The 55,616-nt window shown below is 71.8% G+C and carries 58 protein-coding genes (2 of these 58 running past the window's edge); 21 read left to right on the forward strand and 37 right to left on the reverse strand.

The annotated features are described in order from the left end of the window. Positions 1-22, forward strand: partial view of a hypothetical protein gene (locus OG361_RS17105; RefSeq protein ID WP_405854477.1) — the 3' portion only. The gene continues 620 nt to the left of window position 1, outside the view; 22 of the gene's 642 nt are visible here — the last part of the coding sequence; the start codon falls outside the window, past its left edge; its stop codon occupies positions 20-22. Between the two features lie 57 nt (positions 23-79). On the opposite strand, the gene OG361_RS17110 is transcribed toward OG361_RS17105, so the two are convergent. Continuing rightward, positions 80-2,503, reverse strand: a complete 2,424-nt coding sequence (locus tag OG361_RS17110; RefSeq protein ID WP_405854479.1) for a PQQ-binding-like beta-propeller repeat protein — start codon at positions 2,501-2,503, stop codon at positions 80-82. Positions 2,504-2,664: 161 nt separating this feature from the next. Next, positions 2,665-3,450, reverse strand: a complete 786-nt coding sequence (locus tag OG361_RS17115; protein WP_384567049.1) for a VOC family protein — start codon at positions 3,448-3,450, stop codon at positions 2,665-2,667. Between the two features lie 330 nt (positions 3,451-3,780). On the opposite strand from OG361_RS17115, the gene OG361_RS17120 reads away from it, so the two are divergent. Then, positions 3,781-4,428, forward strand: coding sequence for a TetR family transcriptional regulator (locus OG361_RS17120; RefSeq protein ID WP_405854481.1), 648 nt, complete (start codon positions 3,781-3,783; stop codon positions 4,426-4,428). 164 nt (positions 4,429-4,592) lie between these two features. Here OG361_RS17120 and OG361_RS17125 read toward each other — a convergent pair whose 3' ends face one another. Both OG361_RS17125 and OG361_RS17130 read right to left on the reverse strand, forming a co-directional pair. Further along, positions 4,593-5,063 (reverse strand): nitroreductase family deazaflavin-dependent oxidoreductase, encoded by a 471-nt coding sequence (locus tag OG361_RS17125; RefSeq protein ID WP_384567052.1) that lies wholly within the window; start codon positions 5,061-5,063, stop codon positions 4,593-4,595. Next, positions 5,064-6,518, reverse strand: coding sequence for an acyl-CoA dehydrogenase family protein (locus tag OG361_RS17130; RefSeq protein WP_405854484.1), 1,455 nt, complete (start codon positions 6,516-6,518; stop codon positions 5,064-5,066). It lies immediately after the preceding gene. 106 nt (positions 6,519-6,624) lie between these two features. On the opposite strand from OG361_RS17130, the gene OG361_RS17135 reads away from it, so the two are divergent. The 4 genes from OG361_RS17135 to OG361_RS17150 all read left to right on the forward strand — a co-directional run bounded on the left by OG361_RS17135 (position 6,625) and on the right by OG361_RS17150 (position 10,131). After that, entirely contained in the window at positions 6,625-7,806 is a 1,182-nt protein-coding gene (locus OG361_RS17135; RefSeq protein WP_405854486.1) for a thiolase C-terminal domain-containing protein, read from the forward strand. Between the two features lie 119 nt (positions 7,807-7,925). Then, positions 7,926-9,188 (forward strand): FAD-dependent monooxygenase, encoded by a 1,263-nt coding sequence (locus OG361_RS17140; protein ID WP_405854488.1) that lies wholly within the window; start codon positions 7,926-7,928, stop codon positions 9,186-9,188. After that, a complete protein-coding gene (locus OG361_RS17145) occupies positions 9,185-9,847 on the forward strand; it encodes a pyridoxal 5'-phosphate synthase (protein ID WP_405854490.1) in 663 nt (220 codons plus the stop codon). Before OG361_RS17140 ends, OG361_RS17145 begins: the two co-directional genes overlap by 4 nt. A gap of 35 nt (positions 9,848-9,882) precedes the next feature. Further along, positions 9,883-10,131, forward strand: coding sequence for an SCO4226 family nickel-binding protein (locus OG361_RS17150; protein WP_405854492.1), 249 nt, complete (start codon positions 9,883-9,885; stop codon positions 10,129-10,131). A 20-nt stretch (positions 10,132-10,151) separates the two neighbouring features. Here the strand turns inward: OG361_RS17150 and OG361_RS17155 are convergent, their stop codons facing one another. The 4 genes from OG361_RS17155 to OG361_RS17170 all read right to left on the reverse strand — a co-directional run bounded on the left by OG361_RS17155 (position 10,152) and on the right by OG361_RS17170 (position 14,529). Continuing rightward, a complete protein-coding gene (locus OG361_RS17155) occupies positions 10,152-12,035 on the reverse strand; it encodes an AMP-dependent synthetase/ligase (RefSeq protein WP_405854494.1) in 1,884 nt (627 codons plus the stop codon). Between the two features lie 122 nt (positions 12,036-12,157). After that, complete coding sequence (locus OG361_RS17160; protein ID WP_405862299.1) at positions 12,158-12,523, reverse strand: hypothetical protein; 366 nt, start codon at positions 12,521-12,523, stop codon at positions 12,158-12,160. Between the two features lie 34 nt (positions 12,524-12,557). After that, positions 12,558-13,904, reverse strand: a complete 1,347-nt coding sequence (locus OG361_RS17165; protein ID WP_405854496.1) for a dicarboxylate/amino acid:cation symporter — start codon at positions 13,902-13,904, stop codon at positions 12,558-12,560. A 358-nt stretch (positions 13,905-14,262) separates the two neighbouring features. After that, positions 14,263-14,529: a DUF4229 domain-containing protein gene (locus OG361_RS17170; RefSeq protein ID WP_384567074.1), complete on the reverse strand. Its 267-nt coding sequence runs from the start codon at positions 14,527-14,529 to the stop codon at positions 14,263-14,265. A 165-nt stretch (positions 14,530-14,694) separates the two neighbouring features. Between OG361_RS17170 and OG361_RS17175 the strand changes: the two genes are divergently transcribed. Further along, a complete protein-coding gene (locus OG361_RS17175; protein WP_405854498.1) occupies positions 14,695-15,228 on the forward strand; it encodes a GNAT family N-acetyltransferase in 534 nt (177 codons plus the stop codon). Between the two features lie 131 nt (positions 15,229-15,359). Beyond that, positions 15,360-16,226, forward strand: coding sequence for a GyrI-like domain-containing protein (locus OG361_RS17180; protein WP_405854500.1), 867 nt, complete (start codon positions 15,360-15,362; stop codon positions 16,224-16,226). A 57-nt stretch (positions 16,227-16,283) separates the two neighbouring features. On the opposite strand, the gene mqnE is transcribed toward OG361_RS17180, so the two are convergent. Both mqnE and OG361_RS17190 read right to left on the reverse strand, forming a co-directional pair. Continuing rightward, on the reverse strand, positions 16,284-17,447 hold the full coding sequence (gene mqnE / locus OG361_RS17185; protein WP_405854502.1) for an aminofutalosine synthase MqnE: 1,164 nt from the start codon (positions 17,445-17,447) through the stop codon (positions 16,284-16,286). A 50-nt stretch (positions 17,448-17,497) separates the two neighbouring features. Further along, positions 17,498-17,953, reverse strand: coding sequence for an Lrp/AsnC family transcriptional regulator (locus OG361_RS17190; RefSeq protein WP_055642891.1), 456 nt, complete (start codon positions 17,951-17,953; stop codon positions 17,498-17,500). Between the two features lie 113 nt (positions 17,954-18,066). Between OG361_RS17190 and OG361_RS17195 the strand changes: the two genes are divergently transcribed. After that, the gene (locus OG361_RS17195; RefSeq protein ID WP_384567083.1) at positions 18,067-18,204 is read left to right on the forward strand and encodes a hypothetical protein; all 138 of its coding nucleotides are present in this window, start codon (positions 18,067-18,069) and stop codon (positions 18,202-18,204) included. On the opposite strand, the gene OG361_RS17200 is transcribed toward OG361_RS17195, so the two are convergent. The 3 genes from OG361_RS17200 to OG361_RS17210 form a co-directional block, all read right to left on the reverse strand. Further along, positions 18,201-18,884 carry a UbiX family flavin prenyltransferase gene (locus OG361_RS17200; RefSeq protein WP_405854505.1) on the reverse strand — a complete coding sequence of 228 codons (684 nt, stop codon included), beginning with the start codon at positions 18,882-18,884 and terminating at the stop codon, positions 18,201-18,203. The genes OG361_RS17195 and OG361_RS17200 overlap by 4 nt on opposite strands. Positions 18,885-19,005: 121 nt before the next feature. After that, complete coding sequence (locus OG361_RS17205) at positions 19,006-20,094, reverse strand: GNAT family N-acetyltransferase (RefSeq protein WP_405854507.1); 1,089 nt, start codon at positions 20,092-20,094, stop codon at positions 19,006-19,008. Continuing rightward, on the reverse strand, positions 20,091-21,179 hold the full coding sequence (locus OG361_RS17210; RefSeq protein ID WP_405854509.1) for an aminoglycoside phosphotransferase family protein: 1,089 nt from the start codon (positions 21,177-21,179) through the stop codon (positions 20,091-20,093). The genes OG361_RS17205 and OG361_RS17210 overlap by 4 nt, the downstream gene beginning before the upstream one ends. Before the next feature lie 349 nt (positions 21,180-21,528). Between OG361_RS17210 and OG361_RS17215 the strand changes: the two genes are divergently transcribed. From OG361_RS17215 to OG361_RS17225, 3 genes are all read left to right on the forward strand, one after another. After that, a complete protein-coding gene (locus OG361_RS17215; RefSeq protein WP_405854511.1) occupies positions 21,529-23,403 on the forward strand; it encodes a glycosyltransferase in 1,875 nt (624 codons plus the stop codon). A gap of 11 nt (positions 23,404-23,414) precedes the next feature. Then, positions 23,415-23,789, forward strand: a complete 375-nt coding sequence (locus OG361_RS17220; protein ID WP_405854513.1) for a hypothetical protein — start codon at positions 23,415-23,417, stop codon at positions 23,787-23,789. A gap of 62 nt (positions 23,790-23,851) precedes the next feature. Continuing rightward, positions 23,852-24,652: a family 16 glycosylhydrolase gene (locus OG361_RS17225; protein ID WP_405854515.1), complete on the forward strand. Its 801-nt coding sequence runs from the start codon at positions 23,852-23,854 to the stop codon at positions 24,650-24,652. A 26-nt stretch (positions 24,653-24,678) separates the two neighbouring features. Here the strand turns inward: OG361_RS17225 and OG361_RS17230 are convergent, their stop codons facing one another. The 5 genes from OG361_RS17230 to OG361_RS17250 all read right to left on the reverse strand — a co-directional run bounded on the left by OG361_RS17230 (position 24,679) and on the right by OG361_RS17250 (position 30,275). After that, positions 24,679-25,488 carry a polysaccharide deacetylase family protein gene (locus OG361_RS17230; protein WP_405854517.1) on the reverse strand — a complete coding sequence of 270 codons (810 nt, stop codon included), beginning with the start codon at positions 25,486-25,488 and terminating at the stop codon, positions 24,679-24,681. Next, complete coding sequence (locus OG361_RS17235) at positions 25,485-26,486, reverse strand: glycosyltransferase family 2 protein (protein ID WP_405862301.1); 1,002 nt, start codon at positions 26,484-26,486, stop codon at positions 25,485-25,487. Before OG361_RS17235 ends, OG361_RS17230 begins: the two co-directional genes overlap by 4 nt. 101 nt (positions 26,487-26,587) lie before the next feature. Further along, positions 26,588-28,060, reverse strand: a complete 1,473-nt coding sequence (locus OG361_RS17240; RefSeq protein ID WP_405854519.1) for a hypothetical protein — start codon at positions 28,058-28,060, stop codon at positions 26,588-26,590. Next, complete coding sequence (locus OG361_RS17245; protein ID WP_405854521.1) at positions 28,057-29,433, reverse strand: glycosyltransferase; 1,377 nt, start codon at positions 29,431-29,433, stop codon at positions 28,057-28,059. Before OG361_RS17245 ends, OG361_RS17240 begins: the two co-directional genes overlap by 4 nt. Next, complete coding sequence (locus OG361_RS17250) at positions 29,430-30,275, reverse strand: glycosyltransferase family 2 protein (RefSeq protein ID WP_405854523.1); 846 nt, start codon at positions 30,273-30,275, stop codon at positions 29,430-29,432. The genes OG361_RS17245 and OG361_RS17250 overlap by 4 nt, the downstream gene beginning before the upstream one ends. 214 nt (positions 30,276-30,489) lie before the next feature. Here OG361_RS17250 and OG361_RS17255 point away from each other — a divergent pair, with 214 nt between their 5' ends. Beyond that, positions 30,490-31,227, forward strand: coding sequence for a TetR/AcrR family transcriptional regulator (locus tag OG361_RS17255; RefSeq protein WP_405854525.1), 738 nt, complete (start codon positions 30,490-30,492; stop codon positions 31,225-31,227). Positions 31,228-31,253: 26 nt separating this feature from the next. On the opposite strand, the gene mqnP is transcribed toward OG361_RS17255, so the two are convergent. Further along, positions 31,254-32,156, reverse strand: coding sequence for a menaquinone biosynthesis prenyltransferase MqnP (mqnP, locus tag OG361_RS17260; RefSeq protein WP_405854527.1), 903 nt, complete (start codon positions 32,154-32,156; stop codon positions 31,254-31,256). Further along, a complete protein-coding gene (locus tag OG361_RS17265; protein WP_405854529.1) occupies positions 32,153-33,610 on the reverse strand; it encodes a menaquinone biosynthesis decarboxylase in 1,458 nt (485 codons plus the stop codon). The genes mqnP and OG361_RS17265 overlap by 4 nt, the downstream gene beginning before the upstream one ends. A gap of 90 nt (positions 33,611-33,700) precedes the next feature. Here OG361_RS17265 and OG361_RS17270 point away from each other — a divergent pair, with 90 nt between their 5' ends. Continuing rightward, on the forward strand, positions 33,701-34,120 hold the full coding sequence (locus OG361_RS17270; protein WP_405854531.1) for a PLD nuclease N-terminal domain-containing protein: 420 nt from the start codon (positions 33,701-33,703) through the stop codon (positions 34,118-34,120). Further along, the gene (locus OG361_RS17275) at positions 34,120-35,010 is read left to right on the forward strand and encodes a LysR family transcriptional regulator (protein WP_405854533.1); all 891 of its coding nucleotides are present in this window, start codon (positions 34,120-34,122) and stop codon (positions 35,008-35,010) included. The genes OG361_RS17270 and OG361_RS17275 overlap by 1 nt, the downstream gene beginning before the upstream one ends. Here OG361_RS17275 and OG361_RS17280 read toward each other — a convergent pair. The 6 genes from OG361_RS17280 to OG361_RS17305 all read right to left on the reverse strand — a co-directional run bounded on the left by OG361_RS17280 (position 34,907) and on the right by OG361_RS17305 (position 38,412). Next, positions 34,907-35,842, reverse strand: a complete 936-nt coding sequence (locus OG361_RS17280) for a DMT family transporter (RefSeq protein WP_405854535.1) — start codon at positions 35,840-35,842, stop codon at positions 34,907-34,909. The genes OG361_RS17275 and OG361_RS17280 overlap by 104 nt on opposite strands. Before the next feature lie 119 nt (positions 35,843-35,961). Next, entirely contained in the window at positions 35,962-36,456 is a 495-nt protein-coding gene (locus OG361_RS17285) for a hypothetical protein (RefSeq protein ID WP_405854537.1), read from the reverse strand. A 6-nt stretch (positions 36,457-36,462) separates the two neighbouring features. After that, complete coding sequence (locus OG361_RS17290; protein ID WP_405854539.1) at positions 36,463-36,948, reverse strand: hypothetical protein; 486 nt, start codon at positions 36,946-36,948, stop codon at positions 36,463-36,465. A 2-nt stretch (positions 36,949-36,950) separates the two neighbouring features. Beyond that, positions 36,951-37,535: a matrixin family metalloprotease gene (locus OG361_RS17295; RefSeq protein WP_405854541.1), complete on the reverse strand. Its 585-nt coding sequence runs from the start codon at positions 37,533-37,535 to the stop codon at positions 36,951-36,953. 203 nt (positions 37,536-37,738) lie between these two features. Beyond that, positions 37,739-38,047, reverse strand: a complete 309-nt coding sequence (locus OG361_RS17300; RefSeq protein ID WP_405854543.1) for a hypothetical protein — start codon at positions 38,045-38,047, stop codon at positions 37,739-37,741. A 23-nt stretch (positions 38,048-38,070) separates the two neighbouring features. Beyond that, positions 38,071-38,412, reverse strand: a complete 342-nt coding sequence (locus tag OG361_RS17305; RefSeq protein ID WP_405854545.1) for a hypothetical protein — start codon at positions 38,410-38,412, stop codon at positions 38,071-38,073. Positions 38,413-38,575: 163 nt separating this feature from the next. Between OG361_RS17305 and OG361_RS17310 the strand changes: the two genes are divergently transcribed. Beyond that, positions 38,576-38,809: a GntR family transcriptional regulator gene (locus OG361_RS17310; RefSeq protein WP_405854547.1), complete on the forward strand. Its 234-nt coding sequence runs from the start codon at positions 38,576-38,578 to the stop codon at positions 38,807-38,809. A 103-nt stretch (positions 38,810-38,912) separates the two neighbouring features. Here the strand turns inward: OG361_RS17310 and OG361_RS17315 are convergent, their stop codons facing one another. Together OG361_RS17315 and OG361_RS17320 are read right to left on the reverse strand one after the other, a co-directional pair. Continuing rightward, on the reverse strand, positions 38,913-39,164 hold the full coding sequence (locus tag OG361_RS17315; RefSeq protein WP_405854549.1) for a hypothetical protein: 252 nt from the start codon (positions 39,162-39,164) through the stop codon (positions 38,913-38,915). Beyond that, entirely contained in the window at positions 39,161-39,514 is a 354-nt protein-coding gene (locus OG361_RS17320; RefSeq protein WP_405854551.1) for a hypothetical protein, read from the reverse strand. Before OG361_RS17320 ends, OG361_RS17315 begins: the two co-directional genes overlap by 4 nt. Positions 39,515-39,644: 130 nt before the next feature. Between OG361_RS17320 and OG361_RS17325 the strand changes: the two genes are divergently transcribed. From OG361_RS17325 to OG361_RS17340, 4 genes are all read left to right on the forward strand, one after another. Beyond that, positions 39,645-40,100, forward strand: a complete 456-nt coding sequence (locus OG361_RS17325) for a nucleoside deaminase (protein ID WP_405854553.1) — start codon at positions 39,645-39,647, stop codon at positions 40,098-40,100. 98 nt (positions 40,101-40,198) lie between these two features. Beyond that, entirely contained in the window at positions 40,199-40,657 is a 459-nt protein-coding gene (locus tag OG361_RS17330) for a group II truncated hemoglobin (protein WP_024757993.1), read from the forward strand. A 181-nt stretch (positions 40,658-40,838) separates the two neighbouring features. Beyond that, positions 40,839-42,902 (forward strand): hypothetical protein, encoded by a 2,064-nt coding sequence (locus OG361_RS17335; protein ID WP_405854555.1) that lies wholly within the window; start codon positions 40,839-40,841, stop codon positions 42,900-42,902. 4 nt (positions 42,903-42,906) lie between these two features. Further along, complete coding sequence (locus OG361_RS17340) at positions 42,907-44,454, forward strand: ABC transporter substrate-binding protein (RefSeq protein WP_405854557.1); 1,548 nt, start codon at positions 42,907-42,909, stop codon at positions 44,452-44,454. A 62-nt stretch (positions 44,455-44,516) separates the two neighbouring features. Here OG361_RS17340 and OG361_RS17345 read toward each other — a convergent pair whose 3' ends face one another. From OG361_RS17345 to hemL, 8 genes are all read right to left on the reverse strand, one after another. Beyond that, on the reverse strand, positions 44,517-45,047 hold the full coding sequence (locus tag OG361_RS17345; RefSeq protein ID WP_405854559.1) for an SRPBCC domain-containing protein: 531 nt from the start codon (positions 45,045-45,047) through the stop codon (positions 44,517-44,519). A 32-nt stretch (positions 45,048-45,079) separates the two neighbouring features. Then, on the reverse strand, positions 45,080-46,165 hold the full coding sequence (ccsB, locus tag OG361_RS17350; protein WP_405854561.1) for a c-type cytochrome biogenesis protein CcsB: 1,086 nt from the start codon (positions 46,163-46,165) through the stop codon (positions 45,080-45,082). Further along, positions 46,162-47,967 carry a cytochrome c biogenesis protein ResB gene (locus OG361_RS17355; RefSeq protein WP_405854563.1) on the reverse strand — a complete coding sequence of 602 codons (1,806 nt, stop codon included), beginning with the start codon at positions 47,965-47,967 and terminating at the stop codon, positions 46,162-46,164. Before OG361_RS17355 ends, ccsB begins: the two co-directional genes overlap by 4 nt. Positions 47,968-47,972: 5 nt before the next feature. Further along, entirely contained in the window at positions 47,973-48,710 is a 738-nt protein-coding gene (locus OG361_RS17360; protein WP_405854565.1) for a cytochrome c biogenesis CcdA family protein, read from the reverse strand. A gap of 4 nt (positions 48,711-48,714) precedes the next feature. Next, positions 48,715-49,320 carry a TlpA family protein disulfide reductase gene (locus OG361_RS17365; protein ID WP_405854567.1) on the reverse strand — a complete coding sequence of 202 codons (606 nt, stop codon included), beginning with the start codon at positions 49,318-49,320 and terminating at the stop codon, positions 48,715-48,717. Between the two features lie 77 nt (positions 49,321-49,397). Further along, the gene (locus OG361_RS17370; protein ID WP_405854569.1) at positions 49,398-50,657 is read right to left on the reverse strand and encodes a hypothetical protein; all 1,260 of its coding nucleotides are present in this window, start codon (positions 50,655-50,657) and stop codon (positions 49,398-49,400) included. A gap of 309 nt (positions 50,658-50,966) precedes the next feature. Then, on the reverse strand, positions 50,967-51,680 hold the full coding sequence (locus OG361_RS17375) for a histidine phosphatase family protein (protein ID WP_405854571.1): 714 nt from the start codon (positions 51,678-51,680) through the stop codon (positions 50,967-50,969). After that, on the reverse strand, positions 51,677-52,984 hold the full coding sequence (gene hemL, locus OG361_RS17380) for a glutamate-1-semialdehyde 2,1-aminomutase (RefSeq protein ID WP_405854573.1): 1,308 nt from the start codon (positions 52,982-52,984) through the stop codon (positions 51,677-51,679). The genes OG361_RS17375 and hemL overlap by 4 nt, the downstream gene beginning before the upstream one ends. 291 nt (positions 52,985-53,275) lie before the next feature. On the opposite strand from hemL, the gene OG361_RS17385 reads away from it, so the two are divergent. After that, positions 53,276-53,920 carry a hypothetical protein gene (locus tag OG361_RS17385; RefSeq protein ID WP_405854575.1) on the forward strand — a complete coding sequence of 215 codons (645 nt, stop codon included), beginning with the start codon at positions 53,276-53,278 and terminating at the stop codon, positions 53,918-53,920. Between the two features lie 65 nt (positions 53,921-53,985). Here the strand turns inward: OG361_RS17385 and OG361_RS17390 are convergent, their stop codons facing one another. Continuing rightward, a protein-coding gene (locus OG361_RS17390) for an APC family permease (RefSeq protein WP_405854577.1) crosses the window boundary here: on the reverse strand, positions 53,986-55,616 show its 3' portion. It continues 376 nt past the right edge of the window; 1,631 of the gene's 2,007 nt are visible here — the last part of the coding sequence; the start codon falls outside the window, past its right edge — the gene reads right to left on this strand; the stop codon is at positions 53,986-53,988.

The raw sequence follows: 55,616 nt of genomic DNA on the forward strand, positions 1-55,616 counted from the left end.
CCCGGGTCGGCAGCAGCGATAGCGGGGTCAGCGGGCCCGCGGAGTCAGCGGGGCCCGCAGCGTCAATCGGCCCGCGGCGTCAGCGGGCCGAGGACCCCCGTCCCGTGGCCGTGCCCTTGACCGCGTCGAGCGCGTACACGCAGCGGTCCTTGCTGCACGCGTACACGACCCCGGCACGGACCACCGGCGAACCGGTGATCTCGCCGCCCGTCGCGAGCTTCCAGCGCAGCTGACCGCCGGTCGCGTCCAGCGTGTACAGGACGTGGTCGGCCGAGCCGAAGTGCACCCGTCCGTCGGCGACGACCGGGGAGCCGACGAGCTCGCCGCCCGCCGCGAACCGCCACCTCGGGGTCCCGGTGACCGCGTCGAGCGTGTAGAGCGCGCTGCCGCTGCCGACATGGACGTTGCCGCCGGCGACGAGCACCGGTTCGGCCGACTGGCGCGGCTCGGTCGCGATCCGCCAGCGGTCCTGGCCGGTCGTGGCGTCGAGCGCGTACACCGTGCCGAGGTGGTCGGAGAGGTACACCCCGCCGCCCGTGACGGCCGGCCCCGGGGCGAAGGCGGGCGGGGAGAGGAAGACGGCGGGCGCCTCGAAGTGCCAGCGGACGTGTCCGGCGGCGATGTCGACCGAGAGGACCCGGGTGCCGGCCGAGACGTACACGCAGCCGTCCTCGGCCGGGGCCACCCGGACGGGCACGTTGGCACAGGAGGCCGCGTCCCCGATCGGGTACGACCAGCGCTCCACACCCGTACGGGCGTCGAGGGCCTGGAGCCTGGCCTCCCGCCACACGTACACGGTGTCGCCGTGCACGGCGGGTCCCGCCTCCGGGGTCTCGAAGTCGGTCTGGGCGCCGGTGATCTCCCACAGCTTGGCGCCGTTGGAGGCCTCCCAGGCCTGGACCCCGCCGCCGCGCGTCCCGGTGACGACCGTGCCCCGGTCCACCCGGAGGGAGTACACCCAGGCGTCCGTGTGCAGCCGCCAGCGCTCGCTGCCGTCGGCCGCGTCGAGCGCGTACAGCGTGGGCCCGTCGGAGGCGTGGATACGGCCCGAGGCGACCGCCATCGACCAGGCCACGTCCCGGGTCTTGAACTGGCGCCGGCCGCTCCCCGTGTCCAGCGCGTGCACCTCGAAGGAGGTCACGTAGAGCAGGTCGCCGTCGACGACCGGGGTGCCCCAGACGTCGTTCGACATCCGGAAGCGCCAGGGCCGCCAGGGACCGGGCTCCGGCGGGGCATGGTCGGTGCCCTGCGCGGGGACGTTCAGCGGGCGGGAGCCGGGGGCCGGGCCGGGCTCGGCGCCGTGCGGGCCGCCGCCGGGCGGCCGGATCCAGCCGGTCGCCGGACCGGCGTCGGCGCTCCGGCCGACGGCGAGCGCGGCACGGGTGTCGGAGACCCGGGGGCCCGGGCCGATCGGCACGGTGGCGCCGCCCAGGCGGACGGGGCCGCCCGCGCTCTCCGCGGGCCCCGCGTGCCGGCCGCCGACGTGCGAGGGCTCGGGGTGCCGGCCACCGGCCGGACCGGGCTCCGGGGAGCGCGGGTCGCCGGACCAGCCGGCGGGCTGCCGGGGCGGGCGCGGCGGGATCGGCGGCGCGGTCGGGGCGGGCGCGGGGCGGCCGCCCCGGCGCGTCTCGATCATGGCGGTGGCGCTGTGCGGCAGCCAGGCCGAGGCCGTGCCGCTGTCGTCGCTGCCGGGACCGAAGAGGTGCGGGGCGAGCTGGGCCTGGAGGTCGGCCGGGCTGGGCCGCCGGGTGACGTCCATCTGCATGCAGGACTCGATGAGGGGCCGCAGCTCTTCCGGCAGGCCCTCCAGGTCGGGGCCCTCGCGGAGCAGCATGAAGACGGTCTCGACCGGGTTGGCGCCGTGGAAGGGCGCGTGGCCGGTGGCGGCGAAGACCAGCATCGAGCCCAGCGAGAAGACGTCGCTCGCGCCGGTGACGCTGCGCGAGTCGCGGGCCTGCTCGGGCGACATGTAGGCGGGGGTGCCGACGGCGACGTTGGTCATGGTCAGGCGCGTGTTGGAGACGCCCGACGCGATGCCGAAGTCGATCACCCGGGGGCCGTCCTCGACGACGAGGACGTTGGAGGGCTTGAGGTCGCGGTGGACCAGGCCCGCACCGTGGATGGACTGGAGGGCCTCGGCTACACCGGCCGCGAGCCAGCGGACCGCCTGGGCCGGGAGCGGCCCGCACTCGTTCACTATCTCTTCGAGAGAGGGCGCGGGGACATAGGCGGTGGCCAGCCACGGCACGGCGGCCCGCGGGTCGGCGTCCACCACGGCGGCCGTGTAGAAGCCGGAGACCGCCCGGGCGGCCTCCACCTCCCGGGTGAAGCGAACCCGGAACAGCTGGTCCTCGGCGAGCTCCGTGCGCACGGTCTTGATCGCCACGCGCCGGCCCGAGGCCGAGCGCGCGAGATAGACCAGGCCCATTCCGCCCGCGCCGAGCCGGCCCAGCACCTCGAAGGGCCCGATACGTCTCGGGTCGTGCTGCGTCAGCTGTTCCACTTGCCTGCCACCTCCCCGTACGGGCCATGAGGGTACGGCCCCGTGGCCCTGATTCTTCCTGTCCGAGGGCCCGGTTGCGAACCCGGGGGCGGATCGGGGTGTCACACCTCATAACGGTGCTGCCCGGTACGGGGTGTACCCGCTGGTACGGGGTGGGCGGTTCAGGGCGTATCGGCAGGTTCCGCGAGGACCGCGAAGCGTGCGCCCTGGTTGTCGCGGAGGACGGCGATGCGTCCGTGCGGGGTGTCGAAGGGCGGGGTGGAGACCCGGCCGCCGAGCCGGACGGTGATCTCGCAGGCCTCGTCGCAGTCGTGGACGGCGAAGTAGACGAGGACGTGGCCGGGCATCTCGGCGGGGAAGTCGTCGGTGATGACGGCGCGCCCGCCGAAGGCGCTGTCGTCGCCGGGCCGGGAGCCGGGGGGCGACCAGACGCGGTAGTCGAATCCGGCGTCCCTGCCCTCCTCCTCGGCGTCGGCCTGGCGGCCGAGGTAGCCGAAGACGGTGGCGTAGAAGGTGTCGACGGCGTCCGGCCGGCGCGTGTACACCTCCATCCAGCAGAAGGCGCCCGGTTCGTTCGTCCGCTCGAAGCCGTCGTCGTCACCGGCCTGGCGGAGTCCGAAGACGGCGCCGCCGGGGTCGGCGGCGAGCGCGAGGACGCCGAACGGGCCCACGGGGTAGGGGTCCATGACCATCTGTCCGCCGGCGGCCCTGATCCGCTCGGCGAGGGTGCCCGCGTTCTCGGTGGCGAGGTAGACGGTCCAGGTGGTGGGCATGCGGCCGTCGCGCTTGGGGAGGAGTCCGGCGACCCGGCGCCCGTCGAGGAGGGCCTCGTCGCGGTCGGGGTCGAAGGTCCAGCCGAAGAGCTCGCCGTAGAAGCGCTTGCCCGCCTCGAGATCGGGGAGCTGCGCGTCCACCCAGCACGGGGTGCCCTCAGTGCGTACGGCCATGGTTCCACGCTAGGCCGGTGGGGCCCCTCCCGCACGCCCCGACATGCGAACACAAGGGCGATTTATGGGCCTGGAACCCTTGGGGTGCTTGAGTTGTCCACCGAAGTTTTCCACAGGCTGTTCATAAGCCTATTCGAGTACGGAACCCCTGCGGACGGGCCGAGAGAATGCCCGCACCGTCACCGCTCTGGCTTGAACCCGCCCCTCCACCCTGAACCACAGACCGTCGCCGCCCCTCTTCCGACCTCGCAGAACACGCACGGCTCAGGGCCGCACCCCATTTGCAGTCGGCCGAATCGCGCGCCGATCCCCCCTCGGTAAGCTGACGGCATGACAGGACAAGTACGCACCGTCGACGGCCGCGTGGCCGGACGACGCGGTCAGGCGACGCGGCAGAAGCTGCTCGACTGCCTCGGTGAGATGCTCAGCTCCTCGCCCTACCGGGACGTCAAGGTCATCGATGTGGCCCGGAAGGCGGGTACTTCACCCGCGACGTTCTATCAGTACTTCCCGGACGTCGAGGGTGCGGTACTCGAGATCGCGGAGGAAATGGCCAAGGAGGGCGCCGGGTTGACCGAGCTGGTCTCCGGCCGCTCCTGGATCGGCAAGGCCGGCTGGCAGACCTCCGAGGAACTCGTCGAAGGCTTCCTGGACTTCTGGCGCAAACACGACGCGATCCTGCGGGTCGTGGACCTCGGCGCCGCCGAGGGCGACAAGCGGTTCTACAAGATCCGCATGAAGATCCTGAACTCGGTCACCAACTCCCTCACGGACGCGGTGAAGGAGCTCCAGGCCAAGGGCAAGGTCGACAAGGAGGTCAATCCGGCCGCCATGGCGGGCTCCCTGGTGGCGATGCTGGCCTCGGTTGCCGGCCACCAGAAGGGCTTCCAGACCTGGGGCGTCAAACAGGCCGAACTCAAGCCGAACCTCGCCCTGTTGGTGCACCTGGGCATCACCGGCAAGAAGCCGACCAGGTAACCCCTCCCCCCTTCCTTCACCCGTCCTGTCGTCGACGCCGACGGCGGTCCGCCCCGCCTCCACGGAGCGGAACCGCCGTCGGCGTCGCCGTGTCCGGGGCGGGGGTGGGGGGGGCAGGAGGGGCGGGTGGCTGGAGGCTGGTGGCGGAGGCGGGGCCTCGGGGCTCAGCGCCGGGTCAGCCGGAAGAGCCGGATCTCCCGCTCCACCCGCTGCTGGTACGTGGCGTACGGCGGCCAGAACGTCAGCGCCGACCGCCAGGCCGCCGCCCGTGCCTCACCCGACAGGAGCTCCGCCCGTACGGGGATGGACTCGCCCCTCCAGCTGACCTCGGCATCCGGGTGGGCCAGCAGGTTCGCCGTCCAGGCCGGGTGCCCCGGACGGCCGAAGTTGGAGCCGATGAGCAGCCAGCCGCCGTCGGGCTCCGGCATGCAGGCGAGCGGGGTCACCCGTGGCCGCCCGCTCCTCGCCCCCGTGGCCGTGAGGATCACCCCCGGCAGCATCTGGGCGCTGAGCAGCACCTTTCCCCGGGTCAGCCGGTGCACGGCCTTGTCCATCGCCGGGATGACGTGCGGGGCGATCCGGGCGAACGTCCGGGTCGAGGACACCTTCTGCATCAGTCTCACGCCGACGGGCATCTACGCCGCCACCTCTCCGAAGAGTCCGGTCCGTTCCGCCGCCCGGGCGCGCAGCCGCCGGGCGGGCCCGAAGAGCAGCTCGTCGGAGGCGGCCCGCTTGAAGTAGAGGTGCGCCTCGTGCTCCCAGGTGAATCCGATGCCGCCGTGGAGCTGGATGCTCTCCCCCGCGGTCGCGCGCAGCGCCTCCAGGGCGTGGGCGAGCGCGAGCGGCCCGCTCTCGGGCCCGGGCCCCGGCTCGCGGGCCGCGCAGTAGGTCAGGGAGCGGGCCGCCTCGACCTGGACGTAGAGGTCGGCGAGGCGGTGCTTGACGGCCTGGAAGGAGCCGACGGGCCGGCCGAACTGCTCGCGCGAGCCGACGTGGGCGATCGTCCCGTCGAGGGCGGCGCGGGCGGCGCCGACCGCCTCGGCGGCGAGCATCACGGCGGCGGTGCGGCCGGTGGCGGCGAGTGCGCCGAGCACGTCGGCCGGTTCCTCGCCGAGGAGTTCGGCCCCGGCGTCCCTGAGCTGGACGGTGGCCTGGGTGCGGGTGAGGTCGAGGGTGGTCCGCCGGGTCCGTACGAGCCCGGGGGTCACGGCCCCGGCCTCGCCACCGGCCCCGGCCCCGACCCCGGACCCGTTCCCACCGCCGGACCCGTCCGCGCCGCCGCCCCCGGCCCCCCGTCCGTCCTCCCGTACGAGGAAGAGGAGCGTACGGCTGCGGGCGAAGCCGCCGGTGTGGGCGGCGACGAGCAGCAGCCCGGCGCTGTGCCCGTCGAGGACCTGGGCGGCCTCCCCGTACAGGCGCCAGCCCCCGTCCACGGCGCGCGCCTGGACCCCGCCGGCGCGGCCGCCGCCGGACCAGTCCTCCGCCGTGTTGTCGCCGGTCAGGCCGAGGGCAAGGGCGAGGGAGCCGCCCGGGACGGCGAGCGCGCAGGTCAGGCTGCCGTCGGCGATGCGCGGGAGGAGCTCCGCGCGCTGGGCGGGGGTGCCGAGGGCGGCGATCAGCGGGGCGGCGAGCACGGCGGTGGAGAGGAGCGGGGAGGGCGCGAGGGCGCGGCCGGTCTCCTCGCAGGCGAGGGCGAGTTCGGCGGGCCCGCAGCCGACGCCTCCGTACTCCTCGGGGAGGGCGAGCCCGGCGAGGCCGAGGGCGCCGGACATCCGGGCCCAGAGCTCGGTGTCGTACCCCTCGGGGGTGTCGGTGGCCGCACGGTTCTCCCGCGGTCCGGCCCGCTCGGCGAGCAGGTCCCGCAGGGTGCGGCGGATCTCCTGCTGCTCCTCGGTGAACTCGGCCGCGAACCCGGCTGCGGGCTCGGCGGCGGGGTCTGCAGCGGGCTCGGCCACCGATCCGGCGGCGAACCCGGCGGCGGGCTCGGCCGCTGGGTCGGCAGCGGGCTCGGCCGCGAACCCGGTCGCTGGGTCGGCCGCGGGCGGGTCGGCGGCCGGGTCGGTGAGCGCGGCGTTGTCGGGCGCGTCCATGGGGCTCCCTCCGTATCTGACGGTGCGTCATGCTAGGGCGGGGCAGGGGTGGTTGCCCAGAGCGACACCGGTCCCGATTCAGCAGATCTGATGTACCGTCAGATTCATGCCCGCCACTCCACGCAGCCCCCGCCGCGTCGCCGTCGTCGGCGTCTCCCTCTCCGACTGCGGCCGCGTCGACGAGGCCACCCCGTACGCGCTCCACGCCCAGGCCGCCCGGCGCGCCCTCGCGGACAGCGGCCTCGACCGCTCGCTGATCGACGGCCTGGCCTCGGCCGGGCTCGGCACCCTCGCCCCGGTCGAGGTCGCCGAGTACCTGGGCCTGCGCCCCCGCTGGCTGGACTCGACCGCCGTCGGAGGAGCCACCTGGGAGGTCATGGCCGCGCACGCCGCCGACGCGATCGCCGCCGGCCACGCGAACGCGGTCCTGCTCGTGTACGGCTCCACCGCCCGCGCGGACATCCGGGCCCGGCGCCGCACCGCGAACCTCTCCTTCGGTTCGCGCGGCCCGCTCCAGTTCGAAGTCCCCTACGGACACACCCTGATCGCGAAGTACGCGATGGCGGCCCGCCGCCATATGCACCAGTACGGGACGACCCTGGAGCAGCTCGCCGAGGTCGCCGTCCAGGCGCGGGCGAACGCGGCGCTCAACCCCGAGGCGATGTTCCGGGACCCGATCACCGTCGACGAGGTCCTGGACGGGCCGATGATCGCGGACCCGTTCACCAAGCTGCACTGCTGTCTGCGCAGCGACGGCGGCTGCGCGGTGCTGCTCGTCGCCGAGGAGTACGTCCAGGACTGCCGGACGGCCCCCGTCTGGGTCCTCGGCACGGGCGAGCACGCCTCGCACACCACGATGTCGGAGTGGGAGGACTTCACGGTCTCCCCCGCGGCGGTCAGCGGCCGGCTCGCCTTCGAGCGGGCGGGGGTGACCCCGGCCGACATCGATCTCGCCGAGATCTACGACGCCTTCACCTACATGACCCTGGTGACCCTGGAGGACCTGGGCTTCTGCGCGAAGGGCGAGGGCGGCGCGTTCGTGGAGAAGGGGCGCCTGACGGTGGGCGGCGGCGGACTCCCGGTGAACACGGACGGCGGCGGGCTCTCGGCCTGCCACCCCGGGATGCGGGGCCTGTTCCTGCTGGTGGAGGCGGTGCGACAGCTGCGCGGCGAGGCGGAGGGCCGGCAGGTCCTGCGGGCGGACGGCTCGCTTCCCGAGCTGGCGGTGGCCTCGGGGACGGGGGGCTGGTTCTGCTCCTCGGGGACGGTGGTGCTGGGCAGGTCCTGACCGGCCCGGCACCACCGCCCCAGAATCTATACAGGCGTCATAGACAAGCGTGTAGGACATCCGTATAGTCATCGGTGCGGGCAGGGGAAGGCCCGCACCACCCGACAAGGAGTCCCGCCATGACGCACCAGGCCACGACCAAGACCGTCCTCATCTCCGGCGCCTCCGTCGCCGGCCCGGCCCTCGCCCTCTGGCTGCACCGCTACGGCTTCACCGCCACCGTCGTCGAGCGCGCCCCCGAACTCCGCACCGGCGGCTACAAGGTGGACATCCGCGGCACCGCGATCGAGGTCTGCCGGCGGATGGGCGTCCTCGACGAGATCCGCGCCAAGTCCACGGACATGCGCGGCGGTTCGTACGTCGACGACGCCGGCCGCACCATCGGCGAACTGCCCGCCGACATCTTCGGCGGACGCGTCGAGGAGGACGACGAGATCATGCGCGGCGACCTCGCCCGCATCCTGTACGAGCGGACCCGCGACGACGTCGAGTACCTCTTCGACGACTCGATCGCCGCCCTCGCCGAGGACGCCGACGGGGTCACGGTGACCTTCGAGAGCGGCACCGTCCGCCGCTTCGACCTGGTCGTCGGCGCCGACGGGCTGCACTCGAACACCCGGCGCCTGGTCTTCGGCGAGGAGGAGCGGTTCAAGCGGCACCTGGGCGCGTACATCTCGATCTTCACCGCCCCCAACCACCTGGGCCTGGACCGCTGGGAGACGTACCACGCGATTCCCTCGAAGCTCGTCTGCGTCTACAGCGCCACCGGCGAGACCGACGCGAAGAACCTCTTCATCTTCTCCGCGCCCGAGCGGCTCCCCTACGACCTCCGGGACGTGACCGACCAGAAGCGGCTGCTCACCGACACGTTCACGGGCGACGGCTGGGAGATTCCCCGGCTCCTCGGGCACGCGGCCGACGCCGACGACTTCTACCTCGACTCCATGTCCCTCGTCGAGATGGACCGCTGGTCGCGGGGGCGCGTCGTCCTCCTCGGCGACGCCGCCCACTGTTCCTCCCCCGCCTCCGGCCAGGGCACCGGCCTCGCCCTCACCGGCGCGTACGTCCTGGCGGGCGAGCTGGCCCGGGCCGGTGGCGACCACACGGTGGCCTTCGCCCGCTACGAGGAGCGGATGCGACCGGGCGTGGAGCAGAACCAGCGGATGGCCGAGGGCTTCGTCAAGGAGATGACGGTCGGCTCGAAGTGGAAGATCGCCCTGCGCATGCTCATGGTGCGGACCCTGCCGAGGACGCCGTGGAAGAACCTCATCGCGAAGAAGATCCGCGACGGGATCCAGTCGGCGGCCAACGCGGTCCCGATCGAGGACTACTCCGGGCCGGCCACCGGCACGACCGCCCCGAGCCCTACCGTGACCGCATGACCGACTTCCACCACGCCCTGCGCTCGCTCCGGGTCTGGGACACCGAGCTGCCCTCCTTCGACCCGGCGGGCGCCCCGCCCGAGCCGCTCGCCCTCTTCCACGACTGGTTCACGCAGGCCGTCGCGGCCGGCCAGACCGAGCCGCACACCCTCTCCCTGGCCACCGTGGACGAGGACGGCAGGCCCGACGTCCGTACGGTGATGCTCCACGACGCCGACGAGCGCGGCTGGCACTTCGCCTCGCACGCCACCAGCGCCAAGGGCCGCCAGCTCGCCGCCCGCCCCGAGGCCGCGCTCGGCTTCTACTGGCCGGTCCAGGGCCGCCAGGTCCGGATCCGGGGCCACGTCACCACCGGCACCCCCGAGGAGGCGTACGAGGACCTCCACGCCCGCACCACCGGCGCCCTCGCCTCGGCGCTCGTGGGCCGGCAGAGCGAGGTCCTGGACTCTCCCGAGGCCCTCGCCGAGGCGAGCACGGCGGCCTGGCGCCGGGCCGAGGCGGAGCCGGACGCCCACGCCCCCACCTGGACCCTGTACGTGGTCGAACCGGCCGAGGTCGAGTTCTTCCAGGGCGACGAGCGGCGCCGCCACCTCCGCCTCCGCTACCGCCGCGAAGCGGCGACCGGCACCGGCTGGGTGCGCGAGCTGCTCTGGCCCTGAAAGCGGCGCACCATGGAAGTGGAGGTGTGAGAACCATGGCGACGTACATGGACGTACACCGCGGGATGGTGGGCATCACGGCCGAGCAGCTGAAGGAAGCGCACCAGGCCGACCTCGCGGTCGAGAAGGACGAGGGAGTCCACTTCGAGAGAGCGTGGGCCGACCCGGATTCCGGGACGGTCTACTGCCTGTCGCACGGCCCGTCGATGGAGGCCGTCCAGCGGGTCCACGCCCGCACGGGCCACGCGGCCGACGAGATCCACGAGGTGCCCCTCACGGTGTGAGGAACCCCGAAGGGCACCCCTCAGGGGGTGCCCCCCGCTCCGTACATCTCGTCGATCTCGCGCGCGAAGTCCCGCAGCACGGCCCGCCGTTTGAGCTTCAGCGACGGGGTCATATGGCCTGACCGCTCCGAGAACTCGCTCGTCAGGAGCCGGAAGGCGCGGATCGACTCGGCCCGTGAGACGAGCCGGTTGGCGTCGTCCACGGCCCGCTGGACCGCGTCGAGCAGCTCCTCGTCCCGGGTCAGCTCCCAGAGCGCCAGATGGTCCTTGTGCCGCATCCGCCGCCAGTGCGTGAGGCCCTCGTGGTCGAGGGTGATCAGGGCGGTGACGTACGGGCGGTCGTCACCCACGACCATGCACTGGGCGACCAGCGGATGGGCGCGCAGCCAGTCCTCCAGCGGGGCGGGGGCCACGTTCTTGCCCGCCGAGGTGATGAGGATGTCCTTCTTGCGGCCGGTGATCCGCAGATAGCCGTCCTCGTCGAGCGAGCCCAGGTCGCCGGTGGGGAACCAGCCGTCGTCGGTGTACGGCACGGCCGCCCCGCGCTGGGCGTCCCAGTACCCGGCGAAGACATGGGCGCCCTTGAGCCAGACCTCCCCGTCGTCGGCGATCCGGACGGCCGTGCCCGGCAGGGGCCAGCCGACGGTGCCGGTGCGCGGCCGCTGCGGCGGGGTCACCGTGGACGCGGCCGTGGTCTCCGTCAGGCCGTACCCCTCGAAGACCTCGACGCCCGCGCCGGCGAAGAACTCGGCGAGCCGGGCGCCGAGCGGGGAGCCGCCGCAGATCACGTACCGCACCCGGCCGCCGAGCGCGGCCCGGATCCGCCGGTAGACGAGCGGGTCGTAGAGCGCCCGCGCGGCCCGCAGCGGGAGCGAGGGCGCGGCCGCCTGGCCGTACTTGCGGGCGATCCTGGCGGCGCGGTCGAAGGCGGCGGCCTTGCCTCCGCGTTCGGCGGTGGCGCGGGCGGTGTTGAAGACCTTCTCCAGGACGTACGGGATGGCGAGGAGGAAGGTGGGCCGGAAGGCGGCCAGGTCGGTGAGGAGCTCCTCGCCCTCGACGGAGGGGGCGTGGCCGACCCGGACCCGGGCCCGTACGCAGCCGACGGAGACCATCCGTCCGAAGACGTGGGAGAGCGGCAGGAAGAGGAGGGTGGCGGCGGGCTCCTTGCTCTCCGCGAGGAAGACGGGGTGGAGGAGCCGGACGGCGTTGTCGACCTCGGCGAAGAAGTTGGCGTGGGTGAGGGCGCAGCCCTTGGGCCGGCCGGTGGTGCCGGAGGTGTAGACGAGGGTGGCGAGGGTCTCGGGGGTGAGCAGTCCGCGCCGGGCGGTGACGGCCTCGTCGGCGACCCGGGCCCCGGCCCTGCGGAGCAGGTCGACGGCGCCGGTGTCGAGGGCCCAGAGGTGGGCGAGGCCGGGGAGCTGCCGCCGCTCGGCGGAGACGAGCCGGGCCTGCTCGGGGTCCTCGACGACGCAGGCGGCGGCGCCGGAGTCCTGGAGGATCCAGCGGGTCTGGAAGGCGGAGGAGGTGGGGTAGACGGGGACGGTGACGAGTCCGGCGGCCCAGGCGGCGAAGTCGAGCAGGGTCCACTCGTAGGTGGTGCGGGCCATGAGGGCGAGCCGGTCGCCGGGGCGCAGTCCGTGGGCGATGAGGCCCTTGGCGACGGCGTGCACCTCGGCGGCGAAGCGGGCGGCGGTGACGTCGTACCACTCGCCCTGCGGGTTCTTGCGGGAGAAGAGGGGGGCCTCGGGGTCCTGGCGGGCGTTGTCGTACGGCAGGTCGGCGAGGGAGCCCCGGCGCACCCGGGGCACGAGGGCGGGCACGGAGACCTCCCGTACCCGGCCGTCCACCAGTGTCTTGTGCGGCTCGACCGGTTCGATCTCGGATGCGGCGGTGACGACGGACACGTGCGGCTCCTCGGTCTTCGCGATGAACTGAGGTCGTGCGTCGGTACGTTGCGCTCCTGGGGACCTGTGACGGTGGCCGTGCCAGGTGATGACTAGCCGGTAACCTTACTGCGCGGTAAGCCTCAACGGGGAGACCAGCGCTCGCTTTTCATGAGGTTTCCGAGCCCGGCCCAGGCGAAGTTCATCAGCGTCGCGGCGGCTTTCCTGGCCGTCATCCCGGGCGTCGAACCGGCCCAGTCGGCCAGCGACTCGGCGGCCCCGACGAGCGCCTGCGCGAGGGCCTCCACCTCCGGCCCCACGACACCCCCGAGCGCATCCCCGAGCAGCCCATCCACGAAGGCGGCGATCTCCTCCCGCATCCGCGAGGCCTCGGCCGCGAACGGCTCCCCCTGCGTCCACGCCCGCCGGCTCAGCATCACCCAGGCGTCCGGGTGGTCCGCGACGTACGTCCCGCAGAAGCCTACGTGCCCCCTGCCCGGACGGGGCAGGGGGCACGTGGGAGGTGCGGGAGCGTCGAGCGCGTCAGGCGGCGGCCGTGACCGCGACCTTCTGGTCGGTCTCGCCGACCGCGACCAGCTCGTCGATCGGGGACGCCGAGGCGTTCTCGTACGCGGTGTGGTCGAGGATCTTCTCGCGGGCGGCGACGATCACCGGGATCAGCGCCTGGCCTGCGACATTCGTGGCCGTGCGGATCATGTCGAGGATCGGGTCGATCGCCATGAGCAGACCGACGCCCTCCAGCGGGAGGCCCAGGGTGGAGAGGGTCAGCGTCAGCATGACCGTCGCGCCGGTCAGACCGGCGGTGGCCGCCGAGCCGATGACCGAGACGAAGGCGATGAGCAGGTAGTCGCCGATGCCGAGCTGCACGTCGAAGATCTGCGCGATGAAGATCGCGGCGAGCGCCGGGTAGATCGCGGCGCAGCCGTCCATCTTGGTGGTGGCGCCGAACGGGACGGCGAAGGAGGCGTACTCCTTCGGGACGCCGAGGCGCTCGGTGACCTTCTGGGTGACCGGCATGGTGCCGACCGAGGAGCGGGAGACGAAGGCCAGCTGGATCGCGGGCCAGGCACCCTTGAAGAACTGGATCGGGTTGACCTTGGCGACCGTGGCGAGCAGCAGCGGGTAGACGCCGAAGAGGACCAGGGCGCAGCCGATGTAGACGTCGGCGGTGAAGGTCGCGTACTTGCCGATCAGCTCCCAGCCGTAGTCGGCGATGGCGAAGCCGATGAGGCCGACGGTGCCGATGGGGGCGAGGCGGATGACCCACCACAGGGCCTTCTGGAGCAGCTCCAGGATCGACTCGGAGAGCGTGAGGATCGGCTTGGCCTTCTCGCCCAGCTTGAGGGCGGCGATGCCGGCGACGGCGGCCATGAAGACGATCTGGAGGACGTTCAGCTCGGTGAAGGGCGTGATGACGTCCGTCGGGATGATGCCGGTGAGGAAGTCGATCCAGGAGCCCTCGCGCTTCGGCAGCTTGCCGTCCTGCGGGGTGAGGCCGGTACCGGCGCCCGGGTTGGTGATCAGGCCGATCGCGAGGCCGATGGCGACCGCGATCAGCGAGGTGATCATGAACCAGAGCAGCGTGCGGGTGGCGAGCCTGGCGGCGTTGTTCACCTTCCGCAGGTTGGTGATCGAGACCAGGATCGCGAAGAAGACGAGCGGGGCGACGGCCAGCTTGAGCAGCTGGACGAAGATGTCGCCGACCTGGCCGAGGGTCTCCTTCAGCCAGGCGACGTCCTGGCTGCGGGCGATCCAGCCGAGCAGGGCGCCGAGGACGAGACCGGCGATGATCTGGGCCCAGAAGGGGAACTTCGGTATGCGCGAGGAAGCCGGGGACTTCTGCTCTGGTGCGGTCGCGGACGCGGACACAGACACACTCCACAGGTGCGTATCGGGAAATACGGGACGGGGGTGCGGCACACACGCGTTTTCACGCGGGCCGCTGCATGATGCCGGGTCAGAGCTCGCGGCAACAGACCGCGGACATACAGCGGCACAGATCGACGTGCAGGCGCGCCACGAGCGGGGTGCTCGCGGCATGAGAGGGGCGCACTGCTGTCGTCATGTCGAACACGTTAACACTTGAACTTTGAGATCCTCAAAGCCATTCTTTGAGGTGCCGGAACGCCCTTCCACCTCCGAAACGCAGAACACCCCAGACAGGAGCCTGGGAAGCTCCTGCTGGGGTGGGTGGATCTGTGATGAAGCTTACGCAGCCCTTACAGGGCTACAGCGAGTCCTCCTGGGACCTGTTCGAGGCGAGCCGGCCCTTGGCGCGGTCGACCTTCTCGACGATCTCGACGCTCATGTCGTCGCGCTGCCTGCGCAGGAGGACGAAGCTGAGCGGGGCGGAGACGACGATGGCGAGGACGAGGACCCAGAGCAGGTTCGAGTCGCCCAGTCCGCGCGGCAGCACGCCGACGTAGACGAGACCCCACAGGGCGAAGAAGCACCCGGCGAAGATGCCGAGCCGCATCAGCGTGTAGCGGAGCATGTCAGTCAGTCCACTCTTCCGTTCCGAAAAGTTCCCATACGGGACGAGCGCCCCTCCAGTGAAACACGGGGAGGGGTGCTCGCCGGGAGCGGGGGTTGGGCGGGGGCCGGAAGCCGAGGCCGGGACACCTTGAGCCCTCCGGCGAGTAATAGCTAAGCTTCCCGCATGGCCCTTACTTTCGAGGTGGATCCGGCGGTCGGTCCGGCCCTGCGCGACGGCGTGCTCGCCCTCTGGGCCGACGTCTCCAACGCGGGCGGCGCGGTCGGCTTCGTCCCTCCCGTGACCCCCGAGGAGATCCGCCCCGCGCTGCTCAAGCACCTCGTCGCGATGACCGAGGGCGGTACGCGCCTGCTGGTCGGCCGCGACGAGCACGGCGAGGTCGCCGCCACCGCCTTCTTCACCTTCAACACCCACCCGCTGATGACGCACTGGGTGTGGCTCTACACGGTGATGGTCCACCCCCGCCACCAGGGCAGGGGCTACGGCGCCGACCTCATGGCCGCCGTCGAGCACACCGCCCGTACGGCCCCGGGCTTCGAGGCGGTCGAGGCGATCCGCCTGACCTGCCGGGGCGGCACCGGCGTCGACGGCTTCTACGCCAAGTCCGGCTACAAGGAGGTCGGCCGCGTCCCCGACGCGATCCGGGTCGCCCCCGGCGACGACCGGGACGACATCATCATGCTGCTCCCCCTGACCTGAGGTAGCCCGTCGGTGAGGTGGGCCGCCGGTGAGGCAGCCGCCGGGACCCGACCGGAACGGGCACGAACTGTCGGGTCCGGCAGGGCCCGCCCTTCCTACGGTGAGGACACGGAACAAGGAAGGACGCACACGTGCTGGAGCGGCTCAACCAGGCCCTGGACCACATCGAGGAACGCCTCCGCGGCGACCTCGACGTGGCCGAACTCGCCCGGATCGCCATGACCTCGGAGTACCACTTCCGGCGTCTCTTCTCGGCGCTGGCGGGGATGCCCCTGTCGGAGTACGTGCGGCGCAGGCGGCTCACCCTCGCCGGCGCCGAGGTGCTCGCCGGCGAGCGGACGCTCCTGGAGATCGCGGTCCGCTACGGCTACGGCTCCGGGGAGGCCTTCGCCCGCGCGTTCCGCGCGGTGCACGGGGTCGGCCCCGGCGAGGCCCGCCGCACGGGCGCCGCACTGCGCTCCCAGCCGCGGATGTCCTTCCGCCTCGTCGTCGAAGGGAACAGCACCATGCGGTACAGGGTCGTGGAGAGGGAAGACTTCCGGATCGTCGGGCGCCGGGCCCGCGTGCCCCTCGTCCACGAGGGGGAGAACCCGGCGATCGCCGCGCACATCCGCTCCATCGGCCAGGAGGCCCTGGGCCGGCTCGCGCGCCTGTCGACCGGGGAGCCGGCGGGCGTCGTCTCCGCCGTCGTCCACCTCACGGAGAGCCGGGAGGAGGGGGCGGAGCTGGACTACTGGCACGGGGTCGTCGGCGACGGCGAACTCCCCGCGGAGTTCGACGCGCTCGACGTGCCCGCCGGGACGTGGGCCGTCTTCGAGAACGAGGGCCCGTTCCCGAAGACCCTGCAGTACCTGTGGCGGGACGTCTTCACGCAGTGGTTCCCGTCCAACCCGTACGCGAGCAGGCCGGGCCCGGAGCTGTTGGCCGTCGCGCCGTCGGAGGACTGGACGACGGCGCGGGCCGAGCTGTGGATCCCGGTGGAGCGCACGGAGAACTGAGCACACGGAGAAGGGCCGGCGGGGTGTGTCCCCGCCGGCCCTTCTCCCTGCACGTCGTCAGACCCGCATCGCCTGCGGCGACTCGCGCCGGTCCGCGTCCGGGCCCGGGTACTCGCGGATGATCTCGTACCGGGTGTTCCGCTCGACCGGCCGGAAGCCCGCGTCCCTGATCAGTTCGAGCAGGTCCTCGCGGCCCAGCTTGTTCGGCGTGCCGTAGTTGTCGGCATCGTGCGTGATCTTGTACTCGACGACCGAGCCGTCCATGTCGTCCGCGCCGTGCTGGAGCGCCAGTTGCGCGGTCTGGACGCCGTGCATGACCCAGAAGACCTTGACGTGCGGCACGTTGTCGAAGAGCAGCCGGGAGACGGCGAAGGTCTTCAGGGCCTCGGCACCGGTCGCCATCGTCGTGCGCGCCTGGAGCTTGTTGCGGACCTTGCCGTCCTGCATGTCCACGAAGTCGTGCTGGTAGCGCAGCGGGATGAAGACCTGGAAGCCGCCGGTCTCGTCCTGGAGCTCACGCAGCCGCAGCACGTGGTCGACGCGGTGGCGCGGCTCCTCGATGTGCCCGTACAGCATCGTGCTCGGGGTCTTCAGACCCTTGGAGTGCGCGAGACGGTGGATCCGGGACCAGTCCTCCCAGTGGGTGCGGTGGTCCACGATGTGCTGCCGGACCTCCCAGTCGAAGATCTCGGCGCCGCCGCCGGTCAGGGACTCCAGACCGGCCTCGATCAGCTCGTCGAGGATGTCGGATGCGGACATCCCGGAGATCGTCTCGAAGTGGTGGATCTCGGTGGCCGTGAAGGCCTTGAGGGAGACGTTCGGCAGGGCCTTCTTGAGCTCGGAGAGCGAGCGCGGGTAGTACCGCCAGGGCAGGTTGGGGTGGAGCCCGTTGACGATGTGCAGCTCGGTGAGGTTCTCGTTCTCCATCGCCTTCGCGAGGCGCACGGCCTCCTCGATGCGCATGGTGTACGCGTCCTTCTCGCCCGGCTTGCGCTGGAAGGAGCAGTAGGCGCAGGAGGCGGTGCACACGTTCGTCATGTTGAGGTGACGGTTGACGTTGAAGTGCACCACGTCGCCGTTCTTGCGGGTCCGGACCTCGTGGGCCAGCCCGCCGAGCCAGGCGAGGTCGTCGGACTCGTACAGGGCGATGCCGTCCTCACGGCTCAGCCGCTCACCCTCCCGGACCTTCTGCTCAAGTTCGCGCTTGAGTCCCGCGTCCATGTACGAGCGCCTCCTTTTGTCTCCGAGATCAGGCTCCACCCACCGTACTCTCAGCCCTCTTCGGGCAGGTCTCCGACCCGGTTCTCCCACTTGGTGGAGAGCACGATCGTCGTACGGGTGCGGGAGACGCCCTTCGTGCCGCTGAGGCGGCGGATCGTCTTCTCCAGACCGTCGACGTCGCTCACGCGGACCTTGAGCATGAAGGAGTCGTCGCCCGCGATGAACCAGCAGTCCTCGATCTCGGCCAGGTCCTTCAGACGGCGGGCCACGTCCTCGTGGTCGGCGGCGTCGGAGAGGGAGATGCCGATGAGGGCGGTGACGCCCAGGCCGAGCGAGGCGGCGTCGACGGTGGCGCGGTAGCCGGTGATGACTCCGGCCGCCTCAAGGCGGTTGATCCGGTCGGTGACAGAGGGGCCGGAGAGCCCGACGAGCCGGCCGAGCTCGGCGTACGAGGCACGACCGTTCTCGCGCAGAGCCTGGATGAGCTGCCTGTCCACGGCGTCCATAGGTATGAGGCCTTCCATTGTCCAGCGATACCGCGAGTTTAGGTATAGAATCTAAGGTACACAGGGAAGACGCCCTGTGAATCTTTTAGTCGATCAAAGACGATCTTTCAGGAGTGGTGTTCACCGTGTACACGATCGAGATGGCCTACGCCCGTATGCGCGAGCTGCAGGACCTGGCCAACCGCTCGCGTGCCCACCAGTCGACCTCCGCCTCGAAGCGCGCCGCGAAGAAGCACGCCAAGAAGCGCTAATCAGCCTGGAGAGCCGCACCCAGCTCTCCTTCCCAACGGCGGTACAGCCGGTGCGGCACCCCTGCCGCGTCCAGCACCCGCCCCGCGACGAAGTCCACCAGATCCTGGATGTGCGTCGCCCCCGCGTAGAACGCCGGAGAGGCGGGCAGCACCACTGCGCCCGCCTCGTCCAGCGCCACCATGTGCTTGAGCGTCTGACCGTTCAGCGGAGTCTCCCGCACGGCGACCACCAGCGGCCGCCGCTCCTTCAGCGTCACGCTCGCGACCCGCTGCAGCAGGTCCTTCGAGAGCCCGAGTGCCACTCCCGCCACCGCGGCGGTCGAGGCCGGCACCACCAGCATCCCCTTCGCCGGGTACGAACCCGAGGACGGCCCCGCGGCCAGATCCCCGGCCGCCCAGTACCGCACGTCCGCCAGGGCGTCCCCGACGTCGAACGTGTCGGGCTTCCCGTCGGCACCCCGCGCCAGCCACGCCGCCAGGTCCTCGCGCCAGTGCGCGTCCCGGAAGGAGATCCCCGTCTCGTCGAGCAGCGTGAGCCGCGAGGCCCGCGACACGACGAGGTCGACGCTCTCCCCCGCGGCGAGCAGCCCCCTCAGCACGGCGGCGGCGTACGGCGTACCCGAAGCGCCGGAAACCCCCACCACCCAGGGCCGACGACTCTTCTTCTCCTGCGACTCCACGACAGTGAGCCTATCCGGCCGGGAAAACCCAGGCGCGGCGCGCTCCCGGCTTCATCCCGTCCGGCACCCCCGGTGCCACCCGTCCCCGGCCCGGCCCCACCCCGGCCCCGACCGGCCTCGGTCAGGCGTCCCGGAAACGCAGCAGCCGCTTGGCCGTGGCCCTCATGAGGCGGTCCGCCTCGGTGAGGGGAAGGCGTTCGCGGCGGTAGCGGAGCGAGGGGCGCCCCTCGGCCCCGAACCCCTCCTTGAAGAACGCGAGCGAGGACTCCGGGCGGGAGTCGCCCATGACGTAGGCCGTTCGGCCCTCCGTACACGCGTCCTCGATCGCGAGCCGCTGCAGCAGGGAGTTCGCGTGCACCGGATGGGCCAGGTCCCGGTCCATGGCGCCGCGCCAGTTCTTGGCCCGGTCCCCGTACGACACCACCACCACGCCGGCGGCCGGCTCCCCGCCGACCCGGGCGAGGTAGATGGCGCACGAGGCGCCGAACCGGTCGGCGACCGCCTCCAGGTACCGCCGCGGAAACGCCCGGGACCGGCGCAGGCGGGCGAGCGCCCGCGGTTCGTGCTGCTGCCGGGCCCACCGCAGCATGGACGTCTCGTACAGTCCGTAGAACTCCGCCACCAGCCGGCCCTCGCGGTCGACCTCCACCTCGACGGACGACCGCTCCGCCTTGCGCGCCTCCCGCCTGGCCCGCCCGTGGAAGCGCTGCTCCCAGACGGTGTCGAAGCCCCCGCTCAGGTCCAGCACGTGCGTCGTCAGGGTCTCGGCGGCGAAGTCGGGCGGTGCGGCGGACGCCCACACAGGGTCGGCGTCCGGCCCGAACCGCACACCGACCCGCAGCGCCGGACGCCGGGCCAGGTCGCGGAAGACGAGCAGGGCCTCCTCCTCGTCGGGCGCGCCCGGGGACGCCAGAGGTCCGCCGATTCCCCAGCCGGACGGCCAGGCCTCCTCGACGGTCAGACGCCCGGGCAACCCGCGCCGCCGGACGAGGGGGACGACGAGCCGGCGGCCGCCCCCGAAGACGTACAGCCGGCTGGCGTCCACGAACGGTCCCGTCGCACAGATGGAGTCGAGCCATGACGGGGTCTGGGTGACCAGCGTGGCCCCGTCCTCCTCGGCCAGCCGCCACCAGACCTCGCGCGGCGCCGGGGACGTCACCCGCACCGGGCCCGCCGCGGTGGTCTGCGCAAGCACCTCCACCGGGCTCACCGCCTCTCCACCTCGGTGAGGACCGGCACGACATTGCCGGCCACCCATCGGCGACTGCGTCCGTAGCGCGCGGACTTGGCCGCGTTCCCCGCCACGTGCCACAGCCAGGTGAGCAGCGGCAGCAGGGCCTCGTCGGACTCCTGCCGCGGGGGCGGGACATCGGAATGGGCGAGCAGGGCGCGGTCCTCGGGCAGCAGGCCGCCGCGGCGCACGGCGTCGGCCACGATCCGCCCCAACTCCCGCCGCTCGCGCTGTTGCCGCAGCGTGAGGACGAACAGGTAGGAGTCGACGGCGCACGGCCCGTCGGGGCGTGAGTCCGCCCAGTCGATCACCCCGGACAGCGCTCCGCTCTCCTCGTTCACCAGGATGTTCCCGGGGTGGTAGTCGCCGTGGGTCCGGGCGGTGGTCAGGGTGCGCCCGGCCAGACCACGGTTGAGGCGCTCCCGCAGGGCCCGTACGGCGGCCGCGCCGCGGGCCCCGCCGCACCAGGGGACCTGCTCGGCCAGCACCGCCAGGCGGGTGTCCACCCAGTCGGCGGTCCTGCCCTCGGCACGCTCCGGACGTCCGGTCGCACGGTGCAGGGCCGCGACGGTGCCGAGCGCCGCGACGGCCAGCGGCCAGGCCCGGCCGGGTGCGTGCCGGAGGAGTACGTCTCCCTCGACACCCGGCAGGCAACGCTCCGCCACGAGCAGCAGCCGGCCGCCGTACCGCAGCTCCTCGGCCGACGGCAGCAGCCGTCGCCACTCCCCGACCCGGTCGTCCTCGGCCAGTTCACGCAGGGCCGCGCAGCCGTGGGTGAGGGATCCGGCCGCGCGGACGCTGCGCGGATGCTTGATCACGAGTGGCTCCGCCGCGTGGTCCTCCAGCCGGAACACCAGCAGGTCGGAGACGGTCCGCTCCAGCCGGTGCAGATCGCGGAAGCGGACGTTCTCGCCGCGCAGCAGGCCGGCCAGCCGGCGGGCCCGCACCAGGTCGGACGGCCGGGTCAGCAGCGGGCTCGGATCGAGCGGAAGAAGACCGCTCCATGCCGAACGGCCGGGACCGGCCCGCTCCCCCGGCACGGTCCGGGGAAGCGCGGTGTCCACGGATCCTCCCCGCCACTCATCGAACGAATGCGGATATTTCACTCTAACAAGGCCCTTGCGGCCTTCGCGCGCCCTAGCAAGGCCCTTGCGGCCTCCGCGCGCCGCTCGCACGCACCTCCCGGCCGACTGTGGACCCGAAGGCGCATCACGGCCCGTCAGGTCGAGACGCACGCACCGCTGCAGCCGATCCGGCGGACGCGGCGTCACAGCTCTTCCTCCGTCGGACCCCCCGAGGCCCGACATCCCATCAGGCCCCACAGCAGGGGACGTTCTAGAATCTCACCATAATGTCTCTTTTGCGGCTTACCGGAAGGTGCGGTCCCGCCGAACAGGTCATGGACGTGTTCCGGTGAGCGGGTACCGCCGCCGGGCCCATACCTCGGGCGGCGGTCCGACGGGCGACGAGGACATGCCGAACGGCGCCGCCCACCCCGGGCACGCCGCCGAGACGCCCACCCCCGCACAGCCCGCACAGCCCGCCGCCCGGACCCGTACCCGGTCCGACGCCGTCCGCACCTGGGCGGCACGCGGGATCCTGCCCCTCTCGGTCGCCCTCTGGCTGCTGTCGCTGCGCTCGGTCCCGCTCGACCGGATGCGCGACCTCGGACTGCTCCAGGTGCTGCCCCCGCTCTTCTGGACGGCGGCGGCCCTGCTCACCCTGGGTTTCTGCCTGACCCTGAGCGACCGCCGCGCCCACAGCGCCTGGCTGACCGGCTACGTGCTCGCGCTGATCGCCCTGCTCCACGCCACCCCCAGCCTGCTGTACCCGACCCTGCGCTACTCCTGGGCCTGGAAGCACCTGGCGGTCATCGACGCGATGATCCGGCACGACGGCGAGGTGCCGAACGCGGGCAAGTTCTCCGTCTACAACGACTGGCCGGGCTTCTTCCAGCTCCATGCGATGTTCCTGCGGACCACCGGCCTGGATTCGGCCGTCGGGTACGCCTCCTGGACGCCCCCGGTCGCCAACGTCCTGCTGCTCGCCCCGCTGCTCCTGCTCTACAGAAGCGTGACCCGCGACCGGCGGCTCGTGTGGGGCGCGGTCTGGATCTTCTACAGCTGCTCCTGGGTGGGTCAGGACTATTTCGCGCCGCAGTCCTTCGCCTTCCTGCTCTTCCTGACCGTGGTCGCCCTCCTCTTCCGGCAACTGCCGTCGTCGGCGCTCCCCCGCCCCGATCCGCGCCGCCGGGACGGCTGGCCGCCGGGCCTCCTCGCGGGCGTCGTGGTGATCGTGGCCGCGATCGTGGTCTCCCACCCGCTCACGCCGCTGATGCTGATCAGCGCCATGGCGCTGCTGTCCCTGCCCCGCCGCAGCCGACGGCTCGCACTGCCGGTACTGATCGCCGCGGTCGTCCTCACCGCCGTCTGGGACGCCACCGTGGCCCGGTCGTACATCTCCGTCAACATCACCTACATCGTCGAGTCCCTCACCGAGCCCGACCAGAACGTCTCCTCCGGACTGGCCGCCCTGGGCGACGCCGCTCCGGGGCAGATCCTGCTGTCCTGGGTCGACCGCGGGCTGTCGGCGGCGGTGGCCGTCCTGGCCCTGGCCGGCCTCCTGGCCCGCCGGTGGACCCGGCGCACCGGCCTGCCCCTGCTGGCCGCGGCCCCGCTGCCGGTGCTCGCCGTCAACGCCTACGGCGGCGAAATGATCTTCCGGGCCTATCTCTTCGCGCTGCCCGCCGCCGCGTTCCTGGTGGCGGCTCTCCTGCTGCCACCGGGTGGCCGGCGGCGCGCCGCGAGCACGCTCGCCGTCTACCCCGTCCTCCTCGCCATGTTCGGCGCGCTGGTCTTCGGCTACTACGGCAAGGAGGCCCTGAACCAGTACACCCTCAAGGAGGTCGCCGCCGCCCGTTACGTGATCGAGCACGCCTCACCGGGCTCGACGATCGTCACGCTCACCGCCGACGTGCCCGACCTCGACCTGGACTACGAGAAACACCGCCGGATCCAGCTGGCCTACCAGGAGACGGACGAGCAGACGCTGCTGGTGCGCGACCCGCTGGAGGGGGTGAAGGGCTACGTCTTCGGCGCCACCGCGGAGAGGCCCGCCTACGTCGTGCTCTCCCGGGCCCAGGACATGGAGCTCTACGTCACCGGAGCACTGCCGGCCGACGTCCCGGAGCGGCTCCAGGCCGCGTTGTCGGGCGCGCCGGGCTTCACACGTGTCTACGACAACGGCGACGCGGTCGTCTACCGCTATGTGACCCCACCACCGGACTGAGGAGGCACCTCATGACACTCCTGCGCCTGGGACTCGCCGCCTCCGGGTGGCTCGCGCTCCTCGCCACGGCGCTGCCGGACGCCGCCCCGGTGCGGGTGGCCGTCGTCACCGCGTTCCTGCTCGTCTGCCCGGGGCTCGCGGCCCTGCTCGCACTGCGGCCGGGTGCCCGCCCGGTGCGGGGCGGGCACCCGGCCGGGGCCCTGGAGGCCGCCCTTCTCACCCTCGTGCTCGGTCTCGCCCTGGCGACCCTCGTGGCCGTCGCGCTCTTCCTCGGCGGCGTCTTCACCGCCACCCGGTCCCTTCTCGCACTCGCCGTCCTGACCTCCGCCCTGGCCCTGCTGCCCGGCCGCCGGGTCGCGGCCCCGGTCGCGGGCCGGGAACGGTGAACGCGAAAGGCGCCCGCCGGTCCCTTCGGCGGGCGGCACTGGCGCTGTCGTCCGCTCTGCTGATGGCGGCCACCGCCTGCGCCGGACCGGCCGGCGGCACGCGGGCGGCCGAGACCACGGGGGCGGCCGTCCCCATGCCGACACCACCCGGCTCGTGGCGGATCGTCCTGGACGAGGACTTCGACGGAACGGAACTCGACGACCGGACGTGGACCACCTGCTACGACTGGAACAAGGACGGCTGCACCAACAGCGGCAACGACGAACTGCAGTGGTACCTGCCGGAGCAGGTCTCGGTGCGGGACGGCGAACTGACCCTCACCGCCGAGCGGCGCGAGACGGAGGGCAGCGACGACCGGACCTATCCGTGGACCTCCGGCATGATCTCCACCGGGCGGGACGACTGGTACGACGAGCCCCGGCGCACGTTCACGTACGGCTACTTCGAGGCGGCGATCAGGATCCCGTCCGAGGCGGGCATGTTCCCCGCGTTCTGGATGATGCCCGCCTCGAAGTTCACGCCGCCGGAGATCGACATCATGGAGTTCCTGGACACCACCCAGCAGGTCAGCATGTACGTGCACTGGATCGAGCCGGACGACGACGAGGAGCGGCAGAAAGGCACGTACGGACCGGTCGACTTCCCGGACCGGTTCCACGTCTTCGGCCTGCTGTGGGAGCCCGACAAGCTGGTCTGGTACGTGGACAACGTCGAACGCCTCCGGGTGACGGAGACGGAACGGATCCCGGACGTGCCCATGGAGGTGCTGCTCAACCTGGCGGTCGGGGTGCCGAACGAGCCTCCGGACACGGTCGACACGGCCCGGATGCACGTGGACTGGGTACGGGTGTGGCAGCGGTGAACCCTCCGGGCTCCGGCCCGCACCCTTCAGGAGACCGCCCTGTACGGCACGTTCAGCCGTGCCCTCAACCGGCGGTAGGCGCGCCAGCCCCTGGTCCGGGGCCCTTCGGAGAACGGCGCGACCGGCGCCGCGGCCCCCGTGGTCCACCGCCGGAACCGGTCCCGGTCCGTATCGGCGCGCACCATCAGCCGGGCGATGCGCAGCGGATCGTCACCTGCCGAGCTGAACGCGTCGCGCACCGCCGTGGCCGACGTCCACCCCGCCGTGCGCACCTGGTCGCGCACCGCGGGACTGGAGTACCCGTGCGGATAGGCGAACGAGGAGACCCGGTGACCGAGGAAGTCCTCCAACTCGCGTGCGCACCCCATCACTTCGTCCCATGCACGGCGGGCGGGCAGCGTGTCGAGCTGTGGATGCGTCCTCGTGTGGCCGCCGATCTCGACACCGTACGCGTCCAGCACGACGAGCTGTCGCCAGCTCAGCATCCGTGACTCCGGCGGGAAGACGGCGTCCGCAGGACCGCCGGCCCGGCCGCGCAGCGCGCCGGTGGTGACGTACAGGGTGGCGGGCAGGCCCAGCCGCGCGAGCAGGGGCAGCACGGTCGAGTGGAAGTCCTCGAAACCGTCGTCGAAGGTGAGGACCGCGGACCGGGCGGGGAGCGGCGGGCCGCCGCGCTGCGCCTCCACCAGCCGGCGCAGCGGCACGAGCCGCAGACCGCTGTCGGCGATCATCTCCAGCTGCTCGGCGAAGACACGCGGCCGGACCGTGAACGGTGCGATCCAGGACGGCGGGTCGGACGACACCGAGTGGTACAGGAAGACGGGCACGGCGGTCATGACAGCCCTCCGCGCGCTCCTCCGGCTCGTCCCGCGACGGGTACGGCGGCCGGTGCCGCGGCGGTGGACCGGTCCCCGCCGGGGACCGGCGCGGGGCGCCGGACCCGGCCCACGACGTAGCCCGCGACGGTCACCCCGACCCCTCCCACGAGCGCCGAGGCCGTGCGCAGACCGCCGGGGCGGCCGGGCCGCAGCGCCCGTACGAACGCCCGCGGGACGGTCGACCGCAGATAGGCGCGCTCGCTGGACAGGGCCGCGCGGGTGCTGCCGAGCCGGGCGACGTGCGCCTTGGACAGGCCCTCGGCGTAGCACCGCGCGACGAAGTACGCCCAGGTGGCGCGCGCCGCGGGCACGCGGTGACGGACCGCGGCGGCGGGTTCGTGGAGCAGGACGGCGTCCGGGCGGCGGGCCGCGATGCGGAGGCACAGCTCGGTCTCCTCGCAGCCGAGCGGGCGGGTCCCCACGCGCCCCAGGTCCGTACGGAACCCTCCGGCGCCGACCAGCTCGGACCGGCGGAAGGACATGTTGGCGCCGATGAAGTTCCGTACCGGGGCCGGCCGTGCGGGCAGCCCGCGGTACGAGCAGCCGACCACCCAGTCGAACTCGCGCGGGAACCACACCGGCCGCCGGGTGACCCACCACGGCCGGACCAGACCTCCGACGCCCACGACGGCGCGGTCGGCATAGCGGGCGAGCAGCCGCGCGGACCAGTCCGGATCGGCGGCCGCGTCGTCGTCGAGGAAGGCCACGACCTCGCAACGGGCGGCCGACACCCCGGTGTTGCGCGCCCCGGACAGCCCCTTGCGCTCGCCGTTGGTGAGCACCCGCACGCCGGGGAAGGCGGCGGAGGCCCTCTCGTACAGTTCACGGCAGTGGTCGACGACCAGCACGGTCTCCGCCACGGGGCGCCGCTGGGCACGCAACGACCCGATCGCCGTCCGCAGGTCGTCCCAGCGGTCGAGGGTGTAGGCGCAGACGACGACGGTCAGGCTCGGCACGGGGCCGGAACCGGTGTCGGCGTTGGTGTCGGCGTTGGTCTCGGTGTCGGCGTTGGTCTCGGTGTCGGCGTTGGTCTCGGTGCCGGTGTTGGTGTCGGTGTTCACGAGGACCTCCCGGATCCGGTCGTGAGCCAGCGCGCCCGCCAGATCAGCAGCGGCGCGGCGAGCAGGCACATGGTCACCAGCCAGGCGACGCCCGCCCCGGTGATCCCCAGCACCGGCATGAGCAGCTTGGTGAGCCCCAGGACCAGCACGCACATCGCGATCTGCACCCCGACCGCACACCGCAGCCGCCGGCGCGCCCGGCACACGTCGATGGCGAGGCTGACCACGATGTTCGGCAGGGCGGACAGGGCGAGGAGTCGCAGCAGGGTGGTTCCGTGTTCGGCGTACTCGGGGCCGAAGAAGGAGAGGATCTGCGGCGCCAGCGCGGCGACGAGGACGATGGCGGCGCCGACCAGCAGACCTGTGTGGCGCAGCATCCTCACCGCGTGCTCGACCAGCCGCTCCGGGCTGCTCACGGCCTCCACCACGAGGGAGCTGCCCACGTTGCGGGTCACCAGGTAGAGCATGTAGCCGACGATCCAGGCGAGCGAGAAGTAGGCGCTCTGCTCGGCGCCCAGATTGTTCAGGACCATCAGCGGGACCACGGTGTACGCCGCCATCCGGAACAGCGAGCCGAAGTAGTCGGCGGCCGCGTACCGCAGCGCCCGGTCCGGTCGCTTCGCCTCCGTCGACACCCGCACGTGCTCGGGTACGGCCCGCCGCAGCAGCACGAAGTTGGCGACGACGAGGGAGACGGCGAGCGCCCCGACCCAGGAGAGCAGGATGCCGGAGAACAGCGCCAGTGCCGCGCCCATGCCGAGCAGCCCGATCTTCACGCAGGCGAAGATCACGTTCTCGCCCACCACCCAGCCGGGCCGCCGCACCGCGGTCAGCGCACCGTCCTGCATCACGAAGACGGCGTATCCGGCGGTGGCGGCGACGAAGCAGGCGGCGGTCACAGGGGTCAGCAGGAAGCCGAGGCCGGGGGCGACGGCGGGTACGAGCAGCAGGAAGCCCATGGCGACCAGGGCGCTGACGACGGCGCTCACGGCGTAGCAGAGGAGGATCATCCGGCGGGTGTGGTGGCCGGCGGAGGGCACGAACCGGACGAGGAAGTCGGACAGGTTGAGCTGGCCGATGCTGGCCAGCAGCAGGGTCATGGAGAGCGCGGAGTAGCTGAGGCCCACCACCTCCTCGTCGTACCAGTGCGTGGCCAGGACCCAGAAGATGGAGCCCAGCGCGGCGCTGACGAGGGAGCTGATCGCGAGGAGGTGCCCGTTGCGCAGCAGCGGGTCACGGGGGAACACCGCGGCGACGCCGGACCGGACCATCGCGCCGAGCGAGCGCCGCGTGTCGGGGGGAGGCCGGTCCCCTCCGGCCGCCGGAGCTCCTCGGGCGGGCCGCGGGGCCGGGGAGGGCCGCGCGGATCGGGTGCCCTGGACGACGTACGCGGCGGGGCCACGCTGTGCCGGCCCGGTCGCGCGGGCGCCCGGGGCGGGGCCCGTCCCCGGCTTCCGCGGCGCGGTCATCGGTCTCCGCCCCGCCTCCGCGGGTCGCGGCGCGCGAGGTCACCGTGGCGGGGTTCGGTCCGCCGTCGTATGCGCCGCTCGATCCGTCGGCTGCGCAGGTAGCCGTACGGTCCGTAGAGCATGCCCCGCAGCTCCAGGCGGGCGAGCCTGGACGGTGCGGCGCCGCGGCCGGTGGCCGGTCCGGCACGTTCGCGGTTCCTGGCGATCGCGTACCGCACGCCGCCGGGCAGCCGTCGCAGCAGCGCGGGCAGCATGCGTGGTTCGTGGACGATCGCCGCGGCCAGATAGGCGCCGAAGCCCGCGCCGTAGCCGAACGCCTGCGCGTCGAGCGCTTCGGGGGTGCGTCGGTGCCGGTGCCAGACGATCGCGGCGGGCTCGTAGGCGAGGGAGCGGCCGCGGGCCAGCACCCGGAAGAAGGACAGCAGATCGTCACCACCGTGCGCGGGGGTGCCGACGCCGGTGGCGGGGTCGAAGCCGCCGAGGCCACGCAGCAGTTCCGTACGGAAGGCCATGTTCGCGCCGGAGCCGAAACGGCCCGCGGTGAACGGGAACAGCGGGTCCGCGGACGGGGCCCGCAGCGACCAGGTGCGGGGGGCGTACCCCTTCGCGAAAGCGCCGTGCCGCTCCAGCGCGACCTGCGCCTCGGTGTCCAGCTCGGCGGGGACGATGAGCCCGGTGACGCATCCGGTGCGGGGGTCCGCCAGGAAGGGCGCGGCGAGCGCGGTCAGCCACAGCGGGTCGACGAGCGTGTCGTCGTCGGTGAAGGCGGTGATGTCTCCACGGGCCGCCGCGAGCCCCCGGTTGTGGGCACGGGCGAGACCGGGCACGGGTTCGCGCAGATACCGGACGGTGGGGCGGTGGTTCCGCAGGGGCCCGCCGTCGTCCCGCGGGCCGCCGCGGTTCCGCCGGGGCCCGCCGCCGTCCCGCGTCCCGCCGTACTCCCGCCGGACCAGTTCCTCCGTGGACGTGTCCGCCGGGGCGTTGTCCACCACGATCACCTCGAACCGCGGGTACGTCAGTGCCAGCAGCGAATCCAGGCAGTCGCGCAGCATCCCGGTGCGGTTCCTCGTGGCCACGATCACGCTGATCACGGGTGCCTCGACGAACGTCAAGTGCGGCTCGCCGAGGCCGATGTCCTCATCGGTGACCGTGAACTCCCGCAGCGCCGCGGCCGCGAGCGCCCGCCACAACTCCTCGGGCCCACGGCCGGACGCCTCGGCCATCCCCAGCGGACGGCCGTTGTACCGCACGAGCCCGAGCGCGCGGCCGGACGGCCTGGTCCGCACCCCGCCCCCGGGGCGCCGGAACGCCCCGGGCTCGGCGAGGTCGATGTCCACGACGGGCAGCGGTGCGGCCCCGCTGCCGCCGGTCACGGCGTACTCCGCTCCTGCGGGGCGGACGCCGGCTGTGCGCCGGGACGCTCGGAGAGGAGCGTGCGCAGCACCCGGCGCCCGTCGGAGATCGCGTGCAGGTTGGACCGTCCGTTGCGGCGGGGCAGTTCGAGGCTCGGGACCTCGGCGATCCGGAGTCCGGAGCGCAGGGCGTGCACGATCATCTCGGACTCGATCTCGAAACCGGTGGCGTGCAGGTCCAGTTGGTCGAGGAAGCTGCGCCGGAACGCGCAGAAGCCGTAGCAGAGGTCGGTCAGTGAGGCGTCGTAGAGCCGGTTCACGAGGGCGAGCAGGGCGTGGTTGCCGAGCCGGCGGAAGCGGGTGATGTCGAGGGAGCCGCCGCCCTCGACGAAGCGGGAGCCCTTGACGAAGTCGTAGCCGTTCTCGAGGAAGTGCACGAAGTGCGGGATCTCGCCGGGGGACATGCTGCCGTCGGCGTCCATCATCACCACGTAGTCGCCACGCGCCGCGAGGAAGCCGGTGCGCAGTGCGTTCCCCTTGCCGGATCCGCTCTGCCGCAGGCTGCGGACCGTGGGCAGGATCCGGGTCGCGACGCGGACCGTGGCGTCGTGGGAGTCGCCGTCGATGAGCAGGACCTCGCCGACGCAGTCCGGGATCTGTTCGAAGACCCAGGGGATGTTGCGCGCCTCGTTGAGAGCCGGGATCACCAGACTCACGGCGGGGCGGGTCGGCACCCTGTCCGCGGCCCGCCGCAGGGGATGTGGAGACGTGTCGGTCGAGCGGCGGAGCGGGTGGTCGTCGGGCTGGGAGTCGACGCTCTGCGGCAGAGACGGGAGAAACGGCAGAGTCGGGTGAGTGGTCATGATGGCTCCGGGATCGAATCGGTGCACGGTCGCGTCGTGCTGCGGAGGCCGTCCGCCGGAGTGTGTGTTCAGGGGGTGTGCTCGGTGATTTCACCCTCTGGGATGCACCATACGTTTACGTCGTATATGTACACTTTATACCTGGATGTTCCGCGGTCAAGGCGGGCTTTTCACCCAGGCCGGCCACAACGGACCGCACAGTGAAAGCGGGCACATGGCGATCGAGAAGGACCCCGCGGCAGGGCCCCCCGCATCGGGGCGTCGGGCTCCGGGTCGGCGCGCCGGCGACCACGGGCGCTACGGCCGCCTGAGCCGCGAGCGCGTGCTCGCCACCGCCCTGGAGCTGGTCGACCGCGAGGGACTGTCCGCGCTGAGCATGCGCAGGACCGGCGCGGAGCTCGGAGTGGAGGCCATGGCGCTGTACCGGTACGCCGCCGGGAAGGACGCGCTGCTCGACGGTCTGGTGGAGGCCCTCTACACCGAGCTGGAGGAAAAGCTGGCCGCCTCCGCCGAGGCACCCGGATGGCGGGACGAACTCCACCGGGTCGCCGCCGCGACCTACCGGGTCGCCCTCGCCCATCCCCAGGTGGCCCCGCTCCTGGCCACCCGCATGCTGGCGGTCCCGCTCGCCCGCCGCCCGCTCGCCGTCCTCAGGGACCACGAGCGGATCCTGGCCCTCCTGGACCGGGCGGGTCTGGACGAGGACGCCACCGTCATGGCCTTCCGGGCCGTCACCGGCTGGGTCCTCGGCTACATCCTCGGAGACCTGCGGGCCATGGTCGACAACCCCGACGAGCCCGATCCCGCCTTCCGCCTCGGCCTGCACCGCATGCCGGCCCGCGAGCTCCCCCGCCTGCGCGCCGCCGCCCCGACACTCGCCCGGCGCGGCGCCCCGGAGGGCCTGGCCATCGGCCTCGACGCGCTCCTGGACCGATTCGTACCCGGAGCCTGACAGCGGGCCGGCGGGCCGCCCGTGGCTTACGGGGTGAGCCCGCGGACCAGCAGATCGAGCAGCGCGCACACGAACAGACTGATCCCGATGAAACCGTTCGTCGTGAAGAACGCCCGGTTGAGGCGGGACAGGTCGTTCGGCTTCACGATCGAGTGCTCGTAGCAGAAGGCCGCCGCCACGATCACCAGACCGGTCCAGAGGAACATCCCCGCGTCCGTGACCACGGCGTACCAGACGAGCAGTCCCGTCGTGACGACGGCCGAGGCGCGGGCGCCCCACAGCGCGGCCGGAATGCCGAAGCGCGCCGGGACGGACATGACACCGTGGGCGCGGTCCGCCTGGACGTCCTGGCAGGCGAAGATCAGGTCGAAGCCGCCGATCCAGACCCCGACCGCGAGGCCGAGGATCACCGCGTCCCAGGACCACTCGCCGGTCACCGCGAGCCAGGCGCCGATCGGCCCTATGGCCTGGGCGAGCCCGAGGATCGCGTGCGGGAAGTTCGTGAACCGCTTGCCGTACGGGTAGACGACCATCGGGATGACGGCGAGCGGCGCGAGCGCCAGGCAGAGCGGGTTGAGGAGGGCGGCGGCTCCCAGGAACACCACGACCGCGATCCCGGCCCCGGTCCACGCCGACCGCACGGACACCGCCCCGGTCACCAGCTCGCGCCCCGCCGTCCGCGGATTGCGGGCGTCGATCTCGCGGTCGATGATCCGGTTGCAGGCCATGGCGAAGGTCCGCAGCCCCACCATGCAGACGGTGACGAGGAAGAGCGTCCACCAGTGGATGTTCCGGTCGACCTGGAACATCGCGGTGAGCGCGGCGGTGTACGCGAAGGGCAGCGCGAAGACCGAGTGCTCGATCATCACGAGGCGCAGGAAAGCCTTCGCACGCCCCGGCTGTGCGCCCGGTACGGCGGCCGTGGTCACAGGCCGTACTCCTTCCAGCGGCGGTCCACCAGGGCCGCCGTCGCCGGGTCGGACTCCACCATGTCCGGCCAGCCGCCGTCCCGGGTGTAGCCCTCCTCGGGCAGCTTCTTCGTGGCGTCGATACCGGCCTTGCCGCCCCAGAACTGCTGGTAGGAGGCGTGGTCGAGATGATCGACGGGCCCTTCGACGACGGTCAGGTCACGCGCGTAGTCGGTGTTCCCCAGAGCTCGCCAGGAGACCTCGTGCAGGTCGTGGACGTCGCAGTCCTTGTCCACCACGATGATCAGCTTGGTCAGCGACATCATGTGCGCGCCCCAGATGGCGTGCATGACCTTCTGCGCGTGCTTCGGGTACTTCTTGTCGATCGAGACGATGGCGCAGTTGTGGAAGCCGCCCGACTCCGGCAGGTGGTAGTCGACGATGTCCGGCACGATGATCTTGAGCAGGGGCAGGAAGAACCGCTCCGTCGCCCGCCCCAGCGGCCCGTCCTCGGTCGGCGGCCGGCCGACGACGATCGACTGGAGCAGCGGACGCTTCCGCATCGTCACGCAGTCGATCTTCAGCGCGGGGAACGGTTCCTGCGGGGTGTAGAAGCCGGTGTGGTCGCCGAAGGGACCCTCCGGCAGCGTCTCGCCGGGCTCCAGCCAGCCCTCGACGACGACCTCGGCATTGGCCGGGACCTGGAGCGGGACGGTCTTGCAGTCGACCATCTCGATCCGCTTGCCCTGCACGAAGCCGGCGAAGAGGTACTCGTCGATGTCGCCCGGCAGCGGAGCCGTCGAGGCGTACGTGACGGCCGGCGGGCAGCCGAAGGCGATGGCGACGGGCAGCCGCTCGCCGCGGGCCGCCGCCACCGCGTAGTGGTTGCGGCTGTCCTTGTGGATCTGCCAGTGCATGCCGATGGTGCGCTTGTCGTGCCGCTGGAGCCGGTAGAGCCCCAGGTTCCGCACCCCGGTCTCCGGGTGCTTGGTGTGGGTCAGCCCCAGGTTGAAGAAGGAGCCGCCGTCCTTGGGCCAGGTGAAGAGCGCCGGCAGCGTGTCGAGGTCGACGTCGTCACCGGTGAGGACGACCTCCTGCACGGGGGCGGCGTCGGACTTCACCTTCTTCGGCGGCACGTGGACCATCGAGCCGAGCTTGCCGAAGGCCTCGCGGATCCCGACGAAACCGTGCGGAAGCTCGGGCTTGAGGAGCCCGCCGATCTTCTCGCTGATCTCGCCGTACGACTTCAGCCCGAGGGCCTTGAGCAGTCGGCGGTCGGTCCCGAAGACGTTCATCGCGAGCGGCATCGAGGAGCCCTTGACGTTCTCGAAGAGAAGCGCCGGGCCTCCTGCCTTGTTCACCCGGTCGACGATCTCCCCGACCTCCAGGTACGGGTCGACTTCGGCCTTGATGCGCTTGAGGTCGCCTTCGCGCTCAAGGGCCCTGAGCAGCGAGCGGAGATCGTCGTAAGCCATAAGGGCCAGTATCGGTCACCGGCTACCCTTGACCTGTCACCGGGGCCGCCGAAACGCGCCCCCGCCACCGCTTCCAGGGGGCTGTCCCACATGCTCAGGGCGCTGTTGTACATCCTGCCGCTGGCGCTGACGATCTACGCCTTCATCGACTGCCTGAACACCCCGGAGGAAGAGACCAAGCACCTGCCGAAGGTGGTCTGGGTCATCATCATCCTGCTGTTCTGGATCGTCGGGCCGATCGTGTGGTTCTTCGCGGGCAAGGTGCGGCGCGCCGCCTCGGCGCGGGGCCGGTCGGGCGGCTGGGTCGCCCCCGACGACAACCCCGAGTTCCTGAAGTCCCTCAAGCGGGACGGCCCCACTGACGACTCCGCCCGCGACTCCGCCCGCGACTCCGCTCCCGGCTCCGCTCCCAAGGACGACGACGCCGTCCTGGACGAGCTGGAGGCGGACCTGCGCCGCAGCGAGGAAGAGCCGAAGAAGCGCGAGAGCGGCGAGGACACCGAGAGCTGATGGAGCTCAGGCTCCTCGTCACCTTCGAGAAGGTCGCCGACGTCCTCTCCTTCACCCGGGCCGCCGCCGACCTGGGCTACGCCCAGTCGAGCGTCACCGGCCAGATCCGGTCCCTGGAGTCCTCGCTCGGCGTGGAGCTGTTCGAGCGGCTCGGCAGCCGCATCCGGCTCACCGAGGCCGGGGAGCGGCTCCTGCCGTACGCCCGCCGGATGACCGAGCTGGCCGAGGAGGCCCGTACCGCCGTCGCGAGCGCGGCCGAACCCTCGGGAACGATCGCCGTCGGCACCATGGAGTCGCTCACCTCCTACCGGCTGCCGCCGCTCCTGGAGTACTTCCACCACCGCTACCCGAAGGTGCGGCTGACGCTGCGGCCCACCCTGGGCGACGCGACCCGGCAGGCGCTGCGGCAGGGCACGTACGACGTGGGCTTCCTGATGGAGCCGGACACCGAGCACGAGGGCCTGGAGTCGGAGGTCCTCGCGCCCGAACCGCTGGTCCTGGTCGCCGGCCCCGGCCACCCCCTGGCGGGGCGTACGGGGCTGACGAGCGCGGACCTGGCGGCGGCCCGCCTGGTGGGCACCGAACCGGGCTGCCCGTACCGCGACCTCTTCGAGGAGGAGCTGCGGGAGTGGGCGCCGCCGTTCATGGAGTTCGGCACGATCGAGGCGACGAAGCGGGGCGTGGCCTCGGGCCTGGGGGTGGCCCTGCTGCCCCGGGTGGCGGTAGCGGAGGAACTGGCCTCCGGCACCCTGACCGCCCTGGACTGGGAGGCCCCGTTCACCCTCTTCACGCAGCTCGCGTGGCGGCGGGGGAAGAAGCTCCCGGCGCATGTCCGCCTGTTCGTGGAGCAGGCGCGGCGACTGGTGTCCGAGCAGAGCCGGCCAGTGTGACCTTGAGACTGGCGAGAACGATGAGCGGGACGCCGAGCGCCTGAACGAGCCCGATGTGGTGCCCGTACACCGCCCAGTCGACGCCCATGGCGACGGCCGGGTAGGTGAAGGCGAGGACGGCGATCTTGGCGGTCGGCAGCTTGGCGTAGGCGGCGTACATGAGCACGTACATCAGCCCGGTGTGGATGAGGCCCAGCCCACCCAGCCACAGCCACCCTCCCCCGATCCCGGCGACGGCGCCGAAGTCGGCGAAGGGCAGCAGCAGCGGCAGTCCGACGAGGACCTGGACGAGTGCGACGAGGTGCGGCCGGACGCCGGTGATCCGCTTGGTGACGAAGGTGGCGAGGGCGTAGAGGACGGCGGCGGCGAGCGCGAAGCCGAGCCCCTTGAGGGAGGCGGTGTCCCCGGGCCGCACCCCGGAGACGAGGACGAGCCCGGCGAAGGCAACGGCCAGCCACGCGAGCTTCCCGCCGGAGATCCGCTCCCGCATGAACACCGCCCCGAGCAGCACGAGGAAGAACGGCTGCGTGTGGTAGACGACGGTGGCGAGGGAGATCGAGGTGGCCTCGTAAGCCTCGAACAAGAAGACCCAGTTGAAGACGATGAACACCCCGCCGAGAGCGGCGAGCCCGAGCTTCTTCGCGGTGAACCCGTGCCCGGTGAAGAACCCCCGGGCGAGGCTGTACGCCCCGAGCGCGGCGGCGCCGAACAAGCACCGGAAGAACACCACCTCGAAGGGCGAGGCCCCGGACTCGACGACGAAGACGCCGAGGGTGCCGGAGAGCACCATGGCCAGGGTGAGTTCGACGGTTCCCCGCGTTTCGTTTCTCATGGCAGCGACGCTACGAGCGGGGCCCGGCCCCGGTCCACGAGCCAGTGGGCCGTCCTCCCGATGGGGGCGATCGGCGAGACCGATGGGCGGTTCATCGGCGGGCCCGATGGCCCACCCGCCTACGCCCCCCTCTTCCCCTCCCCCTCACCCGCAAGCGCCACCGCCGCCTTCCACACGAGCAACTGCCCGTCGTCCACGGGCTTCATCTCCCCCTGGAACATCAGCCAGTACCCGTCGTCGGCCTTCGGCTGGGTCGCGAACACGTAGGTCTCGCCGTCCGCCAGCCGCCGAGCGGACTCCCGGTCCGGCGCGAACGGCACCAGCACCGTGCCCCGCACGTCCCCGCGCAGCACCGAGACCACGCCGACCCGGTAGACGTCCGTCGTCCAGGACTCGTCCACCCGCCGCTCCACGAACTCCACGACGCGCCCGGTGAAGACGTTCTCGGCGTGCGAGGCGGTGTCCGCCGGGCTGGTGGCGTCGTACACCCGCAGGACACAGCCCGACCGAACCTGTCCTTCCAGGTACTGGTAGCCGGACCAGCCACCCAGCGACAACGTCCCGGCGACGACGGCGCCGGCGGTGAGGACCTTCGCCTTCCTGGTCGTGTTCATCCCGGACTACCGCGGCGCCATCGGAAGCGTCAGCGCCTTCTTCCACGCGGTCAGTTGCGTGGCGTCCACGGGCTTCATCTCGCCCTTGAACATCTGCGCGTGACCGTTCTCGATGACGCTGTCCTCCCAGGTCTGGGTCGCGAAGACGTACGTCTCGCCGTCCTCCAGCCGAGTCCTTGGCTCCTCGTCCGGCGCGTACGTGACACGTACGGTGCCCCGCATGTCCCCGCGCAGCACCGAGACCACCTCCACCCGGTAGATGTCCGAGGTCCAGCTCTGAAGGTCTCGTTGCTCCTCGAACGCCGCCACGCGCCCGGTGAAGACGTCGTCGGAGTGCGGCGCCGCACCTTCCGGGGTGTAAGCGTCATAGCCCCGCAGGACCTCGCCGGCCCCGACCTGTTCCTCCAGATGCCGGTAGCCGAACCAACCGCCCAGCACCAGCGCCCCGGCGACCACCGCGCCCACCACCAGAGCCGTCGTCTTCCTGTTCATGATCATCCCCACAGTGCGTGATACGCCTTGATGTCATCCGACGTCGGGCCGTTGATGCGCTTCCCCTCGATGAGGTCGTACTCCGCCCACATCACCGAGGGGTACTGCCCGTAGCCGTACGCCTTGTGGCAGAACCCGAGCGCGTGACCCAGTTCGTGGGCGGCGACCCGCCTGCGGTGCTCGTCCTTCCCGAGCGCCTTCCGGTCGTCCAGGTACGCCCGGTTCATCCACAGGATGTCCGTACCGGAATTCGGGTCCCACTTGCCGTAGACGTTGTCCCACTCCGTCCCGGTCCGGCTGGTGTCCCGCCACTCCAGGTCTGCGTAGGACGTCGCCCCGTCGGGCTTGATCTTCACCTGCTTGAGCGTGCCCGCCGTCCAGACCTTGATCGCATGCTTGCGCGCGTCGTCGAACTTCGACTCGTCGTCCCACGCGATCTCACCGCCGTCCACGGAGGACCGACCACGGGAGTCGACCGCTCCCCCCTCGCACATGTGCGGGGCCGCGACCGAAGCCGCCGGGACCGGCGCCGGGACCGCCAACAGGACGACAGCCGCCGCAGCGGCCGCCAGGGCTAAGTCATCCATCCTCATAGTCACCGGACGATAGCGTTCCGTGACAACTCCATGAGGTCACACGGTCCCGGACAAGGGCCCCACACCACCGCGCCGCCCGCCGCGCTCCCCTCTCACCTCCCCCGCGCGCCGGTCCACTCCCCCGGATCACAACCGATCAGCCGCCGCGCTTGCGACCGGCAGATCACGGGCACGCGCCGCTCTGGCCGTGCCGACTACCCGGCCGGAGCGTGGCAGAGACATCCGCACACGAGATACCGGACTCCCTGTACGCCGCTGTCGCGCGGTACGTGGTCACGGCAGCGGTCGTGGCGGCCGACGGTGCAGCGCGGCGACCTGTACTCCGGCTCGGGCGCGGCCGCGAGGGCGCGGGTCAGCAGGGACACGGTCACCGCGTCGGCGATCTCCGGTGTCACCCACCAGCCGTCGCCCGCCCGGTCGCGGTGGGGACCGTCGTGCCCCACGACGAGCACGCAGACCGAGCCGCCCCACACCGGCCGCACCACCTCGGCGACGTCGAACACGGACCGCCTCGCCCCGCAGCGACTCATCGGGCGCTCCCGGCATGGATGTTCCGGTGATCGACGTCCACCCCGACCGTCGCCAGCCACAACGCCCGCCGGCGCCGCCGCTGCACGGCCCGCGCCGAGTCCGCTGCCAGGTAGGGGCGCTCCAGCGGTGACCGGGCGCCGTCGAGAAGCGCCGTCTGTTCGACGGCGTAGGGCGATCGCCGGGCGGGGGCGCGGTGGCGCCGCGCGGGGGTCGGGGCGGCCGGGCGGCGGTGGCTGACCGGGCGGGGGCGGTGCCGACCGGTGGCCGGCAGGGTCAGCAGCCCGAGCAGTACGGGGATCAGCACCCTGCCCAGTACGCGCGCGATAGGGTTCCGCACGTCATCAACTCCGTTGGTAGTTGGTGGCCACGCCCCGGGGCCGTTCCAGCGGTCGCCGGGGTCTTGCGTTCCTTCTCAACGTAGTGCGTGCTACACAGTGATGCATCACTGTGTAGCTAGACCCATCCGAACGTGTCTTTGTATGACTATCTAGCGTTGACCTATGAGCCTTGACCCACAGTCGGCACGCCCGCTGTACATGCAGCTGGCCGACGTCATCGCAGCGAAGATCGCCACCGGGGAGTTCGCCCCCGACCGGATGATCCCCACCCCCGCCCGCCTCGCCGAGGAGTACGGCATCGCCGTGCTGACCGCCCGCCGGGCCATGCGTGAGCTCCGTGAGCGCGGGCTGATCATCACCGTGCCCGGCAAGGGCTCCTACGTCACTCCCGGGTAGCGCATCCACCGTCCCGGGCGGCGGTGCCGCGCGCCAGGACCTTCTTCCAGGGCGACACCCCGCATACCCGAGGGCGGCGTCGTCGTGTGAGGGCTCCACACCCTCAGAGATAGGTCACCTGGAGGATGTATCCGCACTCGTGTCGCGGGACGAGAAGGAAGACGAACATCCCGCCGGGAACACGCACGTGTTCACTCTTGGGGTTCTCCCCCTGGAACAGGGTGCCGTCGAGGTAGAGGGCTTCCGCAGCTCTGACCAGCTCATCGGCCCTCTTCTCCACCATCGCGACGAGGGCAGGTGGGGCGCCTCCGATGACATGCTCCTCGCTGGGGTCGTACTCCCACCTCCAACTCACCCGCCTACCGCCTTGTGCGCGGCACGGATGATGTCCCCTGCCGTTCGTACGTACCGGCGGCTCTCCTCCGGGTCCTCGGCGATCTGGGCCAAGTACTCGGCGCGACGCAGTTCGCGGGCGGTGTCGGGGAATCGCTCGATCTCGATGACGGCGGCCCACTGGATCAGGAACATGCGCAGGGGGCTGATGCCGCTCTGTTCGATGGCCTCTGTCACAGCCGCGCGCTGGCTGGCGTCCATCTCGGCCAGCCGCTCGGGAGCGACGACCGCGAGGGCTGCCCGCAGAGCGGCGGGAGTCTGTTCGGGGCGGGGGATGAGTTCTCCCGTGTGGTCAGGCTGTGTCGTCACCATGTCCTCCAAAGGGTGCCCCGGCCAGCGTATCCAGCCGGAGCGTTGCCCGTGCCGACCGCACAGACCGCGAATCGCCACGCGCGGAGCCGCGCTGGTGTGATGCCCCCGGCCCGCCGGGGAAGAGTCCCTCATGGACCAGGAACTGGCACGACAGTGGCTCGGCACCGCCCTGGCCGAGGCCCGCGCCGGGCTCGCCGAAGGCGGGGTCCCGATCGGGGCCGCGCTCTACGGGGCCGACGGCGCGCTCCTCGGGCGGGGGCGCAATCGGCGTGTGCAGGACGGGGACCCGTCGACGCACGCCGAGACCGCCGCCTTCCGGGCCGCCGGGCGGCAGCGCTCGTACCGGGGGACGACCATGGTCACGACCCTGTCGCCGTGCTGGTACTGCTCCGGCCTCGTCCGGCAGTTCGGGATCTCGCGGGTCGTCGTCGGCGAGGCGGAGACCTTCCACGGCGGGCACGACTGGCTGGCGACGCACGGGGTCGAGGTGATCGTGCTCGACGATCCCGTATGCGTGGCCCTCATGCGGGACTTCATCGCCGCGCACCCCGCGCTCTGGCACGAGGACATCGGGGAAGAGCCCTAGAGGGCGTCACGACCCGCCCCGCCGAGAGTGAACATCCTTGGATCCAGGTCGTGTTGCGTGAAAGCTGGGAGGACCAATCCCGGATCCCGGAGGCCTCCATGAGCGCCGAGCACACGAACACCCTGTACGAGGCCGTGGGCGGCGCCGACGCGCTGCGCCGGCTCTCCGAGACGTTCTACGAGGGGGTCCTGGCCGACCCCCTCCTCGCACCCGTCTTCGCCGACTTCACCGCCACCCATGTGGAGCACGTGGCCGTATGGCTGGCGGAGGTCTTCTCGGGACCCGCCGGGTTCACGGCGGAGCACGGCGGGCACCAGGCCCTGCTCCGCGCCCATCTCGGGCTCGGCATCACGGAGGAACAGCGGCTGCGCTGGATGGAGTTGATGACGGCGGCCGTGGAGAAGGAGCTGCCGGACGACGCCCTGCTGCGGCGCCGGGTGGTGGAGTACTTCGACTGGGGCACGCGGATCGCCAAGGACGTCTCGGCCTCGGCCCCGGGTACGGACCTCGGCGACCCCGGCCCCACCCCGCGCTGGGGCTGGGACGGCCTCGCCTGATGTGCTCGCCCCCGTGATGGCGCGTACTCCGCCGGGCACATCCCTGACGAAGACCCCTGGCAGGCCCTCACCGCAACCTCGCAAAGGATGACGTGATCCCAACACCCTGTCGATATCCTGGACTTGATGATGTGACGGGGCGCATCTCGTGGGGTAGCAGGGGGAAGCAGGGGGGTGGCGGGTGGACAGGGAGCTCTACGGCCGCGAGGCGGTCCTGCACGACGGCGGTCTGGTCGCACGGCTCAGCGGGCTCACCCGGCACGGAGCCGCGCGGGTCGCGTACGAGCACGGCGACGATCCGCCCGTCACGGTCTTCACCGGCGGGCGCGGCATGGGCAAGACCGCCCTGCTCAAGGAGGTCCGCAACCGCTACAAGGGATACACGCCGCTCGCCCTGCTCGACTGCGCGCACGTCGAGCCGCCCGCCGACCACGGCCCCGGCTGGAGCGAGGTCACCGGGGCGCTCACCGAGCTCGCCGTACAGCTGTCGCCGAAGGTGCTCGCCGCGAAGCCCGTGCAGTTCCCGAGGCTCTCGCTCGGGCTCGTGGCCGTCGCCTCGCTCGGCTGGTCCCAGGAGGACGACGAGCGCGCCAGGACCGACCTCCTCCAGCTCGGGCCGCTGCTCGCGACCGTCGACGCGACGAAGGGCGCCGCGGGGAACTGGGTCTCCAAGGTCCTGTCCAAGCTGGCCGCGAACTTCGCCGAGGCCACCGTGCCGATGGCCGGGCTGCTCGCCGAGGCGACCGTCGAGACCGTCCTCGAAGAGGTCTTCGGCCGTTTCCAGCGCGCCTCCGAGAACTGGTACGGCACCTACCGCAACGCCGGCGGCCGGGGCAAGGCCGGTCTCCGGCAGCTCGCGATCGACTTCGAGCAGGGCGGCCGGCGCCGCCGCGAGGCCGAGGACTTCCTCGTCGGCGCGCTCACCGAGGACCTGCTCCACGCCTATACGGGGCTCCGGCGCGGCACCCGGATCGGCAGGCCCCTCCTGCTCCTCGACAACGCCCACGAGCCGCTCGGCCGCCGGCTCGTCGAACCGATCCTGCGCGCCCGCGCCGACGGCCGCCGCGACCGGGTCGTCGTCCTCGCCACCTCCCGGGTCCGCGAGCACGAGGGGCTGCGGCACGCCATCAGGACCCGGCTGCCGGAGACCTCGCACCGGGCGCCCTGCCCACGCGGGACGAGCGTCGGCTCCGGCATCCTCGCCGTCGAGCTCACCCCGCTCTCCCCCGCCCAGACGCGCACCGCCTTCGACCACCACGACCCGGCCGGCCGCACCCCCGCCGACCTCGCTCGCGCCGTCCACCGGCTGACCGGCGGCCGGCCGCTCGCCGTGGCCCTCCTGGGCCGGGCCGCGGGCGAGGCCCCGGCGGCGCTCCGGGCCGGGCTCACACCGGGCGGGCTCCTCGACCTGACGGTGGAACTGCGCGAGGACGCCCCGCCGGTGCCCGTCGCCCCCACCCTCCTCGCCGAGCTGCTCCCGGTGCGGCGGCCCGGCCCGTACGCGGTGCTCGCCGCCACCCACGACGAGGAGTCCGCCCGGGTCCTCGCCCACGCCCGGCTCCAGGGCGAGTCCCTCGACGGGGACGTGGCGCTGCGCGTCCGCGACCAGCTGCGCGCCGAGGACTGGCAGGAAGGTCCGCGCCACTTCGTCGCCGACCCGCTCCTGCGCGCGCTCCTCCTGCACCGGCTCCGCTTCGAGGACGAGGACCACCCGCGCTACACGGCCTGGCGGGCGGTCCACGAGACCCTCCACCGGCACTACGGGCCCGAGCCCGGCCCGTACCGGCTCCACCACGACCTCGCCCTCGGCCGCACCGAGGAGGCCGTCACCCATCTGCGGATCACCTTCCCGGAACAGGACGTCCTCGGCTGGCTCGGGCGGCTTCGGTTCGTCGCCGCCGCCCCCTACCCGCGCGAGCGGAACCGGCCGGGCCCCGACCCGCGCCGGGCGATCGCCCTGGGCCAGGAGCCCTTCGGCGAACCGGCCTTCTCCGGGTTCGACGCCGACAGCATCGAACTCCACCTGTCCGTACGGCGTCTGCTGCACGCCGTATGGCTGCTCACCGATCCGCTCGCACTGCCCGACGACGAGGTCGCCGACCGGCTCGCGCACGAGCTGCGCAGGCTCTCCGGCCGACATCTGACGGGCAGCGGTTCGCTCTGGGACGCGGCCACCCACTGGCCGCGCGACATCCGCGCCTGGCGGGAGCTCTCGCTGCCGCCGGGCCGCGAGGACGGAGTCTGACGCCATGCCCGACCGTCTGACCGACCGGCTGCGCCGCCGCGTCCGCACCCCCCGCCAGAAGCTCGTCGCCGCGCTGCTCGGCTCCGCCCTCGTCATCGGCCTGGGCGGCTACGGGATCGTCCGGCTCACCACCCCGGAGGACCGTTCCTGCGCGGCGGGCGTCGAACGCCCCGAGGGCAGCTCCGAGTGCGTCGGCGTCAACGGCGACGGCCACGCCTTCGGCATACCCGAACTCGCCGAGGTCGCCGGGGCCATCGGCCGCGAGAACGCCACGCTCAAGCCCGGCGAGTACGCGACCGTCGCCGTGCTCCTGCCGCTCACCTCCCCCGACGGAGGCATGCGCACCAAGGTGCTGCACGAGGTGCAGGGCGCCTACGCCTACCAGTACCGCGCCAACCACGAGTCCAACAGCCAGACCCCGAAGATCCGGCTCGTCCTCGCCAACACCGGCCGCGGCAACGCCCACTGGCAGGCCACCACCCGGCAGCTCGCGTCGATGACGGGCGCCCCCGACCGGCTGCGGGTCGTCTCCGGCGTCGCCACCTCCTCGACCGAGATGCGGGAGGCCGTGACCGCCCTCACCAAGGACGGGATCGCCGTCGTCGGCACCACCATCACCGCCGACGACATCGCCAACGGCCCCGGCGCGGGCAACAACCGCTACCCCGGCCTCGCCCGCGTCTCCCCCACCAACACCGACGAGGCCAGGGCCCTCGCCCACTTCGGCCGTGTGAACGCCGCCAAGGCGCTCCTCGTCCAGGACACCCGCAGCGGCGACCACTACACGGACACCCTCAAGTCGGCCTTCGCCGCCTCCCTCAAGGGCGCGCCGTACGAGCCGCAGCTCTTCACCTCGCCCCCCGACCCGACCGACGAGGGCACCACCGCGAACACCTTCCGCCAGATCACCCACCTCATCTGCGACACCCGCGCCGAGACCGTCTTCTTCGCGGGCCGCCACACCCAGCTGCGCCAGTTCATCAACGCGCTGGGCGCCCGCGGCTGCACCGAGCGCGCCTTCACGGTCCTGACCGGGGACGAGGGCTCGTACCTGGGCGCCGACAAGAAGCTCGACCGGGACGCGCTCCGGGCGAAGCTGACCGTCCGCTACGCCGCGCTCGCCCACCCCGACGCCTGGAAGCCGGCGCCCGGCCGGCAGGTCCCGGCGACGGGCGGCTCCGTGGTGGCGTACACGACCTTCGAGACGGACGTCGCCCGCGCCTCGAAGAAGCCGGTGCCGCTCGCCGACGGGCAGGCCATCGTCGCGTACGACGCGATGGCGACGGCGGTCCACGCGATCCGCCAGGCGACCCCGCAGGGCTCCCAGCACCCGGAGCTCTCGGACGTGGTCACCCAGTGGCCGCAGGTGAAGGGCTCTCTGCGGGTGCAGGGCGCGAGCGGCTGGATCTGCCTGGACAACTACGGCAACCCGTACAACAAGGCGGTCCCGATCGTGGAGCTGGCCCTGGACGGCTCCCAGCGCTTCGTCCAGATCGCCTGGCCGGAGGGCCACGCCCCGACACCGGCCTGCCTGCCGCCGAAGCGGGGGTGAGCCCGGGGCTGGTGGGCGCGAGCTGGTGAGCCCGGGCCGCGGGGCGGGCCGTCTCCCTGTCCCTACGGCTCCCACCTGGGCCAGGGCGCCTCGTCCCGCTCGTACAGCTCCCGCAGGTGGCGCCAGCGCTCGGGCGACCACGCGGCCCAGTCCGAGGGCTGCCCCGCGAGGCTCGCCGCCAGCCGTTCGAAGTGGTCGTGCCAGCCCGCCAGGCAGTCCAGCCGGTACTCCCGCGTCCCGCGGAACTCGTTGGTGAAACGCAGCACGGTCGACCCGGCGCCGCCGGACCCCGGCTCCAGATGGAACCGGATCCGGCCGTGCGTCGGATCGACCGTGTACTCGGCGATGTACTCGGGGTCCCAGGCGGTCACCCGCCCCGAGACCTCCGTCTCGCTGTTGAGCCAGCGGAGGGTGACCCGGCCGCCGAGCCGGGGTTCCAGCGGGTCCGCCGCGCACAGCCAGCCCGGCAGGCCCTCGGCGGTGGCGACGGCCTCCCAGACCTCCGCCGGCGGGTGCGGGAGCTCCATGACGTACCGCAGCAGGTGCGTGTCGCCGCCGTGGGTCTCGCACTTGCCCCGGGGTATCTCGCTCATACCTCCAGCGTGGCCCCGAGGCCCCCCACCCGCTACTCCACGCCCGCGTAGGAGTGCTTGCTGGTGACGAAGATGTTGACGCCGTAGTAGTTGAAGAGGAAGCAGCCGAAGGCGATGAGCGCGATGTACGCGGCCTTCCGGCCCTTCCAGCCGGCCGTGGCGCGCGCGTGCAGGTACGCCGCGTAGCCGACCCAGGTGATGAAGGACCAGACCTCCTTGGCGTCCCAGCCCCAGTAGCGGCCCCAGGCGTCGCCGGCCCAGATGGCGCCCGCGATGATCGTGAAGGTCCAGAGCGGGAAGACGGCCGCGTTGACCCGGTACGAGAACTTGTCGAGCGAGGCCGCCGAGGGCAGCCGCTCCAGGACGGAGCGGGCGAAGGCGCTCGGGGTGCCGCCGCTCGCGAGCTTGCTCTCGTACGAGTCGCGGAAGAGGTACAGCGCGGTGGCGACGGCCGCGAGGTAGAAGACGGCGCCGCAGAAGATCGCGGTCGAGACGTGGATCCACAGCCAGTACGAGTCGAGCGCCGGCACCAGCTGGTCGCTGGGGGTCTTCAGCCAGGTGGTGGCCAGGCCCAGGTCGAGCAGGACCGTCGTGACCAGCGGGAGGCCGATCCAGCGCACGTTCTTCTTGGCGAGGAGGAAGGCGAGGTACGTGCCGACCGCCACCGTCGAGAAGGTGGTGGAGAACTCGTACATGTTGCCCCAGGGGGCGCGCTGCACGGCGAGGGCCCGGCTGACCACGCCCGCCGCCTCGACGGCGAAGGCCAGCACGGTGAGCGAGACGGCGATGCGGCCGTAGAGGTCGCCCTTGACCGTGCCGCCGGCCGCGCCGGGGCCGTCCGGGACGTCCCGGGTGCCGGCCGCGGAGCGCGTGACGATCTTCGGCTTGTCGAGGACGGCGGTGGAGCCGGCCTGCTTGACCTGGACGGTCACGGCGGAGGTCGGGCCCGCGGCCCGCTGCGTGAGGGCGGCGGCGGTGCGGCCGACCTTGCTGCGGCTGCCGAGGACCCACTCGGCGATGTGCGCGAAGAAGGCCAGGGTGTAGACGGCCATGGAGGAGTAGATGAGCAGGTCGCTCATCTTCGCCAGGCTCTCGTTGGTCGTGGCGGCGAGGATCACTTGTCGGCCTCTCCAGAAGGGGCAGGGTCTTCTGCGGGTTCTTCCGCGGGTTCCGGTACGGCTTCCGGATCGGCTTCGGGATCGGCTTCGGGCGCTTCCGAATCGGCTTCGGGGTCGACTTCCGGATCGGCTTCGGGTGCTTCCGGCGCCGGGGCCGCGGGCGGTGCCTGCGCGGTGAGCGTGACCGCGAGGTCGGCCAGCTCCTCCGGGAGCCTGGCGGACTCGCTCCGGCCGAGGCCGGCCATCTCGACGACGGTCACGCCGTCCTCACCCCGTACGGCCCGGACCCAGACCCGGCGCCGCTGGATGAAGAGCGAACCGGTCAGGCCGGCGATCGCCGCGACCGCGCCCGCGAGGGCGAGGCCGTTGCCCGGCTGCTGCGAGATCTGGAAACTGGCCCACTCCTTGACGTCCTTCTCGAAGGTGATCGAGCCGGCTCCGTCGGGGAGCGTCATCGTCTCGCCGGGCAGCATGCGCTGGGCGAGCTTGTTGCCGGATTTGTCCGTGAACTGGGTCATCTTGGACTTGTTGAGCTGGTACACGTTCTGCGGCAGACCGGAGTTCACGCGCAGGTCGCCGTGGTAGCCGGTGAGCGCCATGACCGGGAAGTCGAGCGCCGGGAACTGCGAGAACATCGTGCCCTGCCCGGCGCCCGCGAAGGTCGGCACGAAGAAGGCCTGGAAGCCCAGCTGCTCCTTCTTGCCGTTCTTGTCGCGGTAGCCGTCCATCACCTTGATCGCGCCGGTCGAGGTGATGTTGTTGTCGATCGGCAGGAGCGGTACGGCGCCGTGGAAGACGACCTTGCCGCGGCCGTCCTTGACGGTGACGACGGGCGCGTAGCCGTGGGCGATCAGATAGACCTTGGACTCGCCGACCTTGAGCGGTTCGTTGACGCGGATGACCGCCTTCTTCTCCGCGCCGCCGTCCTGGGAGTACGTGACGGCCGCCTCGAAGGTGCGCGGGGTGCCGCGCTGCGGGCCGTTCTTCTCGTACGTGCCGTCGAAGGACTTCAGGGTGAAGGTGAACGGCTCCAGCTCCTCGGTGCCGAACTGGGAGCCGGACTTGAAGTCGTCGTACTGGGTGAGCGTGTTGGAGAAGCCGTCGCCCTCGACGATCAGCTTGCCGCCCTCGGACTTGAAGAGCTGGCCCCAGGCGAAGGCGACGAGGATCACGATCAGGGCGACGTGGAAGAGGAGGTTCCCGGCCTCGCGCAGATAGCCCTTCTCGGCGGCGATCGCGTCGCCGGCGGTGTGGGCGCGGAAGCGGCGGCCCTTGAGGAGGCCGAGCGCGGCCTCCCGGACCTGCTCGGGCTCGGCCTCGGTGCGCCAGGTGGTGTACGCGGGGAGCCGGGTCAGCCGGCGGGGGGCGCCCGGCGGGCGGCTGCGGAGCTGGCCGACGAACTGCCAGGTCCGCGGCACGATGCAGCCGATGAGGGAGACGAACAGCAGGATGTAGATCGCGGAGAACCACACCGAGCTGTAGACGTCGAAGAACTGGAGCTTCTCGTAGATCGGCGTGAGGGTGGTGTGGGCTTCCTTGAAGGCCTGCACCTTGAGCTCGTCCGCGCTGGTCTGCGGGATGAGGGAGCCGGGGACGGCGCCGAGGGAGAGCAGGAAGAGCAGGATCAGCGCGACCCGCATGGAGGTCAGCTGCCGCCAGAACCAGCGGATCCAGCCGACGACTCCGAGGACGGGTCCGCCGATGGCGGTCTCGCCGCGGTCCTCGAGGGGGGCGGTGGAGAGCTGCGCGCCGGCCGCTTCGTCGGCCTTGCGCTCGGTCTCCGTCGTATCGGTCTTGCTCATGGAACTCAGATCCCCACCGTGAAACCGCTGGACCAGCCCTGCATCGTGGCGACCATGCTGTCCCACGCGCCCGTGAGGAGCAGGACGCCGGTGACGATCATCATGCCGCCGCCGATCCGCATCACCCACACGTAGTGCTTCTTGACCCACCCGAACGCGCCGAGCGCCTTGCGGAAGGCGATGGCGGCGAGCACGAACGGTACGCCGAGGCCGAGGCAGTACGCGAAGGCGAGTACGGCGCCGCGTCCCGCGCTGGCCTGCTCCAGGGCGAGGGCGTTGACCGAGGCGAGCGTCGGGCCGATGCACGGGGTCCAGCCGATGCCGAAGAGCGCGCCGAGCAGCGGGGCGCCGACCAGTCCGGCGACGGGCTTCTTGTGGAAGCGGAACTCGCGCTGGGTGAACCAGGGCATCAGACCGACGAAGAAGACGCCCATGAGGATCATGAGCACGCCGAGGACGGTGGTGAGCGTCCCGCGGTACTCCTGGAGGGTCGATCCGAAGTAGCCGAAGAGCGCGCCGCCGGAGACGAACACGGCGGTGAAGCCGAGGACGAAGAGGACGGCGCCCGCGGTCATCCGGCCGCGGCGGCTCTCGGCGAGGTCGGTGCCGGTGACCCCCGTGACGTACGAGAGGTAGCCGGGGACGAGCGGGAGCACGCACGGCGAGAAGAAGGAGACCAGGCCGCCGAGGACCGCGATGGGCAGGGCGAGCAGCAGGGCTCCGCTGGTGACCGTCTCGTTCACGGGCTCACTTCTCCTTGAGGAGGGGCTCGATCATCGACCGGAGCTTCTTCTCGTCGAGCGCCATGAGGGAGCGGGCGGCGATCTTGCCCTCCTTGTCGAGGACGACGGTGGAGGGGATGCCCTGCAGGCTGAGGGTGCCCTTGGGGAAGCCGAAGAGGATCAGCTTGCCCTGCTGGTCGTAGAGGCTCGGGTAGGGCACCCCGTACTCCTCTTCGAAGGCGATCGCCTGCTGCTTGTTGGGGTCGCGGGTGTTGAGCCCGACGAACTCGACGCCCTGGCCCTTGAGGTCCTTGGCGACCTTCGCGAAGTAGGGGGCCTCGGCGCGGCAGGGGCCGCACCAGGAGCCCCAGGCGTTCAGGACGACGACCTTGCCCTTGAGGTCGGCGACGTCGAGGTGCTTGCCGTCGAGGGTCTCGCCCGCCAGCTTCCCCGTGCTCGCCCGCTCGCCCTTGGCGGCGGTGGAGATACCGCCCGTGTTGGTCACGAAGTTGGTGTTGCCACCACCGCCGGACTTGCCGTTGCTGTCGCCGCCGCAGGCCGAGAGCGTGAGGGCGGCGGACAGCACTCCGACGGCGAGCAGGGTGCGTCGAGGGGCACGGCTAAGGCTCATGTGAAAAGTTTCGCATGCGCGTTTGGGGGATCTTGGGCACCCCCCTACGTGCCCGTAAAGCCCCTTGTCAAGATCGCCTAAGCGGCCTTGAGGAACGTATTCCACCCATCGGTGGGCTTCTGCCCCACTTCCAGCGAGCGGAGCTTGGCGAGGATCTTCGGGTCCTGCACGTCGAGCCAGTCCGCGAACTGCCTGAAGGAGACGAGCCGGACGTCCTTCTTCCCGGCCATTCCCTTGAGCGCGTCCTCGACGGCGTCCATGTAGATGCCGCCGTTCCACTGCTCGAAGTGGTTGCCGATGTAGAAGGGTGCGCGGTTCGACTCGTAGGCGCGGCTGAAGCCGCCGAGGAGGGCGTCGGTGGCCTGCTTGCGCCAGCCCGGATAGCGGGAGGGCATGCCCTTCGTCGTGTTCTTCGACTGGTTGGCGAGCATGTTGTAGTCCATGGAGAGGACTTCGAAGGAGTGCCCGGGGAAGGGCACGGCCTGGAGCGGCAGGTCCCAGATGCCCTGGCGCTTGACGGGCCAGGTCTGCCGGCCGCCGGGCGAGCTGGCGTCGTAGCGCCAGCCGAGCCGCTTGGCGGTGGGGAGCAGGTTGTCCTGGCCGAGGAGGCAGGGGGTGCGGCCGCCGACGAGCTCCTTGGAGTAGTCGAAGGGCAGCGGATCGAGGTCGGTCCAGCCGCTGTTGGTCTTCCACTCGGTGACGAACTTCATCGCCTGGTCGATCTCGCTCTGCCACTGGGCCGGGGTCCAGTTGCCGACGGAGCCTGAGCCGCCGCAGAAGTGTCCGTTGAAGTGGGTGCCGATCTCGTGGCCTTCGAGCCAGGCCTGCCGGACGTACTTCAGCGTGTCCTTGATGTGGTCGTCGGTGAGGTAGCCGATGTCCGAGGCGCCGACGCGGTTGTTCGGCGGGCGGTAGAGGTTCTTCTTCGACTCGGGGAGGAGGTAGACCCCGGAGAGGAAGAAGGTCATCGCCGCGTCGTGGTTCTTGGCGAGTTCGAGGAAGCGGGGGAAGAGGCCGTTGCCGACCTCTCCGGCGCCGTCCCAGGAGAAGATCACGAACTGGGGCGGGGTCTGACCGGGTTCGAGGGGTACGGGGGTGTCGGGCTGGTGCGGCTGCTTCCCGGTGTCGGCGGTGGAACCGTCACCGATGAGCTTGGCGTCGTCCTTGGTCGGAGCGGGTGTGGTCGGCTCCGCCGAGACGTCGCCCCCCTTACCCGGTCCGGAACGTCCCGGCTTGTCCTGGTTGTTGCCGCCGCAGCCGGCGATTCCCATCGCCGCGGCCGCGCCAACGCCCGCCCCGAGGAGCCCCCTTCGGCTGATCCCACTGATCCCGCGCATGACATCCCCATTCGCGCTGACGTATGACCTGAACGTCATCCAAACCGACAATGAGTGAGATGCAGGGAGGAACACGGAGGTTCCGGGAAATAGCACAAAAATTTCAGGGCGACCGGATGGCATGTACACCACCCGACCGCCCTGACGATGGACCTCTTCACGCCCGCTGTCCAGTGGGGGCGCGCCCTGAGGTCTTGGAGCTGCCGCGTCCTGAGGTCCCGGAGGTCGCCGAGGTCCCTGAGGTCCTGAGGTCCCCGAGGTCCCGGGCTGTCGCGTCCTGAGGTCCCCGGGTCCCTGAGGTCCCCGCGGCTACGCCCCGAAGGCCTTCGACTTCCCCTTCACCGGCTTCGCCCCGGCGAGGAGATGCGCCGGGACCAGGTCCCGGGCAGGCTCGCTGTACCCGACCGAGACGATCCGGTCGCCCTGGTACGTGAACGAGGTCAGCGAGGCCAGCGTGCACTGCCGCCGCCGCGGGTCGTGCCACAGCCGCCGCTTCTCCACGAAGCTGCGGACGATCCAGATCGGCAGCTGGTGGCTGACGCAGACCGCCTCGTGCCCGCGGGCCGCGTCCTTCGCCGCGTCCAGCGCGCCCATCATCCGGACGACCTGCTCGACGTACGGCTCGCCCCACGACGGCTGGAACGGGTTGGTGAGGTGCTTCCAGTTCCCCGGCTTGCGCAGGGCCCCGTCACCGACACCGAAGGTCTTGCCCTCGAAGACGTTCGCCGCCTCGATGAGCCGCCCGTCGCCGGCCAGGTCCAGGCCGTGCGTCTTGGCGATCGGCAACGCCGTCTCCTGCGCCCGCTCCAGCGGGGAGGCGACCACGTACGTGACGTCCCGGCCGGCCAGGTGCTCGGCGACCCGGTCCGCCATCTGACGGCCGAGCTCGGAGAGGTGGTAGCCGGCGCGGCGGCCGTAGAGGATCCCGTCCGGGTTGTGGACCTCGCCGTGGCGCATCAGGTGGACGACGGTGACGTCCTGGTCGGACGTGACGTCCCGGTCGGGCGTGTCGCGCTCGCTCATGCCGTGGCCTCCGCGGCGGCGCGGGCGGCGGCGGGCAGCGCGGCGGCGATCCGCTCGATCGCCCGCTCGTCGTGGGCGGCCGACACGAACCAGGACTCGAAGGCGGACGGCGGCAGGTAGACCCCGTCGGCCAGCATCGAGTGGAAGAAGGCGTTGAAGCGGAAGGCCTCCTGCTTCTTCGCCTCGTCGTAGTTCCGCACCTCGTCGGCCGTGAAGAAGACCGAGAACATGTTGGAGGCGGTCTGCAGCCGGTGCGCGACACCCTCCTTCGCGAGGGCGCCGGTGACGAGCCCCTGGATCTCCTTCGACACCGCGTTCACCTTCGCGTACGCGGCCTCGTCGAGCAGCCGCAGCTGCGCGAGCCCGGCGGCGGTGGCGATCGGGTTACCGGAGAGCGTGCCCGCCTGGTAGACCGGCCCGGCCGGGGCCAGGTGTCCCATGACGTCGGCGCGGCCACCGAAGGCGGCGGCCGGGAAGCCACCGCCCATGACCTTGCCGAAGGTCAGCAGGTCGGGCCGGACGCCGTCGACGCCGTACCAGCCGGCCCGCGAGGTGCGGAAACCGGTCATCACCTCGTCGGAGATGTACAGCGCGCCGTTCTCCCGGCACAGGTCGGCGAGCCCCTGGTTGAAGCCCTCCGCCGGCGGCACGACACCCATGTTGCCGGGCGAGGCCTCGGTGATCACACAGGCGATCTCACCCGGGTGCGCGGCGAAGGCGGCCCGTACCGCGTCCAGGTCGTTGTACGGCAGCACGACGGTGTCCCCGGCCTGGGCACCGGTCACGCCGGGCGTGTCCGGGAGACCGAGCGTGGCGACACCGGAACCGGCCGCGGCGAGCAGCGCGTCCACGTGACCGTGGTAGCAGCCGGCGAACTTGACGACCTTCGCGCGCCCGGTGAACCCGCGGGCGAGCCGGATCGCGGACATCGTGGCCTCCGTACCGGAGGAGACGAGCCGGACCTGCTCGACCGGCTCCACACGCGCGACGATCTCCTCGGCGAGGGCGACCTCGCCCTCGCCCGGCGTACCGAAGGACGTACCGCGGGCCACCGCGGCCTGCACCGCGGCGGTGACCTCGGGGTGCGCGTGGCCGAGAATCATCGGCCCCCACGAGCAGACCAGGTCGACGTACTCACGACCGTCCGCGTCGGTGAGGTACGGACCGGTACCGGAGACCATGAACCGGGGCGTTCCGCCCACGGCTCGGAAGGCACGCACCGGTGAGTTCACGCCGCCGGGCGTCACGAGGGACGCGCGGTCGAAAAGCGTCTGTGAGACTGGGGCTTCGTATGAATACGGCACTGTGATCCTGACCTGCGAGTACGGCTGCGAGTACGGCTTCGAGTACGGAGGAGTTACGACTTCGGGTACGGAGAAACGGTATGGGCACCCGGTGACGACGCCGGGGCGGCTGTCCGCCGCGTCTGCGAAACTGGGGCGTCATAGGGATGGCTCACGGAATCCATGGTGTCAGAGGCCACGGCGTTCTTGCGGACAGGTGTTTCACCGTACGAACGTGGGGGAGGTCACTGACACGATGATCGGGTTGCGCGGCGGGGTCGTGTTGCCGAGAAAAAGCAGTCGGGTGGAGATATGCATCGCGGTGGCGGACCGGGCGAGGGGACGGACGATCTGGGTCCGGAGTCTGCCCGGCGGGGGAGGCACCGGCGCCGGCGGGCGGACGGGGCGGCTCCGGGCGCGCCCGGCACTCCGGGAGGCCCGGGCACCCCAGGCATCCCAGGCTCGTCGGGCTCCTTGGGCTCCTCGGGAGAAGCGGCGCCCGGAAGCGGGAGTGGCCGGTTGGGCGTGACGTACAAGTACTTCGGCGCGCCCGACGGCGCCACGGCGGCCCGCGTCCCGATCTCGATGCGCCCGGAGGAGCTCGGCGGAGACGAGCTCGGCATGGGCGGCATGTTCACCAAGATCAAGCCGGAGACCATAGCGGCGATGGTCCTGACGGGCATCGAGGGCATGCCCCTGCACAAGGTGCCCCCGCTGGAGCTGGTGGTGCTGCACCCGGACTACGCGGTCGTGAAGCTCCCGATGACGGTGGTCGACCCGCTGCGCGCGCTCGGCGAGGAGTCGGTCGGCGCCGCCGCCTTCATCTGGTCCACGGTCCCCGACCGCGGCGGCCCGCGCGACGCCTTCGACGTCTACCAGCTGCTCCACGAGTGGCAGGACTTCTCGGTCCGTCTCCACGAGGCGGGGCACCAGCCGTACTGTCTGGTCTGGCCGTAGGGGACCGGGACTCCCGCCCTCCCACCACTCCCCCGTCCCTCACGCCGCTCACTCTGCTCCCGCTACTACCGTCCCTCACGCCGCTCACGCCGCTCCCTCTGTTCCTGCTGTTCCCGCTGTTCCCGGTGCTGCTCGGCGAGCTCGCGGGCGGAGGCGAGCCGGTACGGCACGTCGATGACGACGACGTTCTTCATGAACAGCAGCCGGGTCTTGAGGCGCAGGGCGCTCTGGTTGTGCAGCGGCTGCTCCCACCAGTGCCCCACCACGTACTCGGGGATGACCACCGTGACCACCGAGTCCGGCGTTCGCTCGGGCGCCTCCCGGACGTGCCGCAGGATCGGCTGGACGAGTGAGCGGTACGGGGAGCTGAGCACCCGCAGGGGTACGTCGATGCGGTGGGCCTCCCAGGTCGCGCGGAGCACCTCCGCCTCCGCCGGGTCCTCGGCGACGGTGACGGCCGTGAGGGAGGCGGGTCGCAGGGTCTTCGCGTAGGACAGGGCGCGCAGGCTGGGCGCGTTGACCGAGGCGACCAGGACGAGGACGTGGTTCGCGACGAAGGCGTGGGGCCGTTCGCCGACCGCGACCGCGACCTCGGCGGCGACGGTGTCGTAGTGCCGCCGCACCCCCTTCATCCCGGCGAAGAGCACCGGCATCGCGATGACGACGAGCCAGGCGCCGTGCGTGAACTTGGTGATCAGGACGATGACGAGGACGACCGCGGTCAGACAGGCGCCGAAGGCGTTGATCGCGAGACGGCGCAGGATGCTGTGCCGGTCGGCGGCCCCGCCGGGGGTGCCCGGTGTGGCGGGCCTGGCGAGTTCTCGCCGCCAGTGCTTGACCATGCCGGCCTGGGAAAGGGTGAAGGAGACGAAGACGCCGATGATGTAGAGCTGGATCAGGCGGGTCAGCTCCGCGTCGAAGGCGACGATGAGGGCGATGGCGGCGAGCGAGAGGAGGACGATGCCGTTGGAGTGGACGAGCCGGTCCCCGCGGTGGAAGAGCTGGCGGGGCGCGTAGCGGTCGCGTCCGAGGACCGAGGCGAGCATCGGGAAGCCGTTGAAGGCGGTGTTGGCCGCCAGGATCAGGACGCCCGCGGTGACGGCCTGGAGCGCGTAGAAGAGGACGTGCCAGTCACCGAAGGTCGCCCGGCCGATCTGGGCGAGCGCCGTGGACATCGGGGTGCCGGGGGCGAGCCCGAGCTCGGTGGGGTCCTCGGCGACATGGACCTCGTAGACCATGGCGAGCACGGTGATCCCGAAGAACATGGTCACCGAGAGCCCGCCCATGATCGCCAGCGTCATGGCCGCGTTGCGGCTCTTCGGCTTGGCGAAGGCCGGGACGCCGTTGCTGACGGCCTCGACACCGGTCAGCGCGGTACAGCCGGAGGCGAAGGCGCGCAGGGCGAGGAAGACGAGCGCGAGCCCCGAGTAGGTCGAGACCGCGTTGACGGGCAGGTCGGCGGACTCGGCGCGGATCGTCGCTCCGGTCGCCATGCGCACGGCGGCCACGGCGAACATGACGTAGATGACGGCGACGAAGGCGTACGTGGGCATCGCGAACCAGCGCCCCGACTCGCGCACCCCGCGCAGGTTCAGCCAGGCCAGCACCACCACGAAACCCACCGACATGGCCACGGCGTGCCCGTCGAGCGAGGGGACGGCCGAGGTGATGGCGGCGACCCCGGAGACGACGGAGA

This window comes from Streptomyces sp. NBC_00090 (genome assembly GCF_045160815.1).
GTDB lineage: Bacteria > Actinomycetota > Actinomycetes > Streptomycetales > Streptomycetaceae > Streptomyces.

Excerpts from the sequence above, each read along its gene's own strand:
- mqnE (WP_405854502.1), bottom strand. The coding sequence starts at position 17,447 with ATGGACGCGGGACTCAAGCGCGAACTTGAGCAGAAGGTCCGGGAGGGT.
- OG361_RS17365 (WP_405854567.1), bottom strand. The coding sequence starts at position 49,320 with ATGAGCCTTAGCCGTGCCCCTCGACGCACCCTGCTCGCCGTCGGAGTG.
- OG361_RS17150 (WP_405854492.1), top strand. The coding sequence starts at position 9,883 with ATGGCGACGTACATGGACGTACACCGCGGGATGGTGGGCATCACGGCC.
- OG361_RS17120 (WP_405854481.1), top strand. The coding sequence starts at position 3,781 with ATGACAGGACAAGTACGCACCGTCGACGGCCGCGTGGCCGGACGACGC.
- OG361_RS17230 (WP_405854517.1), bottom strand. The coding sequence starts at position 25,488 with ATGACCGCCGTGCCCGTCTTCCTGTACCACTCGGTGTCGTCCGACCCG.
- OG361_RS17125 (WP_384567052.1), bottom strand. The coding sequence starts at position 5,063 with ATGCCCGTCGGCGTGAGACTGATGCAGAAGGTGTCCTCGACCCGGACG.
- OG361_RS17290 (WP_405854539.1), bottom strand. The coding sequence starts at position 36,948 with ATGAACAGGAAGACGACGGCTCTGGTGGTGGGCGCGGTGGTCGCCGGG.
- OG361_RS17285 (WP_405854537.1), bottom strand. The coding sequence starts at position 36,456 with ATGAACACGACCAGGAAGGCGAAGGTCCTCACCGCCGGCGCCGTCGTC.
- OG361_RS17330 (WP_024757993.1), top strand. The coding sequence starts at position 40,199 with ATGAGCGCCGAGCACACGAACACCCTGTACGAGGCCGTGGGCGGCGCC.
- OG361_RS17325 (WP_405854553.1), top strand. The coding sequence starts at position 39,645 with ATGGACCAGGAACTGGCACGACAGTGGCTCGGCACCGCCCTGGCCGAG.
- OG361_RS17220 (WP_405854513.1), top strand. The coding sequence starts at position 23,415 with ATGACACTCCTGCGCCTGGGACTCGCCGCCTCCGGGTGGCTCGCGCTC.
- OG361_RS17310 (WP_405854547.1), top strand. The coding sequence starts at position 38,576 with ATGAGCCTTGACCCACAGTCGGCACGCCCGCTGTACATGCAGCTGGCC.
- OG361_RS17320 (WP_405854551.1), bottom strand. The coding sequence starts at position 39,514 with ATGGTGACGACACAGCCTGACCACACGGGAGAACTCATCCCCCGCCCC.
- OG361_RS17275 (WP_405854533.1), top strand. The coding sequence starts at position 34,120 with ATGGAGCTCAGGCTCCTCGTCACCTTCGAGAAGGTCGCCGACGTCCTC.
- OG361_RS17270 (WP_405854531.1), top strand. The coding sequence starts at position 33,701 with ATGCTCAGGGCGCTGTTGTACATCCTGCCGCTGGCGCTGACGATCTAC.
- OG361_RS17135 (WP_405854486.1), top strand. The coding sequence starts at position 6,625 with ATGCCCGCCACTCCACGCAGCCCCCGCCGCGTCGCCGTCGTCGGCGTC.
- OG361_RS17175 (WP_405854498.1), top strand. The coding sequence starts at position 14,695 with ATGGCCCTTACTTTCGAGGTGGATCCGGCGGTCGGTCCGGCCCTGCGC.
- OG361_RS17355 (WP_405854563.1), bottom strand. The coding sequence starts at position 47,967 with ATGAGCAAGACCGATACGACGGAGACCGAGCGCAAGGCCGACGAAGCG.
- OG361_RS17265 (WP_405854529.1), bottom strand. The coding sequence starts at position 33,610 with ATGGCTTACGACGATCTCCGCTCGCTGCTCAGGGCCCTTGAGCGCGAA.
- OG361_RS17340 (WP_405854557.1), top strand. The coding sequence starts at position 42,907 with ATGCCCGACCGTCTGACCGACCGGCTGCGCCGCCGCGTCCGCACCCCC.
- OG361_RS17295 (WP_405854541.1), bottom strand. The coding sequence starts at position 37,535 with ATGGATGACTTAGCCCTGGCGGCCGCTGCGGCGGCTGTCGTCCTGTTG.
- OG361_RS17115 (WP_384567049.1), bottom strand. The coding sequence starts at position 3,450 with ATGGCCGTACGCACTGAGGGCACCCCGTGCTGGGTGGACGCGCAGCTC.
- OG361_RS17190 (WP_055642891.1), bottom strand. The coding sequence starts at position 17,953 with ATGGACGCCGTGGACAGGCAGCTCATCCAGGCTCTGCGCGAGAACGGT.
- OG361_RS17375 (WP_405854571.1), bottom strand. The coding sequence starts at position 51,680 with ATGAGCGAGCGCGACACGCCCGACCGGGACGTCACGTCCGACCAGGAC.
- OG361_RS17225 (WP_405854515.1), top strand. The coding sequence starts at position 23,852 with ATGGCGGCCACCGCCTGCGCCGGACCGGCCGGCGGCACGCGGGCGGCC.
- OG361_RS17345 (WP_405854559.1), bottom strand. The coding sequence starts at position 45,047 with ATGAGCGAGATACCCCGGGGCAAGTGCGAGACCCACGGCGGCGACACG.
- OG361_RS17255 (WP_405854525.1), top strand. The coding sequence starts at position 30,490 with ATGGCGATCGAGAAGGACCCCGCGGCAGGGCCCCCCGCATCGGGGCGT.
- OG361_RS17140 (WP_405854488.1), top strand. The coding sequence starts at position 7,926 with ATGACGCACCAGGCCACGACCAAGACCGTCCTCATCTCCGGCGCCTCC.
- OG361_RS17385 (WP_405854575.1), top strand. The coding sequence starts at position 53,276 with ATGCATCGCGGTGGCGGACCGGGCGAGGGGACGGACGATCTGGGTCCG.
- OG361_RS17370 (WP_405854569.1), bottom strand. The coding sequence starts at position 50,657 with ATGCGCGGGATCAGTGGGATCAGCCGAAGGGGGCTCCTCGGGGCGGGC.
- OG361_RS17170 (WP_384567074.1), bottom strand. The coding sequence starts at position 14,529 with ATGCTCCGCTACACGCTGATGCGGCTCGGCATCTTCGCCGGGTGCTTC.
- OG361_RS17250 (WP_405854523.1), bottom strand. The coding sequence starts at position 30,275 with ATGACCACTCACCCGACTCTGCCGTTTCTCCCGTCTCTGCCGCAGAGC.
- OG361_RS17240 (WP_405854519.1), bottom strand. The coding sequence starts at position 28,060 with ATGACCGCGCCGCGGAAGCCGGGGACGGGCCCCGCCCCGGGCGCCCGC.
- OG361_RS17130 (WP_405854484.1), bottom strand. The coding sequence starts at position 6,518 with ATGGACGCGCCCGACAACGCCGCGCTCACCGACCCGGCCGCCGACCCG.
- OG361_RS17145 (WP_405854490.1), top strand. The coding sequence starts at position 9,185 with ATGACCGACTTCCACCACGCCCTGCGCTCGCTCCGGGTCTGGGACACC.
- OG361_RS17280 (WP_405854535.1), bottom strand. The coding sequence starts at position 35,842 with ATGAGAAACGAAACGCGGGGAACCGTCGAACTCACCCTGGCCATGGTG.